The sequence below is a fragment of the Paenibacillus sp. BIC5C1 genome (assembly GCF_032399705.1).
Lineage (GTDB): Bacteria > Bacillota > Bacilli > Paenibacillales > Paenibacillaceae > Paenibacillus > Paenibacillus taichungensis_A.
Map to the genome: position 1 here is coordinate 6745538 of NZ_CP135922.1, position 57671 is coordinate 6803208.

General features: G+C 48.1%; 49 protein-coding genes (2 of these 49 running past the window's edge). 12 read left to right on the forward strand and 37 right to left on the reverse strand.

Annotated features, from left to right (window positions below; genetic code table 11):
- From RS891_RS30150 to RS891_RS30175, 6 genes are all read right to left on the reverse strand, one after another.
- Window positions 1-348, reverse strand: the 5' portion of a protein-coding gene (locus RS891_RS30150) for a hypothetical protein (protein WP_315793969.1). It extends 87 nt beyond the left edge of the window; only the first 348 of its 435 coding nucleotides appear in the window; the start codon lies at window positions 346-348; the stop codon falls past the left edge of the window.
- A 364-nt stretch (window positions 349-712) separates the two neighbouring features.
- Window positions 713-2704, reverse strand: a complete 1992-nt coding sequence (gene abc-f, locus RS891_RS30155) for a ribosomal protection-like ABC-F family protein (protein WP_315793970.1) — start codon at window positions 2702-2704, stop codon at window positions 713-715.
- Window positions 2705-2802: 98 nt separating this feature from the next.
- Window positions 2803-2964 (reverse strand): hypothetical protein, encoded by a 162-nt coding sequence (locus RS891_RS30160; protein ID WP_181586557.1) that lies wholly within the window; start codon window positions 2962-2964, stop codon window positions 2803-2805.
- A 111-nt stretch (window positions 2965-3075) separates the two neighbouring features.
- Window positions 3076-3360, reverse strand: a complete 285-nt coding sequence (locus RS891_RS30165) for a YesK family protein (RefSeq protein WP_315793971.1) — start codon at window positions 3358-3360, stop codon at window positions 3076-3078.
- A 53-nt stretch (window positions 3361-3413) separates the two neighbouring features.
- Window positions 3414-4412, reverse strand: coding sequence for a glycosyltransferase (locus RS891_RS30170; RefSeq protein ID WP_113053105.1), 999 nt, complete (start codon window positions 4410-4412; stop codon window positions 3414-3416).
- 18 nt (window positions 4413-4430) lie between these two features.
- On the reverse strand, window positions 4431-5414 hold the full coding sequence (locus RS891_RS30175; RefSeq protein ID WP_315793972.1) for a phosphotransferase family protein: 984 nt from the start codon (window positions 5412-5414) through the stop codon (window positions 4431-4433).
- A gap of 221 nt (window positions 5415-5635) precedes the next feature.
- On the opposite strand from RS891_RS30175, the gene RS891_RS30180 reads away from it, so the two are divergent.
- Together RS891_RS30180 and RS891_RS30185 are read left to right on the forward strand one after the other, a co-directional pair.
- Entirely contained in the window at window positions 5636-6232 is a 597-nt protein-coding gene (locus tag RS891_RS30180) for a TetR/AcrR family transcriptional regulator (RefSeq protein ID WP_315793973.1), read from the forward strand.
- Between the two features lie 195 nt (window positions 6233-6427).
- Complete coding sequence (locus RS891_RS30185) at window positions 6428-7009, forward strand: NAD(P)H-dependent oxidoreductase (RefSeq protein ID WP_113053108.1); 582 nt, start codon at window positions 6428-6430, stop codon at window positions 7007-7009.
- A gap of 107 nt (window positions 7010-7116) precedes the next feature.
- On the opposite strand, the gene RS891_RS30190 is transcribed toward RS891_RS30185, so the two are convergent.
- The 5 genes from RS891_RS30190 to RS891_RS30210 form a co-directional block, all read right to left on the reverse strand.
- Window positions 7117-8061 (reverse strand): glycoside hydrolase family 113, encoded by a 945-nt coding sequence (locus tag RS891_RS30190; RefSeq protein ID WP_315793974.1) that lies wholly within the window; start codon window positions 8059-8061, stop codon window positions 7117-7119.
- 243 nt (window positions 8062-8304) lie between these two features.
- Complete coding sequence (locus RS891_RS30195; protein ID WP_315793976.1) at window positions 8305-9342, reverse strand: glycoside hydrolase family 130 protein; 1038 nt, start codon at window positions 9340-9342, stop codon at window positions 8305-8307.
- A gap of 23 nt (window positions 9343-9365) precedes the next feature.
- Window positions 9366-10199 (reverse strand): carbohydrate ABC transporter permease, encoded by an 834-nt coding sequence (locus RS891_RS30200; protein WP_315793977.1) that lies wholly within the window; start codon window positions 10197-10199, stop codon window positions 9366-9368.
- Between the two features lie 2 nt (window positions 10200-10201).
- The gene (locus RS891_RS30205; RefSeq protein ID WP_062323195.1) at window positions 10202-11089 is read right to left on the reverse strand and encodes a carbohydrate ABC transporter permease; all 888 of its coding nucleotides are present in this window, start codon (window positions 11087-11089) and stop codon (window positions 10202-10204) included.
- Between the two features lie 251 nt (window positions 11090-11340).
- Window positions 11341-12654, reverse strand: coding sequence for an ABC transporter substrate-binding protein (locus tag RS891_RS30210; RefSeq protein WP_113053112.1), 1314 nt, complete (start codon window positions 12652-12654; stop codon window positions 11341-11343).
- A 231-nt stretch (window positions 12655-12885) separates the two neighbouring features.
- On the opposite strand from RS891_RS30210, the gene RS891_RS30215 reads away from it, so the two are divergent.
- The 3 genes from RS891_RS30215 to RS891_RS30225 all read left to right on the forward strand — a co-directional run bounded on the left by RS891_RS30215 (window position 12886) and on the right by RS891_RS30225 (window position 16463).
- Window positions 12886-14058 (forward strand): AGE family epimerase/isomerase, encoded by a 1173-nt coding sequence (locus RS891_RS30215; RefSeq protein ID WP_397386976.1) that lies wholly within the window; start codon window positions 12886-12888, stop codon window positions 14056-14058.
- 2 nt (window positions 14059-14060) lie between these two features.
- On the forward strand, window positions 14061-15245 hold the full coding sequence (locus tag RS891_RS30220; RefSeq protein ID WP_315793979.1) for a glycoside hydrolase family 130 protein: 1185 nt from the start codon (window positions 14061-14063) through the stop codon (window positions 15243-15245).
- 204 nt (window positions 15246-15449) lie between these two features.
- Window positions 15450-16463, forward strand: a complete 1014-nt coding sequence (locus RS891_RS30225) for a substrate-binding domain-containing protein (protein ID WP_315793980.1) — start codon at window positions 15450-15452, stop codon at window positions 16461-16463.
- Window positions 16464-16619: 156 nt separating this feature from the next.
- Here RS891_RS30225 and RS891_RS30230 read toward each other — a convergent pair whose 3' ends face one another.
- Both RS891_RS30230 and RS891_RS30235 read right to left on the reverse strand, forming a co-directional pair.
- Entirely contained in the window at window positions 16620-18047 is a 1428-nt protein-coding gene (locus RS891_RS30230; RefSeq protein WP_315793981.1) for a pectate lyase family protein, read from the reverse strand.
- A 247-nt stretch (window positions 18048-18294) separates the two neighbouring features.
- Window positions 18295-18810, reverse strand: coding sequence for a DUF2179 domain-containing protein (locus RS891_RS30235; RefSeq protein ID WP_053782622.1), 516 nt, complete (start codon window positions 18808-18810; stop codon window positions 18295-18297).
- Window positions 18811-19142: 332 nt separating this feature from the next.
- Here RS891_RS30235 and RS891_RS30240 point away from each other — a divergent pair, with 332 nt between their 5' ends.
- On the forward strand, window positions 19143-20360 hold the full coding sequence (locus tag RS891_RS30240; RefSeq protein WP_315793982.1) for a Leu/Phe/Val dehydrogenase: 1218 nt from the start codon (window positions 19143-19145) through the stop codon (window positions 20358-20360).
- 251 nt (window positions 20361-20611) lie between these two features.
- On the opposite strand, the gene RS891_RS30245 is transcribed toward RS891_RS30240, so the two are convergent.
- The 12 genes from RS891_RS30245 to RS891_RS30300 form a co-directional block, all read right to left on the reverse strand.
- The gene (locus tag RS891_RS30245; RefSeq protein WP_315793983.1) at window positions 20612-22273 is read right to left on the reverse strand and encodes a hypothetical protein; all 1662 of its coding nucleotides are present in this window, start codon (window positions 22271-22273) and stop codon (window positions 20612-20614) included.
- Window position 22274: 1 nt separating this feature from the next.
- Window positions 22275-23060, reverse strand: coding sequence for an ABC transporter ATP-binding protein (locus RS891_RS30250; protein WP_315793984.1), 786 nt, complete (start codon window positions 23058-23060; stop codon window positions 22275-22277).
- Window positions 23061-23213: 153 nt separating this feature from the next.
- On the reverse strand, window positions 23214-24716 hold the full coding sequence (locus tag RS891_RS30255) for an RICIN domain-containing protein (RefSeq protein WP_113053119.1): 1503 nt from the start codon (window positions 24714-24716) through the stop codon (window positions 23214-23216).
- A gap of 288 nt (window positions 24717-25004) precedes the next feature.
- Window positions 25005-25637: a PepSY domain-containing protein gene (locus RS891_RS30260; protein WP_315793985.1), complete on the reverse strand. Its 633-nt coding sequence runs from the start codon at window positions 25635-25637 to the stop codon at window positions 25005-25007.
- A gap of 132 nt (window positions 25638-25769) precedes the next feature.
- On the reverse strand, window positions 25770-26573 hold the full coding sequence (locus tag RS891_RS30265) for a PepSY domain-containing protein (RefSeq protein ID WP_315793986.1): 804 nt from the start codon (window positions 26571-26573) through the stop codon (window positions 25770-25772).
- Window positions 26574-26648: 75 nt separating this feature from the next.
- Window positions 26649-28025: a sensor histidine kinase gene (locus tag RS891_RS30270; RefSeq protein ID WP_315793987.1), complete on the reverse strand. Its 1377-nt coding sequence runs from the start codon at window positions 28023-28025 to the stop codon at window positions 26649-26651.
- Window positions 28022-28771 carry a response regulator transcription factor gene (locus RS891_RS30275; RefSeq protein WP_113053121.1) on the reverse strand — a complete coding sequence of 250 codons (750 nt, stop codon included), beginning with the start codon at window positions 28769-28771 and terminating at the stop codon, window positions 28022-28024. The genes RS891_RS30270 and RS891_RS30275 overlap by 4 nt, the downstream gene beginning before the upstream one ends.
- A 54-nt stretch (window positions 28772-28825) precedes the next feature.
- On the reverse strand, window positions 28826-29470 hold the full coding sequence (locus RS891_RS30280) for an SDR family oxidoreductase (RefSeq protein ID WP_315793988.1): 645 nt from the start codon (window positions 29468-29470) through the stop codon (window positions 28826-28828).
- Between the two features lie 337 nt (window positions 29471-29807).
- A complete protein-coding gene (locus RS891_RS30285) occupies window positions 29808-30989 on the reverse strand; it encodes an NAD(P)/FAD-dependent oxidoreductase (protein WP_076287362.1) in 1182 nt (393 codons plus the stop codon).
- A gap of 23 nt (window positions 30990-31012) precedes the next feature.
- Window positions 31013-31459, reverse strand: coding sequence for a DUF1641 domain-containing protein (locus RS891_RS30290; protein WP_024629786.1), 447 nt, complete (start codon window positions 31457-31459; stop codon window positions 31013-31015).
- Between the two features lie 685 nt (window positions 31460-32144).
- On the reverse strand, window positions 32145-33944 hold the full coding sequence (locus tag RS891_RS30295; protein ID WP_315793989.1) for an RNA polymerase sigma factor: 1800 nt from the start codon (window positions 33942-33944) through the stop codon (window positions 32145-32147).
- Window positions 33945-33981: 37 nt separating this feature from the next.
- Window positions 33982-34914 carry a hypothetical protein gene (locus RS891_RS30300; RefSeq protein ID WP_315793990.1) on the reverse strand — a complete coding sequence of 311 codons (933 nt, stop codon included), beginning with the start codon at window positions 34912-34914 and terminating at the stop codon, window positions 33982-33984.
- A gap of 190 nt (window positions 34915-35104) precedes the next feature.
- Between RS891_RS30300 and RS891_RS30305 the strand changes: the two genes are divergently transcribed.
- On the forward strand, window positions 35105-35278 hold the full coding sequence (locus tag RS891_RS30305) for a CsbD family protein (protein WP_064506464.1): 174 nt from the start codon (window positions 35105-35107) through the stop codon (window positions 35276-35278).
- A gap of 158 nt (window positions 35279-35436) precedes the next feature.
- Here RS891_RS30305 and RS891_RS30310 read toward each other — a convergent pair whose 3' ends face one another.
- The gene (locus tag RS891_RS30310; RefSeq protein ID WP_315793991.1) at window positions 35437-36444 is read right to left on the reverse strand and encodes an NAD-dependent epimerase/dehydratase family protein; all 1008 of its coding nucleotides are present in this window, start codon (window positions 36442-36444) and stop codon (window positions 35437-35439) included.
- Between the two features lie 149 nt (window positions 36445-36593).
- Between RS891_RS30310 and RS891_RS30315 the strand changes: the two genes are divergently transcribed.
- The gene (locus RS891_RS30315; protein WP_315793992.1) at window positions 36594-37109 is read left to right on the forward strand and encodes a cupin domain-containing protein; all 516 of its coding nucleotides are present in this window, start codon (window positions 36594-36596) and stop codon (window positions 37107-37109) included.
- Window positions 37110-37332: 223 nt separating this feature from the next.
- Here RS891_RS30315 and RS891_RS30320 read toward each other — a convergent pair whose 3' ends face one another.
- The 8 genes from RS891_RS30320 to RS891_RS30355 all read right to left on the reverse strand — a co-directional run bounded on the left by RS891_RS30320 (window position 37333) and on the right by RS891_RS30355 (window position 49240).
- Entirely contained in the window at window positions 37333-38406 is a 1074-nt protein-coding gene (locus tag RS891_RS30320; protein WP_315793993.1) for a DUF1835 domain-containing protein, read from the reverse strand.
- 89 nt (window positions 38407-38495) lie between these two features.
- Window positions 38496-39155 carry a TVP38/TMEM64 family protein gene (locus tag RS891_RS30325; RefSeq protein ID WP_315793994.1) on the reverse strand — a complete coding sequence of 220 codons (660 nt, stop codon included), beginning with the start codon at window positions 39153-39155 and terminating at the stop codon, window positions 38496-38498.
- Between the two features lie 275 nt (window positions 39156-39430).
- Window positions 39431-41050: an HNH endonuclease gene (locus tag RS891_RS31765; RefSeq protein ID WP_397386875.1), complete on the reverse strand. Its 1620-nt coding sequence runs from the start codon at window positions 41048-41050 to the stop codon at window positions 39431-39433.
- Window positions 41051-41445: 395 nt separating this feature from the next.
- Window positions 41446-42621, reverse strand: coding sequence for an acyltransferase (locus RS891_RS30335; protein WP_064641670.1), 1176 nt, complete (start codon window positions 42619-42621; stop codon window positions 41446-41448).
- 251 nt (window positions 42622-42872) lie between these two features.
- Window positions 42873-44219 (reverse strand): cryptochrome/photolyase family protein, encoded by a 1347-nt coding sequence (locus RS891_RS30340; protein ID WP_315793995.1) that lies wholly within the window; start codon window positions 44217-44219, stop codon window positions 42873-42875.
- A gap of 26 nt (window positions 44220-44245) precedes the next feature.
- Window positions 44246-45406 carry a response regulator gene (locus RS891_RS30345; RefSeq protein ID WP_315793996.1) on the reverse strand — a complete coding sequence of 387 codons (1161 nt, stop codon included), beginning with the start codon at window positions 45404-45406 and terminating at the stop codon, window positions 44246-44248.
- A gap of 99 nt (window positions 45407-45505) precedes the next feature.
- Window positions 45506-48604: an ATP-binding protein gene (locus RS891_RS30350; RefSeq protein WP_315793997.1), complete on the reverse strand. Its 3099-nt coding sequence runs from the start codon at window positions 48602-48604 to the stop codon at window positions 45506-45508.
- 213 nt (window positions 48605-48817) lie between these two features.
- Complete coding sequence (locus tag RS891_RS30355) at window positions 48818-49240, reverse strand: SRPBCC family protein (RefSeq protein ID WP_315793998.1); 423 nt, start codon at window positions 49238-49240, stop codon at window positions 48818-48820.
- Between the two features lie 268 nt (window positions 49241-49508).
- Between RS891_RS30355 and RS891_RS30360 the strand changes: the two genes are divergently transcribed.
- Complete coding sequence (locus tag RS891_RS30360; RefSeq protein WP_113053133.1) at window positions 49509-50330, forward strand: class I SAM-dependent methyltransferase; 822 nt, start codon at window positions 49509-49511, stop codon at window positions 50328-50330.
- Between the two features lie 113 nt (window positions 50331-50443).
- Here RS891_RS30360 and RS891_RS30365 read toward each other — a convergent pair whose 3' ends face one another.
- Entirely contained in the window at window positions 50444-51478 is a 1035-nt protein-coding gene (locus RS891_RS30365; protein WP_113053134.1) for an NADH:flavin oxidoreductase/NADH oxidase, read from the reverse strand.
- A gap of 315 nt (window positions 51479-51793) precedes the next feature.
- On the opposite strand from RS891_RS30365, the gene pepT reads away from it, so the two are divergent.
- Window positions 51794-53032, forward strand: coding sequence for a peptidase T (gene pepT, locus RS891_RS30370; RefSeq protein WP_315793999.1), 1239 nt, complete (start codon window positions 51794-51796; stop codon window positions 53030-53032).
- A gap of 143 nt (window positions 53033-53175) precedes the next feature.
- Here pepT and RS891_RS30375 read toward each other — a convergent pair whose 3' ends face one another.
- Complete coding sequence (locus RS891_RS30375) at window positions 53176-53868, reverse strand: Crp/Fnr family transcriptional regulator (protein ID WP_163755665.1); 693 nt, start codon at window positions 53866-53868, stop codon at window positions 53176-53178.
- Between the two features lie 284 nt (window positions 53869-54152).
- On the opposite strand from RS891_RS30375, the gene RS891_RS30380 reads away from it, so the two are divergent.
- Window positions 54153-54992 carry a methyl-accepting chemotaxis protein gene (locus RS891_RS30380; RefSeq protein WP_315794000.1) on the forward strand — a complete coding sequence of 280 codons (840 nt, stop codon included), beginning with the start codon at window positions 54153-54155 and terminating at the stop codon, window positions 54990-54992.
- A 73-nt stretch (window positions 54993-55065) separates the two neighbouring features.
- Here the strand turns inward: RS891_RS30380 and RS891_RS30385 are convergent, their stop codons facing one another.
- Window positions 55066-56496, reverse strand: coding sequence for an alanine/glycine:cation symporter family protein (locus RS891_RS30385; RefSeq protein ID WP_315794001.1), 1431 nt, complete (start codon window positions 56494-56496; stop codon window positions 55066-55068).
- Window positions 56497-56943: 447 nt separating this feature from the next.
- Between RS891_RS30385 and RS891_RS30390 the strand changes: the two genes are divergently transcribed.
- Window positions 56944-57671 carry the 5' portion of a response regulator gene (locus RS891_RS30390; protein ID WP_315794002.1) on the forward strand. The gene runs 202 nt beyond the window's last position, so 728 of the gene's 930 nt are visible here — the first part of the coding sequence; the start codon lies at window positions 56944-56946; its stop codon lies off the right edge, out of view.

The following is a 57671-nucleotide window of genomic DNA, read 5'->3' on the forward strand; positions in this document are numbered from 1 at the left end:
CCGGACCATGTAATGGTCCAGCAGTTGCTCGGCAAGCTCCATCGTGTACGTGGAGGATTCTGCCAAGTCCAATTCCTGAAATGAACTCCCATTCCAAAGCATATATTCCGCACTATACATGGAGGACATTTTACACATTGCCAGTGCAGCGTCCGCAATCGCTGTACCGTATTCTGCAGGTTTTTGATTGTCATACTCGGTCACGTAAACTGCATGCTCCCGACGATCCTCGCATTCATTGGACAGATGCGCCCAGAGCTTATTTTTCATCAGGGTTGCATCTACCAGTTTGCGCATGAACAGCTCATCGCGAGTAACCGATACCTGCTCCAGTACCCCCGTCTCCACCTGTCGGTCATCCGACCAGTTCCGATAAGTCAATGAATAATAAATAACGATAACCTGCCTTTCTGTGAGCTCTAAGAGGAGCCGTTTCCATACACACAAACGTATTAAACGCATTAGAAGGAAAAAAGTTACACTATTCCCGATGACATGTAAAAAAGAACAGGGCTATCAATCTCGTTCACAGAGTACGGGCCGGATACTTGAATCCGTCAAATCATTGCTAGTCGTCCCCGAAACGCAAAAAAACTGTCCCAAAGCCAATGCATGACTTATGAGACAGCCTCCTTGCTTGTTCAAGCTGCTGCTAGCTTCTTTAGAAATTGATATTTCTGTTTCCAATGCCCTTCCAACTTACACGTATGGCTTATAATTCGGCCCACTGGGCGAGCAGTTCATTGTACTCCGCCGACAATCGCTCTCGCTCGTTCCACATCTGTTCCAAAGCAGGCGGATCATTCGCCACCGTTTCTAGCTGTTGATCCAGTTCCCGGAGCCGGGTTTCCAGGTGTGCCATGACCTGCTCCAGCTTCTCCGCAGTACGCTCACTGTCACGACTCTTTCCAGTATTGCCAGACTGGAAAATGGATGAGTTGTTCAGCTTGCCTGATCCCGCTGTAGCCGCAGTCCCGTGAGAAGAACCCCCTGCCCCTCTCCCAACGGCAGTACCTCGTGGTGACGTCTTCGCTCCTGCTATATGCTGATTTGCCGCGGCTGCGCGGGCTTGCAAATCCAGCTTCTTCTCGCGATAGGCTTCATAGTCACCCAGATAAGCGGTCATCCGCCCATTCTCCAGTTCCCACACGCGGGAAGCGAGTCGATTGACGAAGTAACGGTCATGCGAGATGGCAAGCACCGTTCCTTCGAAATCAACGAGCGACTCTTCAAGCGCCTCCCTTGAAGCGATATCCAGATGATTGGTCGGTTCATCCAGCAAAAGCACATTCGGCTTGCGCTGAACCAGCAGAGCCAGCCTTAGCCGCGTCCATTCCCCACCAGACAACTGTCCTACCGAGCGAAATACATCTGTTCCATAGAATAGATAACGAGCCAAAATGCCGCGTGCCTCTCCTTCTTCCACGCCCGCTTCCAGACGGAAGTACTCCAACACATTCAGTTTCGGATTGGAGGGCTCCTCCTGTTGAGCCAGATAACCAACATCTACACGTGCACCCCACTCCAGGTTACCTGCACTTGGTTGTTCCTCGCCCAACAGCAGCTTGAACAACGTTGTTTTGCCTGAACCATTGCGTCCAATAAGAGCAATTTTGTCGCCATATTCGAGTAATCCCGATACACCGCGCAGAATCTGACGTTCTCCATAAGCCTTTTCAACCTGTTCCATAACGGCCACACGTTTTCCCGTACGGTCCGTAGGACGAACATCGAAGTCAGCGTTACGGCGCTCCAATACCGGGCGCTTCACCTGTTCCATCCGTTCGATTGCTTTACGCATCGAAGCCGCGCGACGGAAGAACTTTTCATTCCCCCCGACTCGGCCCCATTCTTCCAGTTGGCGGATCGTTTCTTTCATTTTTTTGATCACCTTCTGCTGCTCCTTGAACTCCTCGAATTGCTGCAGCAGTCGTTGTTCCTTCACTTTCATATATTCCGTATAACCACCGGCTGACGTCTGTGCTTCTCCATCCTCCAGCTCTAATGTCCGGGATGCTACACGGTCCAAAAAGTAGCGATCATGTGAGATCAGGATAATCGTACCTGTGTACTCACGCAAAAACCCTTCCAGCCATTCCACCCGCTCCAGATCAAGATGGTTGGTGGGCTCATCCAGCAATAACAGATCAGGTTTTACAATCAGCTGTGAAGCCAACACAACCCGGGTCTGTTCACCACCAGACAACGAACCAAACCGCCATCCGTAATGCTCCTTCGCAATATCCAGACCGTCCGCCACCTGATCGATCCGGGCATCCATTTCATATCCACCCTCGCGCTCAAACTGGTCCTGCAAGCCCGCGTACCGCTTCAACAGTCGCTCCAATTGGTTCGGATCGGATGCACAGTCCGGATCGGACATCTGCTGCTCCATTTCCTTCATTTGACTCCTGCACGCCATAAGCTCCCTGAATCCAAGACTCAGCACATCCAGCACTGTGTAATCGTCCATTCCTTCCGGCACCTGAGCGACGTAACCGATACGTGTATCCTTCTTGATCATCAATTGTCCTTCATCCGGCTGGCTCAGTCGTGCCAACAGACGCATCAATGTCGTTTTACCGCTTCCGTTGCGGCCGATCAGGGCGACCTTGTCGCCTTCCATAATTTCAAATGTAATGCCGTCCAGCACCAGATGTGCTCCATGGTATTGGGTCAGTTGTTGTGTGCTAATAATCATCATAATAAGGTTCCTCCTATGGATTGGAAGATCCTGACCGCAACACAAAAAGAGCCGCAGGAGGTTAGCTCCGCGGCCCTTCAGAATTCAAGCAATATCGCTTATCGTCCGAATGAGGTCAAGGCAGGCATCTTCTCGCAAATGTTAACTTCCGTATATTCAAAATTGGACAGACTTCTCCCGTTGGTCAGAAAAGTATGAACAATGCCAGCCATAGCAATCGGCAGCTGGCTAATACGGTTGTTAGGCATTTCGTGATTCACCTGTCTTCACCTCCCTTGTCATAATTAATGTCAATATATCACAGACGAATGCATTCCTGCAACCGTCCGATCGTCCAATTTACTCTTACTTTACAGCAGTTTACCCTCCGGTTAATTCCTTCTCCGACGGCGAAACACCATATCCGTGATCGCCACCGTAATTAATGTCAACATTCCCGCTGTACCCAGCGATACGCCAAGCAAGGCATAACCGATGCCGTTCCACCCGCCAATATCGATGCTGATCATGATCACAACGGCTCCGCCAAGCAAGGCCACACAGGGCAGTATATATTGAACCCCGGTCATTCGACGTCCCTGCAACCGATAGATGAGCCATTCGATCAGCAACTGCACTGCCCACATGCCAAGTGTCCACAGGATGAGTACTTCCATAAGGTCCTCCTCCTTCTTGCTGAATGGTTAGAGCCTTCATTACAAACCTCTCATTACTTCAACCAGTTGGCAAAGAACTCCCGGTATCCCTCTTTCATGATCGTTCGCGAAAAAGCACCAAACGCATACTCCCGGTTGTCTTCCGATACACTGCGCGGCGCAGCCGCAGCCATGTTCACCAATTCAAACCAGTTATCCTCGTTGCCTGCAAATGCATGCGTGGAACGGATGTGGCCGTAGCAGGCATGCTCCGGCTTCACGACCATTTTGCCCATCGCCATAGCTTCGGTCAGCGGCATAGCAAACGTATCAAAGGCCGAACAGCTCCAATACACCTTGGTTGAGTTCATAAGGGTAAATACTTCATCCTGTGTCAGCGCGAATTGCAATTTTACGTTGTCTGGAATGTTGTATTTCTTCATGCTTTCCTCATAGCGGCGACCGCCGAATACCATGTATACTTCCTTGTCCGGGTTCTGCCTGGCGTATTCCAGCACCAGATCCGGGCGACGATTCGCTTCATCCCGACCGATCCAGAGCACACGATTATGCACAACCTGACTCGGGTCGTAATGGCGATGCGCCAACTCTTCGTTGAAGCCGATCGGGATGACGTTCACGTCATGTACACCGAAATTGCGGCCCAGTTCTGTTTTCAGAAATTCCGTCTGCACAATCGCTTTATCCACCATCGTATAAAATGGCTTCATCATCTCATACCCTGTCAGCGCCGGGTCGGGAAAGCTGTGCGGGAACAACACACTCTTTGGAAGAAACATCTTCAGGAACGTAAACCCGGATACGGTGTAGATGACATGCTCTATATTTTGGCTATAGATCTGGTCCAATACGATATCATAGTTCACCAGGTCGCCTTTCTCATGCTCATACCCTGGCAACCAGTCATACCCGCTGACATGGCGCTCCGGCGAGATGAACACAATTTCCACGCCCAGCTCCAGCCCAATCTGCTTCAACCGATCCGCAAATACGCGTGGGCCCTGGGCCTCCGTGAATTGAATTTTACGCATTACGAGTCCTACTTTACGCATGTTCTGCACCCCTCATTTCTATTCCCTACAACACTGCTTCATGCACTGTTTCAACGTCATTGTTGTCTCGTGCCACTGGTTCCGCAGCTGTTCCTCGGGCCATACACAGTCTGCACTTCTCAGATCCCCATCAATCAGACGCAGCATCCAGAGCGAGAATACAATGGCATATGCACGGTACCACCTTTTAAAAGAAACCCGGTCAACCTGAACGCTATGGCGCTCCAGCCCGTCCAGATAAACATCAATAATTCGCTCCCGCAGCTCAGGCGTAACAGTTCTTGGGAACAGCGGATGCGATAGATCCACCAGATGATACACGTCCCAAAGAGCCGTATTCAGATGCGCATGCTCCCAATCGATAATTACCAGCCTGCCATTCACATCGGCCATGTTGCCGGGATGAAGATCTCCGTGACACAAAACACGAGGTAACTCCTCCTCTGCCGTATGGATTAGCGCTACGATGTTGTGCCAATCCGATGGTGACAGCGAGACCTCCAGCTTGGACAACAAATCAGCAGTGGATTCCTTTTGCCCAAGCAGATCATCCAGTATGTCCCGAATTGGCGGTTTCTGACCCACCCGTGGCAGCTCACCCCAACCAGCAACAGATAACGAGTGCCACCCTGCCATATGTTCAGCAGCAGCCAGCATCGTCTCTTCCCGCGAATCATGCACCAGTTCACCCAGATCCTCATAGATGATCCAGCTCTGTTCCGCGTTAATTTCACGGTCTGATGCAGCAATGAGCGCTGGATATATAGGGGGTAATACTGAGAGCACATGCCTCGACATCCATTGTTCACGTCCATGTTGTGCAGGATTGGTCAGCGGTTTGAAAATATAACTCTCCCCGGTACGAACAGTGAAACGCTCCACATATTTACCATTCATCCCTTTGTAGAGCCGTTCCCTGCTTGTTATATATTGTTCATTCAACGTCCCTTCGGGAGTCACCCAGCGATGCGCCTGCACGTCTTCATTCACGCCATTCACCATCCATTTCGTTCCCCAGACCAGGAGCTGGCGCCGCTGATGTTTGCCTTTGCAGCCCTACTTCTGCCCATGCTCCTTTGCCCGTCTATCCGTTATTATTTCTATCCATCATACGTTGCCGTTCATAAGCCTGCAAGCTTTGAGCGAAAGCACTTTCCTAGCATTAAATAAGAGATTTCGAAATGACAGTTGCAATTTAGTTAGTAATCACTTACTATACAATCATGAAGAACAAACCTCATGTAGACAGCAAAAAGAAAGACATCCTACAAGCGGCGATGCGCTTGTTTGCAACCAAAGGCGTTGACGGCATTTCCGTCAAAGAGATCGGTGACGCCGCCGGAGTAACAGATGCGGCGATTTACAAACATTTTAAAAACAAAGATGCCGTTGCCCTTGAGGCCTTCACCCAATATTGCGCGGACTATACTGCATTAATTGACGGGTATGTTCGCCAGGATGGCCCGGTGCTCGAACGCTTTCGGCAATTGATTACCGAAGTTCTCCACCTGCATGATGAAGATCCCTACGGACTGCTGCTGATTTCACAAAATCATGAGATTTTCATTGAAGCTGGAAGCAGCGAGGATTACCGCCAACCGCTGGATGCGTTGATTGATCTAATCGATCAGGGGATTATGCGAGGCGAACTGCCAGATCAGGATTCTCGGCTCACAGCCGTTCTGGTCATTGGTGCCATTACGCGCCTGGCCGTATCCAGTATGCAAGGTGAACTGCCGGAGCTGCTTGTTCCATACACCGGGGAAACCGTTCACCGACTTGCGTTGATGTTGGGCCAGGTAACAGCTAAGCTCGGATAAGCCCCGATGGATTGCATCCTCGAATTCGTTCCGATCAGATCAGGCGATGATCATTGGCATAAGTATTCGCCTATATACAAGACCAGCTTCATCCGACTTCAGGATATTCCTGAATGTTTACCAGGTCATTCGTGACCTTTTCTTTTTGCACATGAGGTTAGTGTTCATTAACTAAAATAGTCAGGACGTGTCATCATTATGAAGAAAATATTAATCATCCAAGGCAACCCCGTCTCCCCAAGTTACAATGGCGCAATCGCCGAAGCTTATCGTAAAGGTGCTGTGCAGGCAGGTGCCGAGGTTCGTATGATCACCCTAAACGAGTTGGAATTCAACATGAATTTAGCAGGTGGATACCGCAATAAACTTCCGCTTGAACCCGATTTGCTGGAAGCCCAGGAGGCGATTAAATGGGCAGAGCATCTCGTATGGGTATTTCCGATTTGGTGGGGAGGACCACCAGCTTTGTTCAAAGGATTTATCGACCGCATCTTCATGCCAGGCTATGCCTTCAAGTATCACAAAGGTAAACTTTTCCCGGATCAGCTGCTCAAAGGTCGCACCGCACGCATGATCACCACCATGGACGGGCCGAACTGGTACTACAAATGGTTTCAGGGTGAACCCGCACACAAAATGATGAAGATCTCCACCTTTGCTCTGACAGGCATCAAACCTGTGCGCATAACACCTGTAGATCTCGTGGGCAAACAGTCCGAGGAACAGAGAAAGAAATGGTTGGAGAAGATTGAGCAGCTTGGAGGGAAGATGGGGTAAAAAAATTAAAACTCACCAAAAAAGATACTGCGTGTATAAGCACGGCAGTATCTTTGTCCATATAAAGCGCTATTTAAGTGGATGGGATAACTCAACCTCAAGGCAGACTAAGCCTCCACCGCAATGCCTTCATAAAATTGACGAATGACCTTCTCTGCTGGTTTACCGTATACTCCGTATCCATCATCGCTCAGAGCATCCTTCTCTTGGTGCAGCAGATGCGCGCTCCAGTCCCACAGACCAAATCCGCGTACCCACTCCCGGTTGCTTGCATGACGGAACATGGCTTCATAGAACTGCTCCTGTTCTTCCACACTGACCGCACCTTCTAACCCCCAGTCATTCGGCACCTGTGCCGATCCACTGCGGCTAGGACAACCCGCTTCTGCGAAGAAAAAAGGTTTGCCGTAGGGTGCAATGACCCGTTCAATCCGATCGAGTTCCGCTTCCCAGTCTCCAATGGGGTAATATCCGCTCGACGAGATGACGTCCACGGCATCCCACCATTTCACATGCCCTTCCTGATACTTGTCGGTGTTGTAGGATACTAGCCCGGAATACACTTCACGCACTCCCGCGATGACCTCGCGCCATTCCTCGCTCCGACGCTCAGACTGCACCATCTCACAACCCACAATAAACATCTCGCATTTTTCACGCTCTGCAATGGCCGCGTAGTGCTTCTGATACGCAGTATAACTGCGGAACCAGTCCTGCCATTTCGGCTCACACGGCACATCAATATCAAAAAAGTTAATATGTGCACGCCATGTGCCATCCGTGCAATTGACGGTTGGTTTCAGAATGACCCGCAGTCCGAGCGTACGGGCATAACGGATCATATCCACCAACTCATCGTCTTCGACCATATGTTTACCTTTATATTTGACCTCTAAAGCCTGCGGATGATCCTGATGTGCCGCCAGTGCAAAAATAACATGCGAGCAGCCAGTGCGTTCAACCATCAGGCGCAAGGATTCTTTCGTTTCCGGTTTACGGAAGTCCCCCCTGCCACTCATCCAGCCAAATGTAAATCCCTTGATGTATTCCATATGCATTATTCCGCAATGCCCCTTTTCACTTAATATAAAATGAATGACCGAAGGTATAACACGCCCCACTACGATTGCAGGGCCATCTTCCGATCGCCGTTATCCCCGAATTTTATTGAATCCCTTATGAAGGGAAAAATCCGAGGATAAATGCGAACACTTCGTTTCTTCTTTCTTCAGATCGGTTCTGCACTCTCCGTTATTGTGTAAATTTCAGCTTAATTTAAAATTGTTTCACTTCAATTACAATTTGCCTTCTTCCCGATCTCCGGCGATGATTTCGTCGGTCTCGATGACGTAGTTAACGATGTCCTCAATGGTGGTATAAGCTACTCCAACGTATGTGTCGGCTGCACCATAATAGATGGCGATTCGCCCTGTCTCCGCATCATGCAATGTGGCGCAAGGGAAGATAACATTGTCCACAAAGCCCTGCTCCTCGTACCATTTTTCCGGTGTCAGCACAAAGTTGGAGGAGCGATATTTTACTTTCGATGGTTCATCCAGATCCAGAATGACTGCGCCCATACTATAAACAAAACCATTGCACGTTCCGGTCACGCCGTGATAGAACATTAGCCAGCCTGCGGACGTTTCTATCGGAGCAGGACCGCCGCCAATTTTGACCGATTGCCACCAGCCCTGACCGCCTTTGCTCATGACATGACGATGTTTGCCCCAGTACACCAGATCCGGGCTTTCGCTCAGAAAAATGTCCCCGAACGGTGTATGTCCGCTGTCGCTTGGTCTGGACAACATCACATAGTTATCATTGATTTTGCGTGGAAACAACACGCCATTGCGGTTGAATGGAAGCATTGGATTTTCGAGACGGACAAACGTTTTGAAATCATCTGTTTTGGCCAATCCCAGCGCAGCACCATAGAAATCGGTACACCAGATGATGTAATACGTATCTTCGACTTTAACCAGACGTGGGTCATATGCATAGTTCGGCATGAAAGGATCACCGTTTTCATCCACAAAGGCAATCCGTTCCTCTTCAATCGTCCACTCCAACCCGTCCTCACTTGCTCCCATGTGAAGGTGCGGACGGCCGTTAATCGTTTCTGCGCGAAATACGCCGATGAATTTCCCCTCATAAGGAACAACCGCACTGTTGAAAATACGGGCAACGCCCTTAACCGGATTACGCGGCACAACAGGATTGGCAGAATGTCTCCATACCGGCCCCTCGGTCCCTTCCGGTTTATCCTCCCAAGGCATATTCGGCAATGCTTCCCCGACAATGTGTACATTTTTCGTATCCAAAACTGTCATCGTTTCATTTCTCCCTTCGTTTTTTATTTAACTGAACCTTGTGCGAAGCCGTTGTAGATGTACTTCTGTAGCAGCAGGAAAATAATCATCGTTGGAATGATGGCAATCATGATGCCTGCGCTGATAACCTCCCACTGTGATCCGAACGGCCCCTTGAATTTGAAAAGAGCCGTGGATATGACCTGCAAGTCTGTTTTGGGCATATACAGAAACGGCGTGTAGAAGTCGTTGTAGATGTTGACACCTTTCACGATGATGACCGTTACAATCGCCGGTTTCAGCAGTGGCAAAATAATTCTCCAATAAATTGTGAAGTAGGAGGCCCCGTCCAGCATGGCGGATTCATCCAAAGCGTTCGAGATGGAGCCCAGGAATTGCAGGAAGATATACACCGCGATGATATCTGTACCCAGGTACATGACGATGGCTGCCCATCTGGTATTGAACAAGTCGAGCGCATTGATGATCTGGAATGTAGCGACCTGTGTCGTAACACTCGGAATCAAGGTGGCGAGCAAAAACGCTGCGACCATAATTTTCTTGCCTTTAAATTTGAACCGATCCAGCACATACGCGATCATGGAACCCGTTAAAGTGGCACCTACGATAGAGATGATCAGGATGATAATCGTATTTTTGAAACCGATCAGCATGTTGCCGTCCACAAAAGCCTTGGTATAGTTTGCAAAGTTCAGCCAGTTGGCTGGCGGGGCAAGCGGACTGCTGGTCGCGTACTCTGCATTGGTTTTGAGTGATGCAAACAGCACCACTACAATGGGTACAAGCGCAATGAACGCTGCGATAATGAGTGAAGCATATTTAAATATGCTCGCAAGGGTATATTTGAATGGTTGCATGTTCATTCCTCCCCTTTCATGGTGACACGCTGAACCAGCGTAACAAGAATGACAATAAACAGCAGCACAACAGCCATCGCTGATGCCAAGCCCAACTTGCCGTACTTAAATGCCAAGTGAACGGTCTGAATAACAAACGTCTCACTGCCGTTGGAACCATCGGTCATAATGTATGGAATATCGAACGCACTAATTGCGCCGCTAATCGCCAAAATCAGGTTGAGCTGCAGAATGCGTGTAATACTCGGCAGGATAATATGGCGGAACTGCTGCCAGCGATTGGCCCCGTCAATATCCGACGCTTCATAGACATCTTTTTGAATGGATGAGATTGCACCCAGGAAGATAATGAAGTTAAAGCCCATATATCTCCATACCGATGCGCCTGCGAGCGACACGTTAATAATGTTCGGATTTCCAAGCCAGAGCTGGGTGTACTGTCCAAGCCCTACTGCCTGCATGAGTGTATCGAGGGTCCCGTCCGGTTTGAAGAAAAAGAGGAAGATAAATCCGATGGCTACGCCATTCAGCAGATAGGGGAAGAACAATATGCCTTTAAAAAAGTTTTTTCCGCGGATTTTGAAGCTCAGAATCGTGGCAAAGTAGAGGGCCAGGCCCATTTGTACGAAGGTAGCCACAAAATAATACAGACTGACAATAAACACTTTAAAATACTCAGGGTCGCTGAATATCCGCGTGTAGTTTTCAAACCCCACATAGTCGAACCTTTTGCTGTATCCGTTCCAATCGGTGAAGCTGTATTTGAACATGTTAATGACAGGTAAATAAGCAAACGTGAACAGTAGTGCCAGCGGAATGATCGAGAAGGCACAGATGATAAATATGCGTTGCGCTGAGTAGCCCCAATTCGAAATCTTCAAGTATTTCATGCTCTCCACACCTCCAAGCGGGTCTGCCGCTTTTATATCGAAAGACTCCCGTCCAAATAACAAATGCCTGAGTACTTAACCACCGAGGGTGGCATTTCACATCCGATATGCTGCATCCAGATGCAAAATGCCGCAAGGGAATATACCCCCCTCTTTCCTTAGCCTCAGCAAAAGCAATCTGCCTCGCTGCATGGCAGCGGTGGTTGGGCACAGGCAACGTCTTTACAAATCGATGTAGCCCGGGAATTTGTTTATTTCGCGAGTTCTGCCCGCGCTTTCACCCATTTGTCATTCAGGTCCTTCATGATGTCGTCATACGATTCGCTGCGGTTACCGATGGCAGCTTCGATAATGCGTTTCTTGAAGTCAGGCTGCCAGAGGCCAATCTCGCCTTCGTTGTCGATTTTGTCAACCAGACCTTCCTGTCCTTCTTTGGCAGGAGTCAGTGTGGAGAATGTTACGTCTTTGTATTGATCCAAAATCGGTGGCAATTCCGCATTTTTGTCTGCGCTCATGCCTCCGCCTTGTTCAACCGCATAGTTTGATTTCGCGAGGAACCAATCGATCCAGGCTTTGGCAGCAGGTTTGTTCTCACTGTTCACGTTCATGCCGATGTTATAGTCTGCTGCGAGCGGAACGACCACATCACTTGCATTCGTAGGGAAGGGCAAGAATCCAATATTATCTGGTGTATCGGTCAAGCCTTGAATTTGGGTAATCGCCCATGATCCAAGCGCCATCGTTGCAATTTTCCCATTCGCCAGATCAGCCTTGGAGCTTTCCCAGTCGGTTGTGGTCGGGTCTTTCTCAATCAGGCCATTCTTGGCTGCATCATAAAGTACTTTGTACAATTCATAGTGCGGCTTGCCCGCCACAAAGTTTTCATCCGTGTTCGGTTGATCAATGTTTACGTAGTCCACACTGCCTGCAACCGTCGGCAGATCTGCTTCCCATTGTGTCAAAGCCCAGCCGGAGGCATAGTTGGTGTACAGCGGAATCGCGTCTGTATTGTCTTTCACCAGTTGGAGTGCAGCCTGGAATTGCTCAGGCGTTTTGGGCACTTCCGCAATGCCAGCCTCCTTGAACACTTGTTTGTTATAAATGATACCGGAGAACGTGATAACGGTTGGAATACCATATACCTGGCCGTCAACCATACGCTCTTCAATGGCTGTGTACTTATCTTTCAACTCATCGTACGTGCCCAGCGGTTCGAAAAAGTCCGGAATGTCCGCAATCGGTACGCTGGTGGGGATCATTAGCACATCACCGTAATCTTTGGTACTCATACGAATCTTCACTTGTCCTTCATAGTCGGCCAGTGCCTGGAAGTTTACTTTGACATCCGGGTATTCCTTATTGAACTCCGCAGCATAGTCTTTGAATACGGTATCAACAATATCTGTACGTTGTGTAAGGACGGTAATCTCACCCTTGATATCTGCAGGATCTGTGCTGATTTCCTCTCCTGCCTGTGATGAGCCACCTCCAGAAGAGCATGCTGCGAGCAGAGAAGTGATGAGCAACATGGTGAGCAGCAACATCCAACCTTTGTTTTTATTCAATTGATTCGACCCCTTTCTTAAGTTAATTTAAGTTATCGTTAAGGTTACAAAATGAATTTTATTATGGTAACGCTTACCTGTCAATTAAATTATTTCTTACTTAACAAAAGGTTTTTATTCCGGGACGCGTTGACAATGCTTTTATCCAATACTAAAATTACTTAATAAGGTTAACGTTAACTTAATTTATTTGCACCCTGTACTTTGAAGGAGCGCTCACTTATGACTCACATCAATGACATCAAAACTGAAATAAAAGAACACTGGGAAGGTCATATTCTGCCATTCTGGTCTGCCCTCAAAGATCATAACAACGGCGGATTCTATGGTTGGGTTGGCAATGACCTTCAGGTCGATCCACTCGCTCCCAAGGGCGGAATCGCCACAGCACGACAATTATGGTCCTTTGCAGCTGCCTACCGGGTAACCGGAAATGAAATCTGGCGTGATCACGCTGAACATGCTTACCGTTTCCTTGTGGATCATGTGATGGATATGGAATACGGCGGAATGTACTGGATGGTCAATGCCAATGGAGAACCATTGGACACAAGCAAACATGTGTATACCCAGTCCTTCGGCGTCTACTCACTAAGTGAGTACTATCGTGCCACCGGGGATGCATCTGCTTTGGAACTTGCGAAAACGCTTTTTGCTCTCATTGAGGATCAAGGGCTGAATGCCGAACTACCTGCATATAAGGAACAATTTGACCGCCTTTGGAAGGAACAGCCGAATGAAATGCTGAGCGAAAATGGTGTGATTGCGGATTACACGATGAATACGCATATTCACGTGTTGGAGGCCTACACCACGCTCTACCGAGTGTGGCCAGATCAGCAGGTGAAGACGGCGCTGGAACGCCTGCTAGGCATCTTATATGAACGGGTGTATGACAAGGACACGAAGTTTCTTGGGGTATTTTTCAACAAGGATTGGCAATCCATCATCGATCTGCGCTCATTCGGGCATGACATTGAAGCCAGCTGGCTGATCGACGAAACGTTGAAAGTGCTGGGCTTGGACCAACACCCGGAGTATTCCGCGATGGTTACGGACATCGCCTATAACATTTCCAATGCTGCTGTACAGGCCGATGGCTCTCTAATGAATGAACAAGAGGGGGACCACGTGGATGAAAAGCGGATATGGTGGGTTCAGGCCGAGGCGATGGTCGGCTTCTACAACGCCTATGAGCGTACAGGTGACCGTTTGTTTTTGGAGAGAGTAGAACGCTTGTGGACATATACGAAGGAACATATTATCGATCACCGGGCTGGCGGGGAATGGTACTGGTCGGTAGACGGGAACGGCACACCGGATCAAAGTGAAATAGCCGGGCCGTGGAAATGCCCGTATCACAATAGCAGGTTTTGTATTGAACTGATTGAGAGGATGGGATAGTGATGATACACCCCAAATACAATGAATTGTTGGAGCAACAAGAACAGCTGCTTACACGCCAAAATGAAATTGATCCTTCATTCTACAACGGCGTATATGATCGGTACCGTTATCCTGTAATCACACGCCATCATGTACCGCTGCACTGGAGATTTGATCTGGACGAAGCGACAAATCCCCACTTCATGGAACGTCTGGGCATTAACGCTACGCTTAATCCGGGAGCCATCTATTTCAATGGCAAATACGTGATGGTCATCCGTACCGAAGGATTGGACCGCAAATCCATCTTCGCCCTAGCTGAGAGTGATAACGGCATCGACGGATTTCGTTTCACAGGCAAACCTTTAGTGTGGGAAGATATTGATGCGGAAGAGACCAACCAGTATGATATGCGATTGGTTCAGCATGAAGATGGCTGGATTTATGGTATCTACTGCTCAGAGCGCAAAGACCCCGAAGCTCCGGCATTCGATACATCCAGTGCCGTAGCCCAGGCCGGACTTGTCCGGACACGCGATCTGGTCAGCTGGGAGCGTCTACCCAACATCACCACCAACTCCCCTCAACAGCGAAATGTTGTATTGCACCCCGAATTTGTAGAGGGTAAATATGCGTTCTATACACGGCCGCAAGACGGATTCATCTCCACAGGCAGCGGTGGCGGGATTGCCTTCGGTCTGTGCGATGACATTCTGAATCCTGTGATTGAGGAAGAGACGATCATCGATGAACGAAAATACCATACCGTATATGAAGTAAAAAACGGCCAGGGCCCTGCTCCGATCAAAACGGATCGCGGCTGGATTCACCTTGCCCACGGGGTTCGCAACACGGCAGCGGGCCTTCGTTATGTGCTGTACACGTTCGCCACGGATCTGAATGATCCGGCACGCATCATCGCCAAGCCAGGCGGGCATTTCATTGCTCCTTATGACGACGAGCGTGTAGGCGATGTGTCCAATGTTATTTTCTGCAACGGTGCAGTGGTCAACGAACAGGGTGAGGTCTTCATTTATTACGCATCCAGCGATACCCGCTGTCATGTGGCCACAACAACGCTGGAAAAACTGGTCGATTACACATTCAATACTCCTGCTGATCCTTACCGTTCTCTGGATTGTGCCAGCCAGCGCGGTGACCTGATCGAGCGGAATGAGAAGCTTCTCCAAAAGCAATTGTCTTAAAACCGGAAGAGCAGCCTTCAACGGAAAATGCAGCATGCTGAAAAATTAGCGCAGTGCCAATCAGAATTTCTTTATTCCATGTGGGTAACGATGTATACTAATATGGATTGTTGTTATGTTTGAAGGAAGCGCTAACCATAATGACAGCACATTGTACGTAAACCGGCTTGAAGGAGGCGACCAAAGCTGAAGAACAATATCACCATGCGGGATATCGCCGACAAGCTCGGAGTTAGCAGTGTGACGGTCTCGAAGGCATTAAATGATAAAGATGGCGTCAGTGGCGAATTGAAGGAAAAAATTAAAGTGCTTGCCGTTCAGATGGGCTATCGGTATAACGCCGCGGCTCGTTCCATGAAGGAAGGCTTAACTCATAATATTGGTGTTATTATACCGGAGCGCTTTACCGGACCTACACAATCGTTCTATGTACGTGTATTCCAGCGCATCACCAAACATCTGGAGGATCAGGGGTACTACGGCATTCTGCATATTCTGAATGTGGAGGACGAAGAGGAATTAATCCTGCCAAAGCTCTATAGTGACAACAAAGTGGATGGTTTCATTGTGCTTGGACAAGTCAGCAAGGAATATATCGAGCTGGTCCAGTCGATGGAGGTACCCAAAATGTTTCTCGATTTCTATGATGAGCATTCTGATATCGACTCTGTCGTTACCGACAACTTTTACGCTGCTTATGAGCTGACAAACGTTCTGGTTCAACAGGGACACCGCCGCATCGCTTATGTGGGGAATCTCTATTCTACAAGCAGCATTCAGGACCGATTCCTCGGTTATTACAAATCATTGCTGGAACATCGATTGCCGATGAATCCCGATCTTGTGCTTAATGACCGGGATGAGCGAGGTACGTTTATTGAAATTGATCTGCCAGCTCAGCTGCCTACGGCTTTTGTATGCAACTGCGATCAGGTGGCCCATCTGCTCGTTCAAAAACTGTCTTCACTGGGTATTCAGGTGCCTGCACAATGCTCCGTAGTTGGGTTCGATAATGATATCTATGCCACACTCTCCGATCCCAAGTTAACTACGGTTGAGGTCGATGTGGAACAGATGGCGCGTACTGCGGTTCATTCCATGCTCAAAAAGATTGATAACCCGAGTCGCAGCTTCGGCCGTGTACACGTGAAGGGCAATATCATTTATCGTGATTCGGTGAGTGCTGCACCTGCCCTTTCGGATGACTTACCTAACTAAAAAGGAACTAGACTCCCTGTTCCACAAAAAGAGTGCTCCCGGCCATTACGGCTGCAGGAGCACTCTTTGCTTATGAAAAAAAGAGAAAGTGGTCAGGAACCACTATAGATCACGGCCACTCTCCACTCGATTCCAAATACTAACTCCTGTTACAGCCTAGTAACTCGTCTTCAGCCAATTGTCTTTGGACCAGGATAATTTGCCTGCACCTGCTCCGCTTGAACCAGTGAGGCGTGCATTCAGCGTCGCTGGATCATCGGTAGTGTAGCTGTAAGGAAGTGCCGAGAATCCGTTCCAGGAGAAAGCTTTCACTGCGGCCGGAACCGGGCTGAGCGGACTGCCGGATGTATCACTGTTTCCACGGAATGAGCTTCCATCCAGAGAATACATCGTGTCAGTTACCTTAATTTTACCGGTATACGTTGCATCGGCCGGATCCGTCTGGTTATTGCGGACCGGGAACAGTACGTCTTTGATCACCGATTTTTCGACCAGCACTGCACCATCTTCAGTGGAAATAGCTCCGTTGCCGATGATATCAAAATGATATCCTTTGGACGAAATCGCCGTTGCCATCGCAGATGTGATTCTGGATTTGGCCGCACGTGCCCCTGTCGCATCCATCACAATATTGTAGGCATGCGCATTGCCTCCGCGCAGACGCGGCATGCGATCCTGGATATCCTTGTACAAGTTATGGTGCAGGGTCATGGACAGATTGGCATTGGCCGATTCGAAGCTGGTCGAACCAACCAGATGACCTTTTTTCTGAGGAGATGAAATGGCAATGATATCTGCTTTGCTGAGCCCAACCGCGCTGCTGCGCAGGTAGTTGTACATCGGATAGGAAGCCTTGTTTGCTTCCAACTCGTTCATCTGCTGGGTAACCCAGCTGTTCGAGCTGCCGTCATCCCCTTTGAAGAGGGACCAGGAAATGGTCACGCCGCTCGTTCCTTTTTTCGAATCGACAAGCCCGTCATAGGCTTTATTAAAGGTACAGTGATCAATCCAAACGTTGCTGTTCTCTTCAAGAGTGATGTAATCCCAGTCGTTTTTGTCATAGTCGCCTTTGGTCGCTTCATCCCATTCCCATAACTCATCGAATTCGAGGTTGCGGATGATGACGTTGGAGCTGCGTTTGACACTGATGGCTCCATGCTTGATCTTGGCCCCATTTGCTGAGAAAATGGTCAGGCCATTGAAGCTGTCGATCGTCAGCTTACTGACACCCGTCTGTTTCAATACAGGATGAGTCAGCGCATCATTATGCTTGGCAAAAGGAGATGTCTGAGCAGCGCTCGGAATTTCATTCCATCCCAAATTCAGGTCGTTCATAATCTCAACGACTTTGACACCAGAGTTCTTTTTCAGCGCCGCAGCGAGATCCGTTGCATTGTATACTTTCTTATACTTGGTCGTATCCGACTCGCTGATGGTACCTCCACCCGTATTCCCTTGGGAGAAACCTGTGAGATTGTAATCTGCATTGCCTGCTGCCTGTACACTTGTCGGTCCAGACAATAGAGTAAAGCCCAACGCCAGAGCCAGTGCGGCACTGCACCATGTTCGAATTTTGCTTTTCATAAAACCATTCCTCCCTAATGATAATGATTACGTCCGTCCATCTCTGCCACCAGCATGTCACGAAGGACTTGTCCTCAATGTAAATGTTGGAAGCGATTACAACAATAATCCTTATCTCAGATCGTTTTGGGATCTTCACATCAGCCGATAAACAATACCCGATTTAACCGGGAGCATTCCCATTTCAACTTATAGACATGAAAAAAAGCCCCCGTAGAGGCTCACTATTATCTCGAATATTCCTAATTTATCTTTTGATGGAACGTGTCCAGAACCCGCCATGGAACTGTTTGGGCTCAACGGTGATGACAAATGCTTTGGGATCAAGCTCCAGAATCGTCTGATACAGCAGTTTCTGATTTTTTCGTTTCGCCAGAATCTCCATAACCAGCCGATCTCCATCTCGTCCACTACCAACCCAAGCAGTAACGCCGTATCCTTTATCCCGCAAGGCATTCGCTACATCCCCGCCCATCTGGTTACAAATAACCTTAACGGTAACGTAACCGAGGGCAATCTTCTCTTCGATCCAGGCACCCAGCAATACCCCCAGCCCATAACCAACAGCATATACAATTAACGCAGATGGCTGGGTCAGATATTTGAGTACCAGATTCAGACCGAGTACGTAGATCACAATTTCGCCCATACTGATGAGCGCAGCAATATATTTCTGTCCTTTGAGCGTCAGAATCATCCGAAGTGTATACGCAGATACATACACAATTTGGATCAAAAAGATAAATACCAATATTTTAAACAATCGCAATCCCTCTTTCCTGACTTTCACAACGGAATGGGCCGTTTGTTGCGCGCCTTCTTTCCGCTTCCTCTGCATGTCATTTACGCTTCTCTGTATTTACTCTATCTCCATCATTGGACGTTATGCGGTCATTTTAAACGGTGGAACGTAAATCGGACTGCAGTTCCTTGCCGGAACTGCCATTATAGAGCCCTTTCTGCGCATTATCAACCCGGCCTGAGACCCAGGGGCGAAAATCGGCTTGACTGAATATGCTGAACCAACAGCAGGTAGATTGAGGCGTACAGGCAAACAGGTTCGGGAAACGACGGCTACCAAAAGGGGGAACTGTCATGCAGTTGTGGCACGAGATGCAGCGGGAAGGTATGGAAGAACTCATATTTTGCCATGATCCACGCAGCGGGCTTAAAGCCGTCATCGCCATCCATAGTACAGTACTGGGTCCCGCACTTGGGGGATGCCGCTGCTGGACGTATACATCGGAGGAAGAAGCGATTCGGGATGCCATCAAACTCGCGAAGGGCATGACCTACAAGTCGGCAGTCTCCGGCCTGCCATATGGCGGGGGCAAAGCTGTGGTATGGGATGTGCCCGCAGAACTGGCCACCCAACGGGGCGTAGCCAGCCCAGACAACCATCTGAATTCCGGAAAAAACAAACAGGATGTCGGGCCCCATACAAACACCATTAAAGGCAAGGATTCATCGGACGGATTAGATAAGGGATTAGTTAGAGCATCGAAAAACAACCCGTTAGCTTTCCGGCGTGCCGAAACGTTCCGTTCACTAGGCCGCTATCTGGAACGACTGAACGGACGTTATGTAACGGGCCTGGATCTGGGCACTACGGCGGCAGATATGGATCAAATCCGGCTGGAGACGGTACATGTGACAGATACGACTGGATCGCTTGGCGCACAGGATGATTTCACAGCCGAGATGACCGCCTACGGTATATACACTGGCATCGGGACATCGCTGCGTCATCAAGGCATCGACGCCCTGCAGGGCATTTCCGTTGCCGTCCAGGGACTGGGCAAGGTCGGGTATGCCCTGTGCCGTTACCTGCATGCAGCCGGGGCACGGCTCATCGTGGCAGACGTTGTACCGGAACGTGTACAACGTGCCCTTGTGCAGTTCACCGGCGCCATTTCGGCCGATCCGGCCCATATTCACGCCGCTGACTGCAAGGTGTTCGCCCCCTGTGCCCTAGGGGGCGTATTGACCCCGGCAACGGTGGAGGAGCTGCGCTGCTCCATCGTTGCCGGGGCCGCGAACAACCAGCTCAGCCATCGGGAGCTGGTTGTTCGCGGCATGCAGGCGCGCGGCATCCTGTACGCGCCTGACTATGTGCTCAACGCAGGCGGAATCATCAGCACCGCCTACGAGCTGGAGGGCGCAGGGCCCGACCTGATCCGCCAAAAGGTGGCGGGGATTGCGGGCACGCTGTCCAAGGTCTATGCGATAGCAGAGCAATCTGCCCTCTCCACGGCGGATGCAACCGACCAGCTGGCAGAAGCAGCCCTGCAAAGCGAAAACCCCCATGCTTAACCTACCGATACCGATTTAACACACTAATTCAATGACCCGATCGTTTAAATGCTCCAGAATCGAGATTACCGTTACAGTTCGCCATATCATTTATTTTCTCCATCTTTAAAATTCAGCGCATCACATAAAGAATTAGAATAACGCAAAAAAGCCAATCCGGGTCATCGAAAACGGATTGGCTTTAATCAATTTTTCTTCAGGATTGCATCTGCTAAACTTCATCAGGCAACCTCAACCTGTTACCGCCCACCTTAAACTTCAACCGTTACAGAGGCCCGCTTCACTCGATGCAGCATCGTCCAGAACAGCATATTAATCACGATCAGTAGCGCTACATAGATCCAGATGCCTGCTGGTATGGTACGGATGAATACATGGAGTCCCCATAACAATGCCATGAGCGGAAAGAAGGCAAAGACGAGCCAGCCGTCACTCTGCCCGGCCACACTAAAGGATTGGGAGAACGGCGGTCTTCGCATCAACAACTTTCCAGACAGCGGGATAAGTGCAGTTGCTACCAAAAATATTACGATCAGATCAGGAAGAATTCTTAACCCAAAGGTCCACACAAATATGATAGCGTTCAATATAAATACGGGTAGAAACATATTGCATAAGAAGGCCTTCAGCGCTCCACTATATAGCACATTCTCGTTGGCCAGAGGGGCTGCCCGGAAGGTCCAAAACGCCTTGTATTGCCCGGAATACTTCAGCATGGTCACAACAGACACAATCAGCAAGAGCACAATATATAGCGTATAAAAGAAGGAGCTTCCCCTGAATTCTGCCCACGAAGAACTCTGCAATTGCGTGAACCAGAATACATAGGGCAAAACAAAAGATAAACCCATCGACGGGTATACCTTCAGCTTGAACTCTCTTTCACTTCGCATCATACTGGCAGACAAACGAAAGCACGCCTGCTCTTCTCTCGAACGAGAGAATACCTTCGCCATGATGCGATCCCAACCCCCACGTCTTCGTCCAGAGGCCTGACCTGCGTGTGCCATTTTCTCCAAATACAATTCAAAGGAAGGCATCAGCTTCACATACACCAACAGACTGACCAGCGGAACGATCACAGCAAGCGCCGAGAAAGTATACAGCCAGGCATCTCCCCCGCCGCTGAACAGCAGCTCAAATGCCGCTGCATACCACACCGGAGGCAGCAGTAACTGCCACCAGGCAGGTGTGAATACCATATTAAAGTCGATGATGCTGAACGAACGTATGACCAGCTGATAACCTACGGCAACCCCAATGGAAAGCAGGATTTGCATCATATTGATCATGTCCTTCAGCTTCTCGCCATCCAGAAACCTCATCATGAATAGATAGATCAGGGACGTGGTCACCAGAATTAACATATTAATCATCACCAGTTCCACCAGAAAAAGCAGGAAAAAGCCGATCCCGTGGGCAATCAGTCCGGCTACCAGCGGCGCAGCCGTCAGAGAGCCTGTCAGAAGCAGCAAATAAACCCCTGCGTGAATGGCCCGAGCCAAACCAACAGTGCGTCCATTTATCGGTTTGGTCATGATGATGTTACGATCCCGAATATCAAGCAATACCGAAGAAAAGTCGGAAATCATGGATGTCATGATCATAAACATCAGCATGGCGGTTACTAGTCCCATCTGGATCATAAAGTGTCCCGTATCCCAGACAACAAAAGGAACCATAATCAGCCCCATCAGTGCATACAACCAGAGGGAACGCAGATACAGATTGCCTTCTTTCTGCTCCTTATTGCCATTGCGCGCTGACAATACCGTCGGCACCCTGCGCTGATCCATCTGAAACTTCACTCTTAGAATCAAACGCAGTACATCATAATCCGCCCCTGTTTTGGCGATGATAGGCCGAAAACGGTCCAGAATCTTCAGCGTGCGGAAGTCAGAAGTTTCCGCCATATCAGTACACCTCCTGCACGATGGACACAAAACGTTCGGCAATTGCCCGATGTTCATTGAAGCCCGTCAGTTGGTTGAATACTTCCTCTAGTGTGCCTTCCATGGATTGCTGCTGGAGCTGCCTGAACGTACCATCCGCCATCACATGCCCTTCGGCAATCAGAACGATTCGGCTGCTGATCTTCTCCACCACATCCATGATATGTGACGAATAAAATATCGTCGTGCCTTTGGCCGACAGCTGTGTCAAAATCTCCTTTACCACCATTACACTGTTGGCGTCCAGACCGCTGAGCGGTTCATCCAGGAACAACAGATCCGGGTCATGCAGCAGCGCGGAGATCAGCAGCACTTTCTGACGCATGCCTTTGGAGAAGGAGGCAATGCGGGAATGATATGATTTTTCCAGTCCAAAACAATCCATCAACTGCTTCGCCTTATAATCGGCATCTTCATAGGACAACCCGTACAATTCTCCTATAAAGGTCAGATACTCTGCCGGGGTTAATTGCTCGTATAGCTCCGCGACTTCCGGTACATAACCGATTCTGCGCTTATATTCCGCGTCACCATCCGCGATATCCTTGCCAAAGATGCGGACCGTACCCACATATCCCTCAACTAGTCCGAGCAAAATCTTGACCGTCGTGCTTTTACCCGCACCGTTCGGACCAATGTATCCGATCATCTCGCCCCGATTCACTTCCAGATCAATCCCATTGAGCACATAACGCCCGTTATACCGCATACGCAAGCCTTCAATTGACAGTACTTGTTTTTCACTCACTTCGTTATCCAGCCCCTGTCTCAACCATTTCTACAATTCTACTAGTTTACCACAGATTGGATTAACAGAGAGGGATAAAGAAATGCATAACAAAGGTCCAAAATGTATATAGCTTAATATTTTTCATGATGATTAACTGACCAACAATAATCCTTATTGAACCTTAACAATCTGGAATTGCTGATTCGTACCACCATTATCTGTCCACTGAATTGCAGCTGCCCCATCTGCCAGGGATTGTCCCGAAATATCAAGCACCTTGCCTGTGCTGCGGTTTTTCAATTTATAATAACCACCGCCCACACTAACCAACTGCCATTGCTGACTGGCCCAGCCGCCATCGTTCCACTGTTCAATAACAGCTCCATCTGCTGTAGAGCCATTTTCCACACCAATCAGCTTGCCGCTGGATCGGTTGATGATTTTGACATAACCACCACCTGCATCCGTGATCTGCCACTGTTGACTGGTTGTGCCACTGTCTGCCCGCTGCTCCAGATCGGCACCATTATCCGCAGAACCACCGATGACATTAAGCAATTTATTGCTTTTACGACTAATCAACTGATACGAAGCATTCGGGTCCCATACGTTAGTGGTATCCACTCCGGTGACGGAACCCGTGGCTGCATCGATGGTAACCGTGCTTGCCCAGTTCATCGCCAGACTGGTTGCACTAGGGAAAGACAACGGTAACCACACATACTTGGAATCCTGCACTGGCCCGCTCCAGGCGCCAGCCCAGCGGTCACCCATATAGAGATATGATGTTGTCTGTGAGCCTTCCACCGGAAGCACGTATGCGGATTGGGAACCATAGGTTGTACTATCTCCAAAGTTGCTCAGGCCGCTCCATGTGCCCGTTATGCTGGTAGCAGTCGCATATTTGGCCTGATTGGGATTCCAGCCCGTAGCCCCAGATGTAATCAGGAAGTAGACGCCACCCTTTTTGAACATGGCAGGTGCTTCACGATATTGCCCTGGCCACAGCGTCGTTACCAGCGATTCCACACCCAGAAAGTCTGGAGTCAGCTTGTAGATATTCAGGTCGGCATTCACTTTGGTCGCCGAGATGAGATAAGCCGTTCCGTTGTCGTTGTAAACCGTCATGTCTCTCGAATCATAGCCAAGCGGCCGATAGCTGCCCACATACGAATAATTGCCATCCACTGTACTTGAGGTCGCTACTGCAACTCTGGCTTCACCGTAGTCGACCCCGTTTTCCTTATGCATCCAAAGAACATACTTGCCTGTTGCACTGTTATAGATCACTTTCGGGCGTTCGATATTGGAAATGTTCAACTCGGCAGCCGAGTTGCTGGTGAGCACATCATTGCGATACTCCCAGTTTTTCAGATCTGCTGAACGATATACGGAAACCGCCTTAAACGTTCCATTGGGATTGCGATTCTCCCCAAACCAGTAATAATACCCGTTAGCCTTGATCATCCCGCCCCCATGGGCATGAATGACATTGCCATTCGTATCCTTGAACTGTACCCCGTTGGTCACACTGAGGGGAGCAGCGGAGGCCTGTTGTCCTGGAGCAACCAGCATGCCTAGCGATTGTAGCGCCAAGATTAGAGCAAGCAGATAACATAGACGACGAGTGAAACGATGAGAATTTGTTTTCTTTTTCAACCAACCCTCATTCATAAAACACTACACCTCCGCAATTCATTTATAAAGCGCTTACATAAAATCGATACGTCTCTTCTTCCTCCGATCGATGATGCATTTCATAGATTACCCGTTTCTCAGACTGGCTCGGCACTCACCTCCTGATTACGATTGTATCCGCCATGACTCTGCTCGAATAGTGAACAATGCGGCGGAACATGTACGATTACACACTGAACTTATGGAACGGACAGCAAAAAGACGCTTCATCCGAAGCGTCCTCTGTTATACACAAGCCAAATCCCTATAAATAAACGTTATTTCTTAATCTTCGTCGTCAAAATCCTGGTCAAACGAAAGTACTTTGCCTGTATTGGCATCGACGTCAACATCGGATTCACCGTTTGCTGTTCTCAGTTCCACTTCATAAACATAACGGCCGTTATCATGATCCAATTCGATTTCGGTTACTTTTCCGCCTGTCACCTGTTTCAGGGCAATGTTCGAAGCTTGTGCCTCCGTCAGTTTAACCTGTTTTGAAGCAGCTTGATTGGAAGACGTACCTGCCACAGTGCCATTATAATCATCGTCGTCATCGTAATCTTCATCATCGACTACTGCAAGGATTTTACCTGTGTAGGCATCCAAACGAACGACAACGTCATTGCTTCCTTTTTTATCGATTTCAACTTCATAGAACGTTTGGCCGTTTCTGCGCTCCAGATCCACATCATCCACTTTACCATCAGTTGCTTTCAAGGCTGCTTCTTTTGCCTGTGCGACCGTCAGCAGTGTACCTGTGTTCTGAGTCTGTGTTACTGATTGTGTAGTGGACGTTTGCGTAGGCTGTACCGATTGCCCGTTGACACTCCCACTAGCCAGAGCGGCTGATCCTCCGAGCAGCACCGCTGCCGACAAGCTGCCAATCCATAGTTTATGTTTGTTCATCATCATCATTCATCTCCTCGTTGTTGTTCTCGTTCTCGTCTACAGTTATAGATTAACCTGTACGAATGAGAGTTCAGCGAGAGTCAGATTAGAATTTGATGAGAAAATGAGTGAGATTCTCACAGAATCGCTTCTATACGTTTAATCTTCTTCATCATCCCAAGTGACCGAACGAATCGCGCCCGAAATGGCATTGACCTGCACAATGGCCTCACGACCGTCATCCAGGTCAATTTCAACCAGATAATACGGATTGCCACTATTCGTTCCACGGAGTTCGATATCATCCACTTCACCAGGAACCTTAGCAAGTGCCTTCTGCCCTGCTTCTTTCTCGCTCAGAAATGAAGTCTTGGTGCCTTCCCCTTTTGTTGGGTCAGGGTCGGGTGAAGATGCTTCCAACGTCTTGGAGGATTGTTTCTCTCCGTTATAAGGATCAATGGTCCATTGCTCCCGGCCTTTGTCCTTCATCTTGAATACCGCCAGATACACCGGGCTCCCCTGCTGCTCGACGAGTTCGAGCGACACCAGTTCGGCATCCGTTTGTTTCAGCAATTCCGTCTTGACCTGTTCCCGGCTCCATAACGTCTTCTCCTCCGCTTGCGGATTGGACTCCAGCCGTTTAATGGAATTCACGGTCGCCGTAACCGCATCAACTTGTACGTCATACAGTCCGGTTTCTGAGCGGAGCTGCATGATATAGGTTCCGTCTTTCAATGTGGAATTCACGATTTCTCCTGGATATTGATCCAAGACCGATTGGGCCGCTGCATCCGCTGTTAACATCACGCGATCTGATTGCCACGGCTTCCACCACATGACTGCTATAACGACAAGGAAAGCCAGGAGCCCCGCACCCCACCAAAATGAACGCCTTGGCTTCTTCCATCCTTTGCGTGGTTGTTCCCGTTTCATTTCCGGACGCCCCTCATGCTCTTCCATCATGGTTCCCCCTTATGCACTCTCTTATGATCCGAAATTGTACCGTGTGTATCAGTATATAAGAGAAGAATGAGATTTTCATGAGAGTGACCCGTTCTGTACAGATGTGGGCAAAATAATCGAAGCCTCGGTTCCCCTGCCCTCGGTGCTGCTCAGTTCAATACGTGCCCCCACGGCCTCGGCAATATCTTTGGCAAGGGACAGTCCCAAGCCCGAACCGCTTGCTCCGCCGCTGCGTGTTCTGGCCTGATCTACGCGATAGAAACGGTCAAACACCTTGGACAATTCCTCTTCCCGCATGCCGATTCCCTTATCCACAATACGTATCCGACATTCCTGCTCCTTTGCCTCCAGCCGGACTTCAATGGCATCCTCACTATACTTGCGAGCATTATCCAGCAAAATAAAAAGTAGCTGCTTCAGCTTGCTCACATCGCTAATCGCCCATATCCTGCCTGGATCGTCGCAGTGGACTTCCCGATGATAGGCTTCGCGAAATGCACGTGTGGAATCCAGCGCAAGCCGGGTAATATCCACCCGCTCCAGCTGTACATTCCACTGCTCTGGCTGCTTCGCCAGCAATAGCAGCTGCTCGGTCATCTCCCGCATGCGCACGGATTCGGACAGAATAGCTTCTACCGCCTCGTCGAATACTTCCGGTCGTTCCTTGCCCCTTCGTTGCAGCAGACTGGCATAACTTTCAATAATGGTAAGTGGCGTTTTCAGTTCATGAGAAGCATCAGAAACAAAGCGCTCCTGCCGCTCGAAGTTGGATTCGAGCAGATCCATCATACGGTTGAACGTCTGCCCCATCGTTTTCAGCTCGTCCTTGGATTTTTCGTCGAGCGGAAGCCGCTTGAATTGGCCACTCGACTGGATATCACTCATCGTACGTGTCATCTGCTGGATCGGCCGTGTCATCCGGTTCGCCAGAATACGGCTGGAGATAATGGCCGGAATCAGCGCGATGATAGTTACGGCAACAAGAACTGTACGAAGCACAGACAAGCGATTCTCGGTATCTTCAATGCTCTCGGTGACTTGTAGATTCACCACTTCTCCGTCCGGCCAGATCACGGGAACAGAGACCCAGACATAACCGATTTGCTCAACTTGGGTATACTCAGATTTTTTTTCGCTTTCGTATTTGTAAGATAGCTTGCTCAGCTGCTCCTCTGCCGATGTCGTCACAGGCGGGGAGCTGGTGCCGTCTTCATTGACGATCCGCAGCATGCCGTCCAGCGGCGCGTAGGCCCGGAGCAAGTCGTCCGGCGGAATGGAGCCGGCAGACTGGCGCACTCCTTTTACAATAGACTCGGCCTCAGCTTCTACCCGCTTGATCTCGTTATCGATTGACATTCGTTCAAACACGATGTAAACCGAAAGGTTGACGGCAATTAGCAGCACGGCGAATAATACGGACGAGTATCCGTAGATTTTGCTACGCAGACTCATAGTTGCTCCTTCAGGACGTAACCAACACCCCGAACAGTATGTATTAAGGGTGGTGTGAATCCGTTATCGACTTTTTTGCGAACATAACGGATATACACATCCACCACATTGGTATCTCCATAATAATCGTATCCCCAGACGGCCTGAACAATCTGATCCCGGCTCAGCACCTGGCGCTGGTTTTGCAGCAGATACACCAATAGATCGAACTCACGCGGGGTAAGCTCAATCGATTGACCATCCCTGAATACCTCACGGGTTCCTTCATTCAGCTTCAATCCGCCTGCGGTGAGCCAGCCTGTCTCATTTTCCGCCGTGTGCTCCGATGATTGCGCCGTGTCCCGTGGGACCGAAGTGGAAGAATGAGCAGAAGCCGATGCAGCACTCAGGCGCAGTGCAGCACGTACTCTTGCAAGCAGTTCTTCGATCCGAAACGGTTTGGTAATGTAATCGTTGGCTCCGAGATCGAGTCCCGAGACTTTATCTTCCACAGAGTCTTTGGCTGTGAGCATCAGAATGGGCACCGTTGCATCTTTGGCACGTATCCGCCGCAGCACTTCAATGCCACTCAGACCCGGCAGCATAATATCCAGTAGAATCAGATCCCATTGACCGTCCCCATACATCTCCAACCCTTCCGTCCCGCTGCCTGCCTTGCCTACCTGATACCCCTCATACTGTAATTCCAGTTCAAGCAGGCGTGCAATTTTGGGCTCATCTTCGATCACCAGCACGGCTTCATTCATGCAGAGCTCCCCCTTATTCCGTCATTCCATTCTCCCGTTATATTACAATATGAATTACAATTTACCTAAGGCATCCTCAACCAATTCATCCCCAGCGATCAGATCAAAAGCCATTCGGTACGTCTTCTCCTCCTGGAGGGAAGCAGCGATTACACGAGCCACATCTTCACGTGGGATACTTCCCGGTTTCAGATCTGTTCCTACAGAGATTTTGCCGGTGCCAGGCTCATTTTTCAAACCACCAGGACGGATAATGGTGTAATTCAGATCACTTGCGAACAACGCCCGATCGGCGTAATGCTTCGCCACGTAATAAGGCTTAATGGCATCCGACCATTTCTCCCGCTGATCTGCCCCAAACGCACTGACCAAAATATATCTGGTAATTCCCTGCTGCTGTGCCGCCTCCATTGTTTTCACTGCACCATCGAGATCAATGAGCAATGTTTTGTCTTCACCCGTAGATCCACCGGAACCCGCTGTAAATACAATTGCATTGTGATCTTTCATTGCCTCGGCCAGATCATCCACACTGCCTTCCAAATTGCCAATTACGACATTGGCACCAAGCTGCTTCAGTGCATCTGCCTGCTCCGGTTTGCGAATCATCGCGGTAACCTGATGTTTCCCTTCCCGTGCCAGTTGCTGCACCAGGAATTTGCCGATTTGTCCGTTCGCTCCAATTACTAATACGTTCATATGTCATTCTCCTCTCAGTTTTCCTTTTTATAAGCTAGCTTTTATAAAACGCACTTGTCTTTAATTTAAACGAAAGCCGACGCTTCTAAGCGCCGGCTGCTATGTATTACTACCGTTCAGCGCATCTGGCAAGATGCGGAAAACACGTCTTTCCTTTAATATACCATACACCCTATACGGTTATACCGAGCACTTTTCTCTTCAAAACATCTCTGATAACAATGGTTATAATTCAGTATTCACTTCATGAAACTTAGCCCTATGCTAAACGGATGCTGGTTAAAAATAAAAAAGGCACCCCAAGTGGGGTGCCTTTCTGCTGCATGGCGTACAGGTATTAGTAAGCCAGTGCAAACAAACCGTGAATGTGAGCAAGGTAACGGATGTTACTTGCTTCTTTCATCATGGTTGCTGGCAGACCTTTCAGACGAGTCTGGTTGCCACCGATCATGCCGACAGCATCCTTACGACCCAGACTTCCCAGTGTACCGGAGAATACTGGTGTGAAGGATTCCATTGCGCCACCTTTGAACATTACGCCCAAGTTGTGACCAATGGTTTCACCCATTTGCCAAGCCAATTGTGCTGTTGGAGGGTATGGACGAGCGCCTTCGCTAGGGAAGACCACTGCGCTGTCACCAGCAACAAACACGTCTTTATGGGATGTGGATTGCAGTACTTCCGTAACTTTCGCACGGCCACGATCCACTTCAATTCCGCTGTTGGCAACAACTGCATTACCTTGAACGCCGCCTGTCCATACGAGTGTATTCGTAGGAATCGAGCTTCCGTCTTTCAGCAGAACTTCATTTTCTTTCATTTCGGTAATCGCTACGCCAACGATGAAGTTAACGCCACGTTTTTCCAGACTCGATTTAGCACGCTCAACCAGTTCTGGCGGGAATCCTGCCAGGATGGAAGGACCTGCTTCAACCGTGTACAGGGAAACTTCTTTGAAGTCGATACCTTTTTCTTGGCATACAGCCGGAAGAAGGTCAGCGAATTCACCAACAAGCTCGATACCTGTCAAACCACCGCCACCGATAACAAACGTAGCGTCTGCTTTGTTGCCGGATTGTTTGTAAGCATCCAAACGAGCTTCCACGTGTGCACGAATGCGGTTAGCATCGCTAACCGATTTCAGCGTGAAGCTGTACTCCTGCAATCCCGGAATTCCGAAGAATGCCGTTTCACTGCCCAAGGCAACAACGAGTGCATCGTAAGAGTAAGTAGAACCGCTGGTCATGAGAACTTTTTTCTCGTCCGGCTTGATTGTATCCACCGTATCGATTTTCAAGTTCACATTTTTACCACTCAGCAATTTTTCGAGTGGAAGAGCAACTGCTTTTTCAGCAATGCTTCCTGCTGCAAGACGGTGCAGTTCCGTAATAATTTGGTGCGTAGGGTAACGGTTCACAACTGTAATAGTCGCTTCTTCCGGTGTCAGGTATTGACGCGCAGTCAGCGCAGTCAACAGACCACCGTAACCTCCGCCCAAGATCAAAATTTGCTTCGACATATCCATCCTCCGTTCTTCTAATCTTAACGTTGCTGTTGTTGACGCTCGTTCAGGATGCTCAGGAATGATTGAGCAAAACGCAGCGTTTGTTGTACGTTTGGATCTTTAAGCATTTTGAGCATAGCGAACAAACCAACCGAAGTTTGCTCGGCTTGCGCACGATCGCTTGCTTCGATGGCAGCAGAAGCTACACCTTTAGCTTTGTCTACAACAGGTTTAGCAAACTCGCCCATTGCGCTCATTGTGTCGCTGATTAGAACTTTGTCTGTAGCTACGCTTTGTGCAAAGTCATAAGCTTTGGTCATTGCAGTGACCATTTCAGCCAGTTTAGGCAGGTTCTCCACCAGAACGGTCAGAGACTCCTGTACCTCAGGCTTCATCAGTTGATCCAGTACGTCCAAGGACTGGCGTTGGGAAACGTCGGCACCTTCTGTAACCGGCACCTCTTGTTGAGTAGGCGATTGTGACATAAGAGAAAGTCCTCCTTTACTTTGGGATAGAAGTCCGCGACTTTCATGATGCCTGTCAAGCAGAGCCGAACCACAAATACATCCAATACAACTAAATGTACCAAATTTCACACAATAGAATGAGCATAGCCCAAGGGCCGTTCCCACATCGTGTATTGTATCTTGGGTCTATTGCGGACAACATGTGTTGACGCAAAACGACAAGCAGGCCGAAACCGAACTCTATACCCCTATATTACACCTCTTACACATGAACATGAAAAAGAAATTTTTTACACTTGTGAAGATATTGTGAACATTGTAACAAAATCGATTTTTTTGTCAAGCTTTGCGGTCGGGTTAAAATCGATTATTCTCCTGTCCCAGATCCGTAATCCTACCACATGTGGTATGAAGACAAGATCACATATGACCATATGTGCGATATGTACACAAGGAAGGATTTTTTCAACTGAATTTTTTAGGAATTGTTTTCCAAAACCATGAATTTCATGCAACGAAATTGGTCACTGTCGTTATTATGCAGCTAGGGGTGCAGCCTTATTCCTGAAATGACATCATTTCTTGTTCAAGTATGAACCTATCCTGGCATGAAAGCAAAAAAGACTGAAAGAAGGCCTGACGGATTGTCCTGCCTCCCTGATATTTGCTTCACTGTAAGCCTGATCTGATTGTTACATTTAGGTCAGACCATACCTATTTCTGGGGAATGCTGATTCATTTCTTCAAGCAACGCTATTATTGCAACGACAGCAGCTCGCTCCAATTCCTCCACCTCCAGAAGTATCAAGATAGCTTGATCGGCCTGAAGCTTCTCGTTTGGCTTTCCGCCTTCAGGAAAAGGAAAACGCTGCTTGAGCATGTTTAACCTTTGGGACATATTTCGATATAACTCTTCTGCCTGAAGACAGAATGGAATCAAGCTGGAATAGCGGGGAATCGAAGCCCACTTTACAGAAAGTTCCCTGAAAAACTCACCGGCATAACGTCTTGCATCCCACAAAACCGCAATGTTATAGGCATGACCGTTCGGTTCTACCCGTCTATACTCTAGAGCTTCTCTCCATACCGAATAGGCAGCCAGACCACTGACCGTGTTCGGCAAGGTATACGGATCCTCCCCACCATAATGAGCCAAAACAGCTGTCAATGCTGCACGCAGGTCCATTTCTCGTATCATACCATTGGATTCCGCTGCCATTACAAATACTTCCTGATTCACACCACGGCCTACATGATCATAGGGAATTGTTCCTGATTTAATGAAATCTGTACCGTATAAGGTTCGAACTGCATCATCATAGCCGTAGATCAATCCGAATTCGGGAATATTCAGATCCCATACTACGGCCGGAATTCCCCGATGAATGGAGTAACGAATCAGGGAGAGGGCCCGAACCAGCCTTGGATTTAGCAACCTTCTCCCTTTCGCTTTCTCCGCTAGCATCGAAGGATCGACCAGATTGGCATTGACCCCCGCTTCACTAGCCAAAGCCTCAACCGCATGGGAACGATAACCCATATGCTGCAATCCTCGGGTAAGCACCTCTTTGAAGTTATAGGCGGTGGGTCCAGCGATATGTATGTCCTGAGGCAGGATGGTCAGACGAAAAGAAAGTCCGCTCATCCCCATAACCATGGGGAGAGATGGAGATGAACCGATATAACCTAACATCTCGTGAATGGATGCTGCTGCCGAGTTCCAGGTTTGGGGAGCTCGAAACGAACGGGGTTCCTCCAGAATCACTCGATTTTGCCCAAGTGAATTCCACTCTGCCAGCATTTCTTCTACAGATAAATGAATATGAAGCTGCGACACTTTTTTACGTGAACGTGATAGAATTTGATACACATTAGCACTTGTTAGATTGAATTTGCAGGCAATTTCTTGCGGCGACAGCTGCTCCATCCAATACGATGTAAAGACCTGTTGCTCTCTCTCGTTCAGACAACCTAGCAGCTTGTGGAGATTGTTCCTCATTTCCTGCTGAGCAACAGCTTGATATGGATCATAGCCTGTTTCCTGCGATCTCCGCTCGGTGTCATTCAAAAGATAGTTCAGTGTCATGTCGAGCGAGTCTTGATCGCTCCATGAGGCACCATCAGCTCCAAACCCAAATGCAAAGTACGAAGAAAAGTGTTGTTCGCGCTGCTGCTCTCGGCGTTGCATATGTGAATACGCCTGATTACGCACAATGCGCTGCATCCAGGCCATAAAACGGTCAGCATTCTGAAGCTGTCTCATATGAATGAATGCACGAATAATCCCATCCTGTAAAATGTCTTCTGCGAGATAAGAATCATGTGTAAGTGCTCGCACATAACGGAACAATTGTCCGCGGTAACGGTGAATCAACTCACCAAAGGCCTCTGTATCCCCAGTTTGGGCTCGTTGGATAAGCGCAATATCCGACTCCTTTTGCCGATTCTCGAATGTTTCATCTTTCCCTGAGCTGATATGGCGATTGACAGTTAATTCATCCATGTGTATTTTCCTTTCTCATAGCCTAGCTTCACTTCCATTACTCCATCTTCAAAATAGCAGCTTCGATCATGGCTTCTGTCTCCGCAAGCGCCTCCATGATTGTCGCAGCAGCCTCCCAGTTGCGGGATACAAGACGGGATTGGCATTCTCCGAATTGGCGGGATTGTGTGTATTTCAAAGCAGAAAGGTCAGGATGAATTGTTTTAAAAAACAAGCCATAATCATGGGCACGACGCGCGCCTACTGGCAGAGCAAAATACACATAATGAGCCCACTCATTACCATCGATTGCTCCAGCACGAACCTGTTCCGCCTTATGCAAAATCGCTGAAGCTCCTGTTCGTCCTTCCTGAGCAGCAATGTCCTGGAGCTGTTCTGTTAGGCTTGATTTGAACCAAGTAAACGCCCGGCGGTTAATCTCCTCCAGATCAGGCTGTTTCATGCGTTCAGGACTCCACCATCGTCGATACACACCGCTACTCCACGGGAATTCAGACTTCCATGCTTCCTCAAGTTTATCCAATGTCAGGAAGACATTCGGGAAGCCAGCAGGGTCATGCAGACATATTTCATCGCCCTCCATGCTCAACGCCACTACATAATGATCGCAACCACCCAGGTTGGGAGAGTTGGGATTATAGACGAGTCTGCCCATATCCAGCGGCCCCATCATCACAGGACCCTGCTTCAAAGTCTCTCTTAGCTCTTCTAAGGGCATCTCTGTATCCCGTGATTGCACACTTTCACGCACACTAAACCCCAGAATGCTCATCGCCTTGCTGATGGCCAGATCAGGACTGGAGGTACAGTTATCAAAAAAGAGAAGGTCTTCCTGCGTGCGGAAAGCTCCCAGGGAAAAGCCACCGACCGTTTCAAGCAGACCGGGGTCAACCTTTTCTCCAATGGACGACAGCAGCATTGAAGCTGAATTAGCGTAGCAATATGCACCATTTCCAATATAATTGCTCATATCATAACATCCTCTCATTTCTTTAATGAAGCACGCTGCTTGCAATGCCTATACTTATTCTGACTCTTCGTACAGATCATTTCTGACAGAATATCCAGAACAAATTTCTGCCCGCATGAACTAGGGAACGTTTAGAATGCGGACATCCCGGTTAATAAGGACTACACCAGAAACGAAGGAGATGTTCGATATGAGTAATTCAACTAGCGATAAAATCAAAGCAGGCGTAAACAAGGCCAAAGGCGAAGTGAAGGATCAGATCGGTAATGCGACTAACAACAGATCCCTTCAGGCTGAGGGTAAAAAAGACAAAGCCAAAGGTGCTGTGCAGGACAAAATTGCTGATGTAAAAAAACATCACTAGATCGATTCGTTTAAACGTGAACACGCACGACGATTCGTGCAGTAAATATAGGAACTTGCCCGACGTCCATACCGGTTGAAACCGGGATTCGACGGGGGCGCAAAAAAGCCAAGGAAGGTGTTATTCACTACACCCTTCCCTGGCTTTTTTTGTCCTGTTTAGATAGCCGGAACTGCATATCTTGCCATATCGATAATAAAACTGCGTGCTTCTCTTGTCGTGTGGTATTCACGGCTGAATTTTCTTACCCATTCGGGATGTTCCTGATACCATCGAAAGGTCTGCTCCAGTCCCTGCTCCAGCGTCGTCTGAGGGAACCATCCGGTCTCTGACCGTAACTTTCCAGAGTGAACGACCAGACTCGAACCTCTGGACTGGGTGGGCTCCTGCTCCCGAATCTCCGCCATTCTATTAGAAGTATGCAATTGTTGCAAATGATCTCCGATCTCTTGCATGGTTGTTCCTTGCCCTGTCGATATGTTATAGATCTGCTGATCTTGTCCATTCAGCATAATCTGTTCAATCGCTCGCAGCGCATCATCCACATACAGAAAATCACGTACAGCTGATCCCTGAATATCCAGAGGAAGGCCGTCCATCATTCGGCCAAAATTACGCGGGATAATCCGGTCCGGCAACTGCCAAGGACCATAGAGATTGGTTAAACGAAATATTTTTACAGGAAGCTGGTAACATTGAGCGTAGGATCTTGCGAGCATCTCACAGGCTACTTTGGAAGCGGAATAAGGGGATACAGGAGCATATTCATCGGATTCGTGATACACTCTGCCCATCTCCCCTCCGTATACCTCAACGGATGAAGCCAGCACCACGGGAATATGGTGATCGGAAGCGTATTGCAGAATGGCCTGTGTACTGAGGGTGTTGTTACGAAACACTTCTCCGGGGTGATGATACGAATAGTCTACGTGCGGCATCGCTGCCAGATGAATAATATAGTCTGTTTCGTGCGGCAAGCTGAATCTGTCCTTCGCGAGATCACAACAGATAAAGGCCATCTCATGAAGTGGAGAGCTGTGAACAAGCCTCTGACAATAATCATCCTGGTCCACCAGGGTGATTCGATGTCCCTTTTGCGCCAAATACTGAGAAAGGTTAAATCCTACAAATCCAGAAGCCCCTGTAATGACAATATTCAAGCACATTCCCCCTTGGGATTAATACAACAAGTTCACTGAAGAGAGTCTATGTTCTGATTATAACCTTTTAGTGATACATTTTGTATCATTTTACAATTGTTTTTTGTTCTTCTCCAGAATTAAACGGGTAATGCCATAGAGAGGTGATATTTACGATGAAAGAGGACATGAACAATGTACAGACGATGTTATTCCATGACGATGGTTTGATCCCCAATCATCCGAGTCTGCCTGTACTTCTGTATAAGGGAATTTGGGCAACAGATTCCTCTCGTGCGGAGTCGTTGCTGAACCTAAATGGATGGGGAAACAGCTGGATTAACGGAGTGTTTGATTATCATCATTATCACAGCAATGCTCATGAAGTACTTGCGGTGGTGAACGGTTGGGTTGAGCTTATCCTTGGTGGGGAACATGGAAAGGTTGTGCGCCTTCAGGCAGGAGATGTCGTCGTATTACCTGCGGGAACCGGACATAAGCGGCTGAGTGCGAGCCTTGATTTCCGCATTGCAGGGGCCTACCCAGGTGGCATGAGTTATAATACCCGAACTGGCGAGCCGGGAGAGCGTCCCAAAGTTCTGCGTGAAATTCAGGAGGTTCCCACCCCGGATACCGATCCGGTCTATGGGCAAGAGGGGCCACTATTGGAGTTATGGAATCAGAATAAATGAATATCATCAATGTATCATCAGAATCAGAATGAAAAATAATTACATCAATAAGGTTATCTCGCAGGGATCTCCTATCCCTTTCATGGCTAACTCCGTGATTCGTTACATCTCAGAACGATGCAAATGGGAGCGAATAGCGTGTACTAGGTTCATTAGACCAATATATCTCGAAAAAGGGGCTTCCCCCGTCATCCAATGACTTATGGGAAAGCACCTTTTTCAGTTATTGGGGGAGCCTCACACTATAGAATCGCATGGCATGTGGCTTCCCTTCCATCTCAAGCCGTTCTTGTATGATCAACTGTCGAACACGATATTCAATGAATGCGTCTCCGACAGCTTGTTCGAGATGGCCCAGCACCTCACCTACGACGCGGGCTGATTTTATAAACTCGCCAGGCTGTCGGGTTAACGTAACCTCTCTAACCTTCTGCATAATATATTCATCTATCGCGTCTTCAGGCACGCTCTGAATCTCGCCATCCTTCATTAATCGCAGAAGTCCAGGCTGTACAGCCAAATTCACCCACTCTTGCTCCATGTGTTTGCGTTTCTCCAGAGACAACGGTTCAGCATTCACACAGTGTTGCCACATCGCTAACAACTTCTCAGAAAAAATTTCACCTGTTCTAAGAACATCATGCTGAACTTCAGAAGGGTTGAATAATTCCTGATATAATGCACTTGTCTCGATCAAATAGATCGGTCCCAGCCTGTTACGCAGCAAATGCATGGCATATAAAAGCCCCGTTCTCTCATGCGCATTATTCGCATACCAGATAGTGATTCGCGTATCTTCATCAATCGAACTCAACATGTTATTTAATTGAAGCAGCTTATCCATGCCTTGGACGGCATAACTTCCATGCTCACTCAAATAAAGTTTCTCAAGTAGCCAGAGATGCCTGCGGTGTAAATCCGCCTTGTTCGTCAAATCACCCAATGGACCGATGGCATAGTAGTCATTCATAGAGAGAAACCGCCGCTCCGAGCGGCCAGGAACCCTGCCCATCGCAACCTTAATGCTGCCTAGCGGCGATTCACCAATCGCTATATGAATTTCACGTGGTTTCTGTGCCTTTAATGCCTGTTGCTCGGTTTTCTCCCGGTTCCGATTCTCGTCCAATGTATTAAATATCGACTGAATTTCCGTTGCAAAATGATCAGAATGTTCTTCCGCCGACTGAACACTGACTGCCATATCTGCGCTGAGATAGAGCGTACGCAATAACGAACGCAGCTCATCCTCATTCATAAGATGCAGCTCCTTTTCAAAATCAAAGACATTGTCAATCATGCTTATCCCCCTCTAAACAGTCTAAACAGTTGGTCATCTCCGATTAAAATCATTCAAAATCGAACGTACGTATGTGTATCTTCGTAAGTTTACGACGAAATAGACTTTCCAGAGGAGTGACTCAGATCATTCATTTCCTCACGATTGGATGACGAACGGGTGAAGTGACGCTCTAACTTCCGACTTGCCCACAGGGATGCAGCAATAAACAACAAAACGCCGCCCCACCGCACAGGGTGTTCCATAAACTGAGCTACATTGGAACCAATATACGTCACACAGAAGATCATAATGGCTTTACCAAAACTCACAGCAAGCAGGAAAGACGTTAATCTCATCCGCGCGATACCTGCCGCAACATTGATAATTACGAACGGTCCCACTGGAAATATACTCAGCAAAAACACATAACTAAATGCATTCCGCCGAATCCATACCATACTGCGCTGCACACGTGGTTTATTGGCCCAACGTTCCACAAAAGCCGATTTCCCAATCTCCCGTACAATCAGGAACGTAACGGTACAGCCAAGTACCATCCCGATCCATGAATATAAAAAACCTGCCCATAGCCCGTACACCGCTCCGTTAACCCCAACTATGAGCAGTGTAGGCAGCGGAGGCACGAATGATTTCATAAAGGTAAGCAAAATTCCCGGTAAAGGGCCCAGGGAGCGAAACTTCTCCAGCCAAAAACGAATATTCTCTTCCGTAATATAGGACATGATGTCCAAAGATGCCGGGTTCATCTGCTTCCCTCCAATCTATACAGTTCAAATTTTCTAAAGATGTGGTGCCCATTATAAATACATCTGGTAAACCGATGTGAAGTTTCACTACTCACTTCTCCCCAGTATAACGTACATATGAGCGCTGTACCGTTGTCAATTTGAAGAAATTTCACCAGCGACGCTGAAAAACAAAAAAGCACACCCGGACCTGTTCAGTCTTGGTGTGCTCCATGTATCCAATCCCGCTTGAAACCATTGGTGAACAAGCTTAGGGCAGTATTTCGCTTGACCGTTTATTCTAGCTGGGCTTCCTGTATTGCCAATTCATTCAGCTCTTCCTGATGTGCAGCATTCCACTCGGGAATACCGGAACGCATGAATTCTTCGGCATCCATCGCTGCTTTGGACTGGTTGCACAGATTGCAGGCGCAGACACAGTTAAGCGGGGTGGTATGCCCCCCTTTGGCTCGCGGCAGAAGATGGTCAATCGTGTCTCCATACGATCCACAGAAGTAGCAGGTATAGTTATCCCGGGTTAAAATAAACCGCTTGAAATCCTTGTTACTAAACAATCGGCGGATCGTGTACCGATTAACCACAACAGCGGCTTTTTCCTTGACGAGCGTGACCGCCAGCTCCATATCCACTTCCTGATGCCAGCGCCGCCCTTTGTCCGTCTTACCGCGCATGCGCACCATGCCCTGACGGTTCGTCCGGAGCGATGCCGGATCTTCCGGGTCAATCGCTACAGGCACCGCCGGAGTATGACGGCGGGGACGGCTTTCCGTTCCAGCCCCATGGCTGCGGCTGGAATGTACTGGCGCCCGCTGCCCGGAAGATCCGGCGCGGGCTGTGTCTTCGCCGCCCGCCTTAGGCGCACGCTCCTTGCGTGCCGGGCGCGTCTTCGACCCGGGCGAGCCTGGCTGGCGCACGGGTGCAGGAGGCGCAGCCTCCATGGCTGTGCCCGGCGCTTGGCCGGGCGCGGGCTTTGCAGCAGCGGCTGGCTGTGCGGCCACTGCTGGGGGTCCGGCGACCGAGGCATCGCCACGGTCGCTTGGGCTCGGCGCACTGGCCTCAGCTATGCTGCGGGCCTGTCCTGCGCCGGACGGAAGCGCGGCAGCACGTTTGCGGCGCCGCTTGCGTTTGCGTTTGGCTGCGGTCGGCTGATCCGCAGCCCCTGGCTCTGCTGCCGGGCCTTGCGGCTTGCCTGGCAGCAGGGCCTTGGCCGCCGCAATCTCCTGCTCGGCGGCCTGATCCGTGCCAGCGGCTGTACGCGCGCGGACACGCTTCGCAGATGGAGCAGCATTCGCTGTATTCACCTGCGAATCCCTGTCTTGCTGATCAGCCCGCGTCTGAGGCTGATCTACAGTCTCGCTCTCCTCATCAGTTCGGGAGAGCGATTCCGGTTGCTCTATACCCGACTGAAGCTCGGGACGCTTTGCTTTTCTCCTCCTCCTTCTCCTCTTCTTGCGGTTGCCCGAAGACGAAGAGACAGTTGAAGAAGCAACGAGTTCAGCCGCTTCACCTTCTATCATCGAAGAAGATGAACCTACGGACGGCTTTGACTCCCCATATCTTTCTGAAGTAGAAGCAACAGAAGGCGTATCATTTGTATCGACGATCCGTTCTCCTGTATGACTTGCAGATGCAGATGGCGCGGGAGCCCCAGTACCTTTATGACTCTTTACCGCCTCATCCGTAGGCCGGAGTGAGTTGTTATTGTTATCCGCTTGTCCACCGAGCTGACGACAGTAGCGACAAGCGCCACGTCTGGCCCCAGGGCCAGCCCGCTTTCCGGTTCTTCGTCGGAATTCGGACAAAGGTCGCTTTTGCCCGCAGTACATACATGTCTTGGTCAGTTGCGCTTCATGTTCCGTCATTTCCTGCCGGAAAGGGGCCGAGCCCATCTCCATGTTGTCACCTCGGTTCCGTATGAATCCGGTTTCTTTCTATTGTATCACATCTGCTCGCCAACACACTCATAGCCAGATGTCCCATAATCTTTTGTCTTATACTCCTGCGTCTGCCCCGCACATTCGTGAAGGATGTGTTCCACATATTCCAATATATCTTGCATCGGTTTCCCGCATTGTTCACATGTTGTCATTGTTCTCACCTTAATCCTGTTCTTAAAGTTCTCTGCTTATAAAAAAATTGTGTTCCGCCTTCTCATTACCCTTCGCGTATGAAAAAGAAACATCCGTTCCCCATATATGAATCAAATCGGCAATCAAAAAAAACCGTTTCCCGCTCAACCCTAATGGTCGACCAAGAAACGGTTTATTATTCCTGTAGTGGCGTAAATCTTTTAACGAACGTCGAGTTGTCCCGAGTTTTGTTGTGGTACCAGACGTGGCTTTGGTTTTGGCAAATTGCCGAAAATCACCCATGCAAATGGAACGAATCTTGCAGTGAGTCCAACCACAATCCACGATGCGATCAACGCCACACCAAAACCTCCGGCGTACCACAGGTGAATCAGCCAGGAAACCCCGGTTTGTGGTGGATAATTCCGATAGACCAAGAGGAAGAAGGGATGAATCAGATAAATACCGAAGGACAGTGCCCCAAGCCGATTGAGCGGCTTAACGATCAGGGATGGTCCTTTACGATAGAGCAGGTATGCAATCTGAATCAGCACCAGCGCACAGGCGAACGTATGCAGATTCCAGAAAAACTCGTACCATAGCGTGTTATACGTCGCGATTTTCAAGCGCAACAGATAATAAATGTATACATGGCCGAGTCCGGCAAAAATCCAAACCGCCCACAGCACAATCCATGAAACTACACGAGCTTTGGTTGCATTTTCCCGACTAATGACAAACCATTGTTTAATCTTCGGAAAATATACCCCGATAAAAGCACCCAGCATGAAATAGGAAAAGTAAGAGAACGCCCAACTTCCCTTGTTCGGCACCTGGAAGCCATATTTGTTACTTACGATAAATGCCCACTGAATGAGCAGCCCAATCGGTACCGACCATTTGACGACTGAGGGATATTTCTTGAGCAGCCACAATACCAACGGGAATAACAGATAAAATTGCATGTTGATAAATACAAAGTACAGATGCGTATACGCCTTGCCCGTGAACAGTTTCGTAATGAAACTTACCGCTGATTCACCAAACGGACGGCCCTGATAATGCGTGAAGTGCAGGATGACAAAATACATTAATGAAAACAGGAAATACGGCAGCAAAATGTAAACAAATCTTTTTTTGTAAAAGTTGCTGACCAGCTTCTTATCGAGCGGGCGAGAATAATAGTTATAGAACAGTACAAAACTGCTCATGAAAATAAATGTGGGTGTACCATATTTCATAAAAATATTAATAAAATTGTACAGCCAGTAATACCCTGAACCTGTCATGTCCACCGTCGCGTATGAAGTGGAATGCACACACAGCACACCGATGATAGCCATTGCCCGTACGAGATTCAGCTCTGGGATTCGCTCTCTTTTGATTGTTTCACTCATGATTAGCGTTTCTCCTTAATATGTTTCGTTGATATGTCTAAGATGACTTAATATGATAAGCTCACTATCTATTAAAAAGCATAAAGCTTAAGATGGGTAGTCCAAATTCTTAAAAGTTCCTAAATTTTCAACATTTTTCACCATATTTTCATGTCTATATATGTAAAAAAAGACCGCTATGACGCGGCCTGTGAGCATGTTTCGTATCTGTCCAAAATATTGCTGGTTCACTGGGATGAAAATGGTAAACTTCACTGCTGACGACTGGCCAGAATTTGTTTATAGATCTCAATAGCCGATTGTCTTGAGGCTTTCAGATCAACAATTGCATCCTGACGTGGCTGATGAATCTCTTTGCTATGCAAATCCTTCAGGTCAGGCAGCCATTTGCGGATATAATCCCCTTGGGGATCATACTTCTCTGACTGTGTCACCGGATTGTTCACCCGAAAGTATGGAGCTGCATTCTCGCCAAGTGATGCACACCATAGCCAGTTGCCCCGGTTTTGAATATTATCATAGTCACGAAGCTTGCGTCTGAAATACGCTTCACCCAGTGTAAACGAGCATTGCAGATTTTTGGTAAGGAACATCGCGGTCAGAATACGAAGCCGATTCGGCATATGTCCAGTCTCATTCAGTTCCGTCATGGCTGCGTCGATAATCGGAATGCCCGTTTCGGCCTTGCACCACCGTTCGAAGTGGACCTCGCTGAGCGCCGACAGATCATAAACTTTTTCATATGTAAAATAATGACTCTCATATACGGCCCGATACAGATAGAAGTCGCGGAAGCACAATTGTCTGATCCATTCATCCGAATGCTCTGTGCGTTTTGCAGCATCATACATCTTGCGGATGGATACAGCCCCCACAGCAACATAAGAACTGAGCCGACTCGATTCATAAGCTTCATATTCATCCCGATGGTCTCCGTAATCAGCAATTCTGTCAGATAAAAAGCCATCCAACAATTGATGAGGTTCCTTCAAATCCGATACATCATATGCCAGCAATCGAGGTGGTACCTGCAAGGTCTCTGGCCATTCTATCTGCTGATCACTGACCTGCACATCCGCAACCGAAGTAGTTGAAGCTGGATTAGGATGCTCGTTCATGAATTCCACCCAGCGTCGGTGGAAGGCTGCAAATACTTTGTAAGGCTCGGACTTGCCCGTAAAATCAGCAAACCCCTTCAGATCCATCAGCAGATGATCCGTCAGCTGTGTAAATGTGACTTCTCGTTCCTCGGTTACCTTACGTATTCCACGATCACGTTCGATTGCATATGGGGTCATATCCCGATGAACGATGACTTCATCTATACGACTTTGCATCCAATCGAGGATATGTTCAATCACCTCAGCTGGTTTGCCATAAGCGACGTGCAGCTTGCGGCCTGACTCGCGGTACCGCTTACCAAGCTCAGCAGCATGCTGTAGAAAATTCACTCCGCTATGTTCCTCTTCGCGACCTTGCCGCAGCAGAAACGGATCATAGATGAGCACATGCAGACTCTCTGCATCCTGGTTCCGCAAATAATCGAATGCGACTAGATCATCTGTGCGCAAATCTTTGCGATGTATGAATAATTTCATGCTTCATCCTCCTGCTGAACTTCTACTTACTTTGCCGTTAAATCTTCATACAGCCTGATTGTCTCCTGCTCCGGTTGATGTCCCAGTTCTTCAAGCAGGGTCAGCGTGAATGAATGATATATTCTGAGTATGGCTTGTTGATCACCCATGGATGCACATACTCTCATCATTAAGCGGCAGATCTCTTCGGCAAATGGCTCCCGTTCCTGTAGTTCGTTCAACTGCTCCATGGCTTCCTTACCCCGTCCATGCTCCATATCCCATTCGGCGATATCCATAACCAGTCCTACATATTTACTTCTCAGTTCTCTGGCTTTGGCTTGAGCCCAGCGATAATCATGCTCCTCCAGATAATCACCACGGTAGAGCGGGACGATATCCCGCAGTTGATCGACATTGTCTGACGTAACGGTATCATATGCCATACCTTGCTCGAATTGCTCTACATCACTCACCAGATTACCCGATAACAAACGATAGCGGTTCATGTTGTATTCCAGCTTGCCCGTCATATTCCATTCCTTCAACAGTTTGCGTATCTGATAAACGGAAGTATGCAGATGCGTTAGCCCCTTCTCTTGTGAGACATCCGCCCACAGCTTATCGAGCAGAATCTCTTTGCTTACCCAATCCCCTCTATGGTGAAACAAAAAAGCAAACAGTTCTTGCGATTTGGCTGTACGCCATTTGTGCTTCTGTGCTTCCTGATCCAGGCTTCGGTAGATATCCAGATGTTTAAAAGTAAGCAATCCAGGCACACGGGTATCCAACTCCACAGCCTCAGATTCCAGAACCTCAGCAGTTGCAGCAACCTGAGGGGATGAGGCTATCATCCCTGCGGCAATACGATCGATCGTTTTGCCAAGCCTCGCTGAACTTACCGGCTTCAGCACATAATCCAGCGCCTGAAGCTCAAAGGCTTCAACCGCATGATCCGCGTAAGCCGTTATAAATATAATGCGAATACTGCTGTCCAATTGCTGTATATATTCAGCCGCTTCCAGTCCATTCATTTCGGGCATGCCAATGTCCAGAAACACTACGTCCACACGCTCTTTTGCCAGAAAATCCAGACCGGCACGGGCTGTTGAAAAACACTGCACGGGTCTAATCCGCCCATCCGATCGTAACAGGCGCTCCAGATGAAGCTGTGCCGGTTTCTCATCATCGATTACAATGGCTTTCATCGTTCTTCCAGCCTCCTGCCGTGAATTATTCAATGGAAATACCGGTTATCTTGGCATCTGCTTAATAGTCTGTTAACCAAATCCGCACAAAACATCCCATTATTTGGAACTATCTCTGTTCTCCACAGGTATGTGAAACCGTATTAGCGTTCCTTTCCCCGTATGACTCTGAATCTCCAGCCCTTGCCCATATAAGGACAACAGGCGTCGATTAATATTCTGTAGACCTACACCTCCAGGACCTTCAGTTCGCCCTGAATTTACCTGAGCCAAACGCTCAGGAGATATGCCTACACCATCATCCTGTACCACAATGACAATATGCTCATTTTCCCTGGTAATACCAAGGTTAACCGTGCCGCCTGCAGCACGCTCCATTACTCCGTGACGAATGGCATTCTCCACAAGCGGTTGAATGCTGAGTGGTGGCAAGTAAAGACGCACATCGGGGTCAATATCATAATGGACCACCAAACGTTCCTCAAACCGCGCTTGTTCCAGATGTACATAGGACTCCACTAACTCCAATTCCTTCGCGAGCGGAACCAGTTGGTCGCGGTTCTGGAAGTCAAAACTTCCCCGCAGATAGTGACTCAGTTCAATAAGCAGATCGGTCGCTTTGTCCGGATTGACGGAACATGTAGCAATAATGACGTTGAGCGCGTTATATAGAAAGTGCGGTTTGATCTGTGCCTGCAAGAAAGCCATTTCCGTACGAATAACTTCCTGTACCGAGGTACGCATCTCAATTAACGTCCTTACCCGGGCACGCAGTTCACCTGCATCCACAGGTTTGCTCAGAAAATCATTTGCTCCCGCCTGAAAGCCCATTTTGATGTCCTCAGGCAGCCCCCGAGCTGTCAACATCAGAATTGGCAGTTCAGACAAGGAACTGTTCTCACGCAGTTTGCGACACAGCTCAAGCCCGGACATTCGCGGCATCATCCAGTCTGTAATGACAAGATCAATAGATGGGTGCTCTTCACGAAGCTTCAGTGCTGCTGCCCCACTATCCGCTACAATGACACGGTAACGTTCCGTTGATAACAGATTGAACAACACTTGTCGATTCACGGGATCATCGTCCACAATCAGAATTGTATGCTCTGCTTCCAGAATATCATCTGTCTCATCCCAATCCATTGCTGCTGTCGTATCCTGTGCTCTTGTTTCTTGGGTAGATACATATCGGGCTGCAACAGGCCTCGAACTCGCTTGCAGCAAAGGAAACTGCACAATAGGCAGGGTAAAATGAAATGTCGAACCTTCACCTGGCTCTGATTCTACCCAGATGGTCCCTCCCCCAAGCTCGACCAGTTTGCGGGTGATACTCAGCCCAAGACCAGTTCCTCCGTTAACCCTCTCACTTGTTCCATTGCCCTGTTCGTAAGACTGAAATATGTCTTCCAGTTTATCTGGAGTGATACCAACACCTGTATCGGCGACAGATACCGTCACCAGAGCTCCATCCACACGGGCATAGAGTCGAATCTCTCCCTGCTTCGTATACTTATATGCATTGCCCAGCAGATTGTACAGAATCTGTCTCAGGCGATCCTCGTCCGCTTCAACCAACGGCAACGATGGTGACCATTGCTGAATCAGCACAATCGGTTTATCTTCAAAGGTAAAACCAGAGACTTCAACAACCGTTCGGGCAACGGACTCGAGGTCCACAGCACTCCGTTTTAATTCAATTTCACCATTTTTGAGCTTGGAAAAATCCAAAATATCGTTTACCAGCAGTGAAAGCCGCTTTCCAGTTGAGGTGATCATAGACAGATTTTTGGCCTGCTTGGGTGTGACCGCCCCAGCCGCCCCTTCCAGCATCGATTGAGCAATATTAATAATGCCATGTAGGGGAGTTCTCAGTTCATGTGACGTATTGGCCATAAACTCATCCTTGAGAATGTCAATGGCAAGCAAACGTTCAGACAACGCTTCAACTTCACGGAATGATTGCGCGAACCGGGTCGCTGTTAGGATCATCTGTGCAAAGACGAATAACAGAAGCTCATACAGCGCAAGAAATGTCGTATCCACGGTGGTGAAAGCACCAACGGTGTGCAGCACAACCACCATAAATATACTCATCATGCTCATTAGGACAAAATGACCGTCATTCGGTTGCTTTTTCAGCCAATGAAGCATGGCTCGCAGTGTGTAACCAATCACCACAAGTGAAATCAGCAGCATGGGCAGCTCCAACAATGAGAATAGAACAGGAGACAATGTAAGGCCTACCATGCATTGGACAATTACCAGAACCACACCCAAGCGAACAAACCATTGATGTACCGCTCCAGGTACAAGTGCATCCATATAACGTAACAAGTAATAATACGCAAGAGCCGCGCTGAGTAATTGAAGCCGCAGTATTTCATTATTCGATAAAAACGGTAACAAGGTTCCCAGTAACTTCTCTCCATGTGTCAATGCGTACATCGCACCGGACAGGCTGAATAATCCCAGATACCGAAGCTCTTTTTCACTGCGCCGCAACCGGAAGAGCATCAGGAAGAAGGCCGCTGGCAGAATAAACCCGAACAGTGTCATCAGATCCTTGAGCCAGTCCTGCTGTTGGCCTTTCAGAATGCTGTGCTCGTCTCCGAACAAAATGGATGCAACAATGCCTCCAGACGAGTAGCTGTAATTGGATACCTGAATGATAATATCTGCAACGTCACCTTCTATGGAAGTAAATCCCGTAAAAGGCAAATTGAGCTGAATGTCGGTATTTCGTGTTGTACCTGGCAGCCCTTTGCCGCCAATCTCTTTGCCATCTATAAATAAACGATGAGCCATACGGATATTTTGAGTGCGGATTCCATAATCGTTCTTCTCTGCTCTAGGGGGAATTCGAACACGTAAATGATAGGTCCCATACCCGTGCGCCTCTCCAAGAGTCCCATTCCACCGGGATGGGACATGGATAGGGACAGGCTTGGAAAGTGGCTTTCGTCCGGATACATCCGCCTCAAAATCAACGGGCGTCAACAATTGGCCCGGATAGAAATCCCAAGTACCATTCAGGGATGCAGCCCCATGCCTGTCGAAGTTCCAGCTGGTCAGGTCCATGACCCCATCCCTTGCATGAGGGTTGCCGCGCTCGATAATTAACGTTTGTATAATGGATCCCAGAGGAAAGACAACAATACATATAAAGCTAATGGTGAGCATAATCCAGTGTTTTCTCATCTATGTAATCCTTCCGCCCCCATGGCGAGAGACGTCTAATTTTGTCGTTTTATACCTATAACTCCATGTTACACGTTTCTGTTGCTGACGGAAATAGTTCTTACATGATATTTTAACGCCAAAAAAGCCACAGGCTCAGCTACCGGAATGCAGACCGGAGTATGACCTGTGACTTTTTGAATTTGTTGACTATGTGTTTTCTTTCTCGTTTCCTTAAGCTTTTCCAACGACCTGAGCCAGTTTCTGCACGATGCCAGCCCAACCCTGCTCCATCCGTTCACGAACCATGGCATGAGCTTGTCCAAATTCAGTCAGTTTGTCCGCGTCCCAACCACTGTGAATCAATGTAAAGTCAGTGTCTTGTCCTTGCTCCGTCAGTTCAAACGTCAGCGTCCAATCCTTACCCCATTGGAATGACAGCTTGTGTGACGGCTGAACTTCCGTGACTTTGCACGGTGATTTTCCAAAGGGTCCTGCTTCCAATATAAATTCATGCCCTTCCACCGGCTCCAGATTACTTGGCATAAACCAAGATTCCAACCCCTTCGACGTGGATACAATCGCCCATACTTTCTCTACAGGTGCGTGAAGTATTAGTTGTTCCCGAATATCTGGTAATGCACTTGAAGATTCCATGATATCTCTCCTTCTAAATGGATATAACTCATTGTTCAAGATTAGATGTTCTGTGTCAAATATATTCTGCTAACAACAGGTACTCTGTTGACCATCATTGAAGACAAACCTATAATTGGAACATATTACATAAAAGGTGTGTGATTCCTTATGATAGTCTGCTCTGAAAATTTCAATTCCAACCGTTGCCGGAAGGGATAAACATTTCGTAGCTATTCCCTTCCACATTCACATTCTTATTCTAATTATGTTGTGGAGGAAACGTTACATGTCTTTTAGTTATTATGGTCCGTTATGTACCGAGGTTTATAATGCCACCAAACCCGTTGGCCAATCCCTTGAAGGCGATATTGAATTTTACCGTGATTATCTGATGAACTGCAATGGACGCATCCTGGAAGCGATGTCCGGTTCAGGTCGAATGCTGATTCCATTACTTGAGGCTGGTTTGAATGTAGATGGTCTTGATTATTCAACGGATATGCTCGATTCATGCCGGGCTCTTTGCGCCAAGCGGGGATTGCCCATGCCTGAATTGTTCACTGCTGATCTGGAGACGCTTCATCTTCCTTATCGGTATGAAGTCATTATCATCGCCGCAGGCTCACTACTGCTTATTCAAGACAGACAGGCTTCCATAAAGGCCTTGCGTAATCTGTATCAACATCTGGAACCGGGAGGCCGACTTGTGCTGGACCTCTTTTTACCAGACGTAACGAATACGACTTCACACTACTCAGTTACCTCGACTGTTCAATTACCGGATGGCGATACGATTACAATGGAGAGCAAAGACATCGAAGTCAATATGCTTCAGCAGTACAAAGTAAGTCTGATTCGCTACGAAAAGTGGCGCCATGGCACCCTCATAGCCACAGAATTGCAACAGCTTGCATTACGTTGGTACGGTGTGGAGGAGCTGCGCATGATTCTGGAACAGATCGGTTTCATCGACGTTGTTGTATATGCCGACTTCGATCCCGACCAGGCACCCTCGCGTTCTGATCAGAAATATGTGTTTGAAGCGACACGAGGACTACCCTCGGAAGTGATTTCACTTTCCAATCAAGGCACTAATTGCAGCGAATAGCAGCTGCTCGGTTCGTTAGATTGTAATGACACCAAAAGGGATGTCCTCCGTCATGTTCATGACTTATGGGACATCCCTTTATAATGACATTTATATAAATGTTCTAATTAAGATCAGTATCCACGGGAATATGGCTGTGCAATAGCCGCTTTATCTTTGCTAACACCCAGTTCCAGAGCTGCATGAGTCGCCCAGTAAGGATCGCGCAGCATGCCTCTGCCAACCGCGACCAGATCTGCATCACCGTTGCCTATAACTGCTTGAGCCAGAGCTGAATCCTCAAGCATGCCTACCGCAATGACAGGAACATTCAGTTCTTCACGGAAACGACGAGCAAAAGGCACTTGGTAACCAGGGTAGTTACCCGGTTTACGTTGTCCGGATGGTCCTTCGCCACCTGAGCTAATGTGGAACATATCCACGCCTGCTGCCTGATAGGCACGGGAAATTTCAATGGTATGATCAATGTCATACCCGCCATCAGCGTATTCCACTGCTGAAATCCGCATAATCAGCGGCATATCTTCCGGCATTTCTTTTTTCACTGCACGAATAATTTCGACACCAAAACGGGAAAGATCCTGTCCATACTCATCCTCACGATGGTTCATCAGTGGAGAATGGAATTGGTGAATGAGGTAACCATGTGCACCATGCAGCTCAATGGCATCGACTCCGGCAGCTACTGCACGGCGTACACCGTCCGCAAACTTCTGTACCATGGCTTGTGTTTCCTCAGTAGTTAAAGCGTGTGGTGTATTGTAGCTCTCTCCAGGGAAAGTAACTACCGATGGAGCTACAGGCTGCACCGCATCCTCCGCTTTACGTCCGGCATGCGCAATCTGGATGGCCACCTTGGAGCCATAAGCGTGAATGCCATCCACCAGCTTGGTAAAGGCAGGAATGTGTTCGTCTGACCAGATGCCCAGATCATTGTCGGTAATGCGTCCGTCCGGATCAACATCCGTCATCTCGATCACGATCAACCCTGTACCCCCAACCGCACGACTTACATAGTGTACCTGATGCCAATCGTTCGGAATACCGTCTTTGGCAGTAACGGAATATTGGCACATCGGTGCCATGACGACACGGTTATTTAGTTGAAGTCCCTTGAATTGATACGGGGAAAATAATTTCTCTGTCATTTCAATTACATCTCCTATTCAATATGATGATATATGTTGAGGCAATTCCTTGTTTTCCAGATCGGAAAACAGCTGCCCATGCTTGCCGCAGTTGTCCTGCTCCAAATCCTCAATAACCATTATGAACCTAACCTATAGAAATACAAGTACGTACTTTTTTGTGAGATAGTACCCTTTTTTATACCTAGTTGACCCTTTCCTCTGATGCATTCACCACAACTCGAAATGACCCCAAAACATGATATGATAGCCATACAGACATACAGGTTATACTATACCCAACTATATTAAACCGAGCCGAAGGAGCGATTACTGGTGAAAGATATTTTAATTCAAAGACTGACAACCTATGCTCAAATGGATACACAATCCGATGAAAATAGTGAGACTTGCCCTTCCACACCAGGCCAGCTGGTCTTGGGTAAATACCTGGTTGAAGAATGCAAATCCATTGGATTGCAGGAAGTGACCATGGATGATAACGGCTACGTAATGGCGACATTGCCATCCAACACAGACAAGGAGGTCCCAGTGATCGGTTTCCTCGCTCATCTGGATACCGCAACCGACTTTACAGGCAAAGATGTCAAACCACAGGTCATTGACAACTATGATGGACAGGACATTGTTCTGAATCAGGAATTGGATGTGGTGTTATCCACCACTGATTTCCCGGAACTGCGTGAATATAAAGGCCACACTCTGATTACAACAGACGGCACAACACTGCTCGGTGCGGACAATAAAGCCGGCATTACCGAGATCATGACGGCGATGGCCTACCTGATTGAACACCCGGAAATAAAACACGGAAAGATTCGTGTTGCTTTTACCCCGGATGAAGAGATTGGCCGTGGGCCGCATAAGTTCGATGTCCCTGCCTTTGGAGCCAAATATGCCTACACGGTGGACGGCGGACCCCTTGGCGAACTGGAATACGAAAGTTTCAACGCGGCTGCTGCCAAAATCACAGTACGGGGCACCAACGTGCACCCCGGCACAGCCAAAAACAAGATGGTCAATTCCGCTAAAATTGCAATGGAGTTGAATCGCCGATTGCCTGCGGAGGAAGCTCCCGAATTCACAGAAGGTTATGAAGGATTCTATCATTTGTTATCTATCGAGGGAGACGTCGAACTGACCAAGATGAGCTACATCATCAGGGACTTTGACCGGGAGAAGTTTGAGAAACGTAAAGCGTATTTGTTGGATGTCGTAAGCGAATTGAAAGGCAAATATGGTGAGAAAAGCATCTCCATTGAATTAAATGATCAATACTATAACATGCGTGAGAAAATCGAACCTGTGCGCCAGATCGTCGATATTGCACACGAAGCGATGACTCGCCTTGATATCGAACCTGTCATTCGCCCAATTCGGGGAGGCACAGACGGTTCCCAGCTCTCGTACATGGGTATGCCTACACCCAATATCTTCACAGGCGGAGAGAACTATCACGGCAAATTCGAATATGTATCGGTGGATAATATGGTTAAGGCCACACAGGTCATCGTGGAAATCGCTCAATTATTCGAACAGCGTGGAGATGTTTAATCCGTATCTAGATCAATAGAACGACAAAGAAAAAAACCTCCACCTGACAGGTGGAGGCAACGGACACCCCCTTTGCCTGAAGAGAGGGTGTCTTTACATTTTTGCCGTACAACAGTTGTGAAAGCAATGCCATCTAACCTTATTTATTCGTACATATTACCTCCCGCAATTTCACGTAACTGCTCCAGATTGCAGATGACAATGTTGCGCTGTTCTTTGCGGATGATATCACGATCGCGGAGGTCATGAATGACCCGGTTCAAGTGTCTATAGCTCGTTCCCAGCATATCCGCCAGCTCTGTCAGTTTAGAGGTCTGGATTTCTTCCGTGATCTGCTCCCCTTGCTCCATCGTGGACAACAAATAGCTTGCAAAACGGCTCTCGACGGGATAGAGCAGGTTGAGACTCGACAGATTCGAGAAGGTATATAATTTGTGGGTCACATGGCTAAGCATAAAATGAAGAAACTTCGGGTTTTCAGCATATGTATTCTTGAGGTAGCGATAGCTTACACCGAGCAGTAAGCTTTTGTTGACGGATTCCACCGTGTTTTTGGCTTCCTTGCCATTGACCAGCTCCAGATCACCTACCAGCGCAGGCGGCATACTAAAACGAAGTAACAAAGACTTGCCATTGGGCAGTGTTGTATAAATCTTAAGTTTACCTTGGACGAGAAAATATAATCGTTCGGGACGTTCACCTTTGGCACATATAATCTCGCCTTTGGAAGCTTCGAGCAACCTTAATTCAGCAAGTGCAGGTTCGTCGAGCACCTGATCCAGGCCATGCTCCCGCGCAAGCTGGCGCAGCAGTCCAAAGTCCATGATTTCTCTCATCTCGGATACCCCCCTGTCTAGATCTACATATGCAATGGACACATGTTCCATAAACGATATAGACCAGACAAATATCTTGATATAAAAATAGTTACAACTAGATTTTATATCCAATACATTCATTTAAATGGGAAACACTTTAAAATCCAGCCTTCAAAATGACAATATTTTATGAAAAAAGGAGTACATGATAGCGCACTCTTATCCGATGAAAGATAAAGCAACAAGCATAGTTACAACTGCTATTTTAGAATTCAAATAAAGAAAGGATGGTTCTACCTGTTATGAACGTTGTAGATGCTCTTTTGAAAGTAATGCCTTATATCCGAATGATTCTTAGAGAACCAGCCAGTCTAACGGTGTATGATCACGAGAAGGTACTGTATTCTGTCTCCACCGATAAGTTTAATCTCGGATTCAAAGAAGGCGATCCTCTCTTGGATGGATATAAGAACTTCACCGCTCTCACGAACGGAAACGAAGCCTCTCTGACTCACCTGCCGGCAGAATACTACGGTATCGAGCTGGATGTCCTTAATATACCGATCTTTGATGATAATCATCAGGTCGTTGCTATTTTCTGCGTATCGTATGATCAATCGAACCAAAACCAGCTTGAAGCTATTATACAAGAAAACCAAACCATTAATGGAAACCTGGTTGACATGGTCCAGCATGTTGCCGCTCATGCGGAAGAATTGCAAGCCACCAGCGAACAGATTCTGGAGAATACACGCCTGGCGGTTAAGAATTCGTCTCAGATCAACAAGGTTGCCGGGTTCATTCGTGAAATCTCGGAACAGACCAACTTGCTTGGGCTCAATGCCGCTATCGAAGCTGCGCGTGTAGGTGAAGCCGGAGTTGGCTTTGGTGTGGTCGCAACGGAAGTGCGCAAACTTTCTGTCGATGCCAAACAGGCTACCAGCGATATTGATATCAGCTTGAAAGATGTACAAGAGGTGATTAAACAGATGGAAGTCGAAGTATCCCAGATTGCAGCTTCTTCTCAGGAGCAAGCCACACTTGTATCTTCTTTCACGGATGTCATCGAGAAGCTGAATGAAGCGGGAGAACGCATGAAGTCCCTGTCTGAGCAACTCATCAGTTATTCTGTGAACGATTAGGGAAATAGAATAAACAGGACTTGGAATCCCCGTCCCCGTGACGGAAATTCTAAGTCCTGTTTCATTTGTCTTTTTATCGCGGTGTACGTGGAGTTCCTACCACCTCAGCCTCAGACTCCCAGCATTCGACTTCACCCGGAATGTGAATACGGTCCCGAGTAAAGATCGGATCACGTCCTTCGGCCTTTTGTTTCTTGTAATCCTTCAGCGCATCGAATGTCACCTTGGACAGCATCAGGATGGCAATCAGATTCACCACAACCATCAGACCCATGAACAGGTCGGCCAGATCCCATACCAGCTGTACCTTGGCAATAGCACCAAACAGCACCATCGCGATGACACACACACGGTATACCCACAGCCAGACTTTATTGGATTTGATAAACTCAATATTGGTTTCCCCGTAGTAATAATTCCCGATGAGCGTACTAAAGGCAAACAGGAACACCATGACTGCCAAAAATCCGGATGCCCATGAACCGATATGCACACTTAATGCCGCTTGAGTTAACTCAATCCCACCCAGATTGGAACCTTTGTACACACCTGATAACAAAATAATCATGGCCGTGCTTGTACAAATAACCAAGGTATCGGTCAACACGCCAAACGCCTGAATAAGCCCTTGTTTGACCGGATGTGTTGTATCCGCTGTAGCGGCAGCATTGGGTGCACTACCCATACCCGCCTCATTGGAGAACAAACCACGTTTAACACCATTCATCAGCGCGGCTCCAAGTGTACCACCCGCGACCTGTTCAATGCCGAAGGCATTTTTCACAATCAGCGCAATCATGGCAGGAAGTTGTGTGATGTTCGACAGAACAACAAATGCAGCCACACCAATGTACAGCACAGCAAGAACAACAACGATGTATTCAGACGCCTTGGCAATCCGTTTAACACCACCCATAATGATTCCCGCGAACACAACGGCCATAATTATGCCTACAGTCAACCGATCGATGCCGAAGGAATTATTGAATGCGACTGTAATCGTGTTGGACTGCACAGCATTAAAGACCAAACCGAACGATAACGTAATGAGAATTGCGAACAATATCCCCATCCATCGTTTCCCAAGGCCACGCTCCATATAATAAGCCGGTCCTCCGCGGAATCCGCCCTTATCTTTGATTTTATAAATTTGAGCAAGCGTACTCTCCACAAAACTCGAAGCCGAACCAAAAATCGCGATAACCCACATCCAAAATACAGCCCCTGGTCCCCCCAGTGCGATTGCCAGTGCAATACCGGTAATATTCCCGGTTCCCACGCGGGCTGCCATACTGATACAGAATGCCTGAAACGGCGAAATTTTGCCGGGCTCCTTGCTCTTTGGCTCCTTGAGCACTTTCACCATATCCCCAATCATGCGGAATTGCATGAACCGGGTCTTGGTCGTAAAATACAAACCACATACGACCAACAAGATGATTAACAGCTTGGACCACAGAAAATCATTGAAAACTGCAATAATATCTTGTATTGTTTGCTCCATTGGCTATGCCCCTTTTCGTTGACGGTTCGTTAAAAAGCGTTCCCCAGCTGTATGACTGGGCGAAAAATTCTCATACTACTTCATAAAGGCATGCAGTTCTATCGCCCCAGACGGACAGATCTCTGCTGCAGTACGATAGTTAAGAGATCGTTTGCACCATTCTGCACATCTCGGAATCCACATTTTCGGATGTTACCTATACTACAGGGGCATCTACGGAAACCGACAAATACCTACACGGAAACATTTAAATTTTTTATAAATAAGCAACGTTTATCCATTCATTGTCACTTTATCTGACATATTCGTCTGCATACACGGGTCTTCACATCGAGATATACAACCAAGTATGATATAGGGGACCATTAATAGCAGGGAAAGATCATTTATAGATGCAGAGAACGAAATATATAGGAGTACAGTCAATCAGAAAGGAGGACCACGGAAATGCGTTATTTTATTGTGGATGATGATCCTGGGGTTCGATCCATGCTAATGGATATTATTGAAGATGAGGGACTCGGTGAGATTGTGGGAGAAGCCGAAGATGGGGCTCATATTCAAGCTGAACTGTTGGAGCTTCATAAGGTGGATGTACTGCTAATTGATCTGCTCATGCCGCAGCGAGACGGGATTCAGACGATACGTGCACTTGAAGGAAGGTTCAATGGCAAGATCGTGATGATCTCCCAGATTGAGTCGAAAAATATGATTGGGGAAGCCTATTCGCTTGGCATCGAATACTATATTACGAAGCCGATTAATCGACTGGAGATCCTGTCTGTTCTGCGTCTGGTAGACGAGCGTCTGCGTATGCAGCAATCCATCGCAGATATTCAGCGTACGCTGCAAGGACTGTCCAGATTACAATCTTCTGAACGTGCTTCAACACCGGCCCCCGACAAAACGATCACGACAGCAGGACATTTCCTGTTATCCGAGATGGGCATGATCGGAGAAGCCGGCAGCAGAGATCTGCTGGACATGCTGGAATACCTGGAGCAGATTGAAACGGAGGAACATAAACTCTCTCCATACACGTTCCCGTCACTTAAGGATATCTTCCAGAATGTAGCCATACGCAAACTGGGTTCCGATGCCACATCAGCGGAAATAACGAAGGAGATCAAGGCATCTGAGCAGCGCGTTCGCCGGGCAATTTTCCAAACATTAAG

Excerpts from the sequence above, each read along its gene's own strand:
- abc-f (WP_315793970.1), bottom strand. The coding sequence starts at position 2,704 with ATGATGATTATTAGCACACAACAACTGACCCAATACCATGGAGCACAT.
- RS891_RS30165 (WP_315793971.1), bottom strand. The coding sequence starts at position 3,360 with ATGGAAGTACTCATCCTGTGGACACTTGGCATGTGGGCAGTGCAGTTG.
- RS891_RS30170 (WP_113053105.1), bottom strand. The coding sequence starts at position 4,412 with ATGCGTAAAGTAGGACTCGTAATGCGTAAAATTCAATTCACGGAGGCC.
- RS891_RS30175 (WP_315793972.1), bottom strand. The coding sequence starts at position 5,414 with ATGGTGAATGGCGTGAATGAAGACGTGCAGGCGCATCGCTGGGTGACT.
- RS891_RS30180 (WP_315793973.1), top strand. The coding sequence starts at position 5,636 with ATGAAGAACAAACCTCATGTAGACAGCAAAAAGAAAGACATCCTACAA.
- RS891_RS30190 (WP_315793974.1), bottom strand. The coding sequence starts at position 8,061 with ATGGAATACATCAAGGGATTTACATTTGGCTGGATGAGTGGCAGGGGG.
- RS891_RS30195 (WP_315793976.1), bottom strand. The coding sequence starts at position 9,342 with ATGACAGTTTTGGATACGAAAAATGTACACATTGTCGGGGAAGCATTG.
- RS891_RS30200 (WP_315793977.1), bottom strand. The coding sequence starts at position 10,199 with ATGCAACCATTCAAATATACCCTTGCGAGCATATTTAAATATGCTTCA.
- RS891_RS30205 (WP_062323195.1), bottom strand. The coding sequence starts at position 11,089 with ATGAAATACTTGAAGATTTCGAATTGGGGCTACTCAGCGCAACGCATA.
- RS891_RS30220 (WP_315793979.1), top strand. The coding sequence starts at position 14,061 with ATGATACACCCCAAATACAATGAATTGTTGGAGCAACAAGAACAGCTG.
- RS891_RS30225 (WP_315793980.1), top strand. The coding sequence starts at position 15,450 with ATGCGGGATATCGCCGACAAGCTCGGAGTTAGCAGTGTGACGGTCTCG.
- RS891_RS30230 (WP_315793981.1), bottom strand. The coding sequence starts at position 18,047 with ATGAAAAGCAAAATTCGAACATGGTGCAGTGCCGCACTGGCTCTGGCG.
- RS891_RS30240 (WP_315793982.1), top strand. The coding sequence starts at position 19,143 with ATGCAGTTGTGGCACGAGATGCAGCGGGAAGGTATGGAAGAACTCATA.
- RS891_RS30245 (WP_315793983.1), bottom strand. The coding sequence starts at position 22,273 with ATGGCGGAAACTTCTGACTTCCGCACGCTGAAGATTCTGGACCGTTTT.
- RS891_RS30255 (WP_113053119.1), bottom strand. The coding sequence starts at position 24,716 with ATGAATGAGGGTTGGTTGAAAAAGAAAACAAATTCTCATCGTTTCACT.
- RS891_RS30260 (WP_315793985.1), bottom strand. The coding sequence starts at position 25,637 with ATGATGATGATGAACAAACATAAACTATGGATTGGCAGCTTGTCGGCA.
- RS891_RS30265 (WP_315793986.1), bottom strand. The coding sequence starts at position 26,573 with ATGATGGAAGAGCATGAGGGGCGTCCGGAAATGAAACGGGAACAACCA.
- RS891_RS30270 (WP_315793987.1), bottom strand. The coding sequence starts at position 28,025 with ATGAGTCTGCGTAGCAAAATCTACGGATACTCGTCCGTATTATTCGCC.
- RS891_RS30275 (WP_113053121.1), bottom strand. The coding sequence starts at position 28,771 with ATGAATGAAGCCGTGCTGGTGATCGAAGATGAGCCCAAAATTGCACGC.
- RS891_RS30280 (WP_315793988.1), bottom strand. The coding sequence starts at position 29,470 with ATGAACGTATTAGTAATTGGAGCGAACGGACAAATCGGCAAATTCCTG.
- RS891_RS30285 (WP_076287362.1), bottom strand. The coding sequence starts at position 30,989 with ATGTCGAAGCAAATTTTGATCTTGGGCGGAGGTTACGGTGGTCTGTTG.
- RS891_RS30290 (WP_024629786.1), bottom strand. The coding sequence starts at position 31,459 with ATGTCACAATCGCCTACTCAACAAGAGGTGCCGGTTACAGAAGGTGCC.
- RS891_RS30295 (WP_315793989.1), bottom strand. The coding sequence starts at position 33,944 with ATGGATGAATTAACTGTCAATCGCCATATCAGCTCAGGGAAAGATGAA.
- RS891_RS30300 (WP_315793990.1), bottom strand. The coding sequence starts at position 34,914 with ATGAGCAATTATATTGGAAATGGTGCATATTGCTACGCTAATTCAGCT.
- RS891_RS30305 (WP_064506464.1), top strand. The coding sequence starts at position 35,105 with ATGAGTAATTCAACTAGCGATAAAATCAAAGCAGGCGTAAACAAGGCC.
- RS891_RS30310 (WP_315793991.1), bottom strand. The coding sequence starts at position 36,444 with ATGTGCTTGAATATTGTCATTACAGGGGCTTCTGGATTTGTAGGATTT.
- RS891_RS30315 (WP_315793992.1), top strand. The coding sequence starts at position 36,594 with ATGAAAGAGGACATGAACAATGTACAGACGATGTTATTCCATGACGAT.
- RS891_RS30320 (WP_315793993.1), bottom strand. The coding sequence starts at position 38,406 with ATGATTGACAATGTCTTTGATTTTGAAAAGGAGCTGCATCTTATGAAT.
- RS891_RS30325 (WP_315793994.1), bottom strand. The coding sequence starts at position 39,155 with ATGAACCCGGCATCTTTGGACATCATGTCCTATATTACGGAAGAGAAT.
- RS891_RS31765 (WP_397386875.1), bottom strand. The coding sequence starts at position 41,050 with ATGGAGATGGGCTCGGCCCCTTTCCGGCAGGAAATGACGGAACATGAA.
- RS891_RS30335 (WP_064641670.1), bottom strand. The coding sequence starts at position 42,621 with ATGAGTGAAACAATCAAAAGAGAGCGAATCCCAGAGCTGAATCTCGTA.
- RS891_RS30340 (WP_315793995.1), bottom strand. The coding sequence starts at position 44,219 with ATGAAATTATTCATACATCGCAAAGATTTGCGCACAGATGATCTAGTC.
- RS891_RS30345 (WP_315793996.1), bottom strand. The coding sequence starts at position 45,406 with ATGAAAGCCATTGTAATCGATGATGAGAAACCGGCACAGCTTCATCTG.
- RS891_RS30350 (WP_315793997.1), bottom strand. The coding sequence starts at position 48,604 with ATGAGAAAACACTGGATTATGCTCACCATTAGCTTTATATGTATTGTT.
- RS891_RS30355 (WP_315793998.1), bottom strand. The coding sequence starts at position 49,240 with ATGGAATCTTCAAGTGCATTACCAGATATTCGGGAACAACTAATACTT.
- RS891_RS30360 (WP_113053133.1), top strand. The coding sequence starts at position 49,509 with ATGTCTTTTAGTTATTATGGTCCGTTATGTACCGAGGTTTATAATGCC.
- RS891_RS30365 (WP_113053134.1), bottom strand. The coding sequence starts at position 51,478 with ATGACAGAGAAATTATTTTCCCCGTATCAATTCAAGGGACTTCAACTA.
- RS891_RS30375 (WP_163755665.1), bottom strand. The coding sequence starts at position 53,868 with ATGAGAGAAATCATGGACTTTGGACTGCTGCGCCAGCTTGCGCGGGAG.
- RS891_RS30380 (WP_315794000.1), top strand. The coding sequence starts at position 54,153 with ATGAACGTTGTAGATGCTCTTTTGAAAGTAATGCCTTATATCCGAATG.
- RS891_RS30385 (WP_315794001.1), bottom strand. The coding sequence starts at position 56,496 with ATGGAGCAAACAATACAAGATATTATTGCAGTTTTCAATGATTTTCTG.